We start from the raw sequence: 57671 nt of genomic DNA on the forward strand, positions 1-57671 counted from the left end.
CAGTCATCGAGCGTGCCGTGTCCGCCCCGGGTTGTCCATCGTTCCGCCGTCGCCTGGAAGCCCTCCTGTCCACCCTTCTTCCAGGGCGGAACGCGCGCATCCCAACGGCCTGTGCTAGTGAGCGCGGCGTGAGCTTTCCGCATTCCGTTATCATCCCCTTCGACTCCTCCACCGTGGATGCCGCCGCCCACTTCGCCCGCGCGCTCGCCGGTCGCGCCGAAGTGGTGCTCGCCGGGGACGGCCAGCCGGACGTCGCGTCGAGGCCCGGTCTGCATGTGCTCAGCGTCCAGGGAGGCAAGGGCGCGGCCATCCGCGCGGCCCTGTCCCGCGTGACGAGCGCGGTGACGGTGCTCCAGGACCCGGATGCGGCCTACGCGCCGGACGCCTACGAGTCGCTGATGGGCCCGCTCCAGGCGGACACCGCGGACGCCGTCTTCGGCCGCCGGGGCTCGCCAGGCCTGACGCCGGAGCTGTGGGCCGAGCGCGCCCTGGGTCAGGTCACCCGCTTCGTCACGGACGTGGCGGTGAACGACCCGCTCAGCGGAGTGCGCGCGTTCCGCACGGAGGCCCTGCGCTCCGTCACCCTCACCAGCGACGACGACGCGGTGGACGCGGAGCTGGTCGTGAAGCTGGCCGCGCAGCTCTACCGCCTCACCGAGGTCGCCCTGCCGCCGATGCAGGCCGTGCCCCGCCGCCCGCGCGCCGCGCGCCTGTCACAGCTGCGCACGCTGATGCGCTACGCCACCGTGCGCGACGACGCCGACAACCAACACGAGGGCTACACCACGCTGGAGCGCATGGACGGCGCCACCCACTACAACCAGTGGCTGGGCCGCCGCTTCCGCGCGCACCTGGGCCGCCGCGTGCTGGAGATTGGCGCCGGCATCGGCACGATTACCCGCGAGCTGGAGTCCGGCGCGGAGCTGCTCATCGCGTTGGAGGTCGACGGCTTCTACGTCGACCGCCTGAAGAACCTCTTCCGAGGCCGCCCCCACGTCCGCCCCTATCTGTCCGACGTGGCCCTGGCGGACTGGGAGTCGCTCAAGAAGGAGAACCTGGACACCATCGTCCTCTCCAACGTGCTGGAGCACATCCCCGACGATGGCTCCGCGGTGCGCCGCTTCCGACAAATCCTGGCGCCCAGGGGGCGGGTGCTCATCCTCGTCCCCGCGCTCGAGCAACTGTTCGGCAGCATCGACGAGGCCGTGGGCCACCACCGCCGCTACACCCCCGCCAGCCTGCGCGCCGTGCTGGAGGACAATGGCTTCGTGGTGGAGAAGCTGGAGTGGATGAACCTGGTGGGCATGCCCGGCTGGTTCGTCAACAGCCGGCTCCTGCGCCGCCGCTCCGTGCCGAAGCTCCAGCTCAAGCTCTACGACACGCTGGCCCCGCTGTTCGCCCGCGCCGAGGCGAGCGTGAAGCTGCCAGTGGGCATGAGCCTCTTCGCCGTGGCCCGCGTCACCGGAGGCGAGGCATGAGCCGCCTCTCGACGACGACGCGCTCCCCCCCGAGGAGCGCCGCACCGTGAGCGTGGCGCCAGGACCCGCTTCGGAGTCACAGCCCGCTTCGGAGTCCTCGGCCCCCGCTCCCTCCGGGACACCGCTGGTGGCCGCGCGTGGCGCGCCTCGCGCGGTCTGGGTCGCCCTGGCGGCGCTGTATGTGTTGTTGTTTCCGTACCACCCCAGGCTGCGCTCGCCCAACGAACTATGTCGGCTCTGGCAGAGCATCGCGCTGGTGGACCACGGCACGCTGGACATCAACCAGGTGCTGCGCGCCCGGGGCTACGTGGGTGACCTGTCCGTGAAGGACGGGAAGTACTACCCCAGCAAGGCGCCGCTGCTCTCCTTCGCCGCCGCGCCGGTGTACGCCGTGCTGCGCGCCGCCTCGGGTCCGGAGCCGGTGCCCGAGGTCCCCCTCGTCTTCTTCTCGCGCCTGTGGCTCACCGTGCTGCCCACGCTGGGCCTGCTGTGGCTGGTGCGGCGCTACCTGCGCGCCTACCTGTCGGCGCCCGTCGCGGATGCGCTCACCGTGACGTACGGCCTGGGCTCGCTGGCGTTCAGCTACTCACTGTTGTTCATGAGCCACCAGACGACGGCGGTGCTGCTCTTCGCCGGCTTCTTCGCGCTGTGGCGCTGCGCGCGCGGGGAGTGGCGCGAGCGGGGCTATGTGCTCGCGGGTGCGTGCGCGGGTGCCACCGTGGCGGCGGAGTACACCGGCGCGCTGGGCATGCTCGGGCTGGTGCTGTACGCCACGCTCACCTTCCTCTTCCGCGACGCCCCGGCCCGTGAGCGCTGGAAGGGCCTGGGCCGCGCCGCCGGGCTCGCCACGCTGGGCGCGCTGCCCTTCGTGCTGGCGCTGATGGCGTACCACCAGGCCACCTTCGGCCACCCGCTGACGAGCGGGTACAAGTACCTCAACGACTCCGGCTACCAGCCGTGGCACCTGGGCGGGTTCCTGGGCATCCGCACGCCGGACCCGCGCGCCTTCACCCTGTCGCTCGTCTCGCCGCTGCGCGGGCTGTTCACCCTCGCGCCGTTCCTGCTGCTGGCTGTTCCCGGCCTGACACGGCTGCGCTTCCGGCGCGGCGCGGACGTCTCCGCCGAGCAACGTGCCCTGGCGTGGATGACGGCGGCGCTCGTCGCCGGCTACCTCTACTTCACGTCCTCCTTCTCCTATGACTCCTGGGGTTGGACGACGGGCCCTCGTCACCTCACCGGGCTGGTGCCCTTCCTCCTGCTGCCCGCGGGCCTGTGGCTGGAGCGGCTGCGCACGGGTGGACGCACGTGGGCGCTGGGTATCGCGGCCATGCTGTGCGGGGCGGGCATCCTCACCACGGGGCTGGCCACCTTCGTCAATTACATCCCAGATGATGTGTCGAACGTCCTGGGAGGTCTGACATTGCCCTTGCTGAGCGCGGGCTTCTACCCACCCTCCGTGCTCTCATTCCTGGGCGTCCCCCAGCCAATCGCTGGCATCCTGTTCCTGGGCGCCCTCGGGGGTGTCACATTCTGGGTCCTCGGCGCGCTGGCGACGTCACCGGAACGACGCGCGCCCACCCTGGCGGCGCTCGGCTCCGGACTGGCGACCCTGCTGCTCCTGGCCGCCCTGCACCACGCCTCCACTCGGGACGACGACGCGGACCACAAGGCCACCCACTTCCTGAAATCCGTGTGGCTCGCACCTCCCAACGGGCCAGTGTCATTCTGGCCCCACCAGGGTCACTAGCGCTTCGGGCTTTTCACGCTTCGTCCCGTTTTCAGCGAATCACAGATGTACAGATAGACCCGACGTGGGTGAAAAACGCCCTCGCAACTTTTGCGATGTCCGCAAAGGATTGTCAGCCCAGGCGCGTCAGCATTCACCCCAAGTCAAAGACAAGCGGCCGAGAACACTGGTATGGAGCGGTCCGGAAACCGGGCCCACGGCTTGCTCATGAGCCTCCCGGCATTCGTTCCGCCGCGCGTTGGCAAGGAGCCGTTGGTGCGTCCCCCGTCAGTCGTCCCGATGTCGCGAAACCACCGCCATGCCTCCCGGGGCATGGCGCTGTTGATGGCCCTGGGAATCATCGCCTTCATCAGCGCAGCCGTCGTCGTCTCCCTGCGCAAGGTGGCGGCGGAGAGCGCGCTGCAGGCCCAGGAGCGCCGCAACCGCGAGGCCCACTTCGCCGCCGAGGCGGGACTGGCCGAGGCGCGGGTGGTGGTGCGACTGCTGCTCGGCCTCGGCGGCGGCGTCCTCAAATTCGACCCCGTCATGGAGCGGTTGGGCAATGCCTACAACGGCACGGCATTCGACGGCTTCGTCCAGGGTGAACCTGGCCTGCCCAGCAACGCCGCCTTCCCCTGGTACGAGGTCATTGGCTGGACGCCCTACTCGCTCGCGGCCGCGTCCTCCGGGGGGGCCATCGATTCGGACGTCGCCACCGCCAACCAGGAGATGAACGGCCCGGACGGGCCCATCTTCGACTACCCCACCCAGGAGCGGCTCTTCTACCGGGTCTTCCTGGTCGACGACAACGACGACACCCCTCTCCGCAGAGCCGACTCCAACAACCGCGTCTGGCTGGTGTCCGTGGGTGAGGTCCGGGGACGTGACAACACCCAACCCCAGCGCGTCATCATCCGGGCCCTCATCACCAGTGGCCTGGGCGCCGGCGGCGGTTGCAGCCCCGAGGACGCCAACGGCTCCGCCAACAACGGCGAATGCTAGCCCCTTCCCTTCTTCAGCTCACACCCCAGGACCTCGCCATGCTGCGCTTTTGCAGACCCTTGATCGCCGCGCTGGCTTTCGCCATCCCGCTGGCAGCGCTCGCCCAGGACGGCGGGACCGTCTCCTACAATCCCTGTATCGACACCACCGGTGCCGACAAACAGCCCCCCTTCGCGGTGGATGCCGGCGTCTCCAGCGCCATCATCCTGACGCCTGACGGGAAGCTGCGACTCAACACCAACCGCAGCGTGCTGGACCCGGAGCGAATCATCCTCCCGTTCGACCAGGAACTGGAGGCGCTCATCGTCCACGACCAGGCCGGTGGCGGTGCCTCCAACACCCTGGGCTGGTTCTATTACGACGACCTCGTGACGGGTAAGTACATCGACGTCAAGGACGTCGATAACCCCAACGACGACGTCCTGCTCGACAATGACAACAACGGCGTGCCGGACTTCCACGAGGACCTCTACAACCTCAACCCCGACCGGTACATCGGCCCGGGCCCCCGGTGTGGCGCCAATGCGAAGACCTTCCTGCACACGCGGCCCGACAACACCGTCGTGAGGCTTCGCGAGCCGGACCTGCTCACCGGCCCCTGCAACGCCGCCAGCAGCTACGACGCCACCAGTGGTCCCCGTCGCTGGCCTGACGAATATGGCCCCCTGCCGTCAGGGGCCGTGGTGGGCCGGAGGGTGAGGGACCACGCCACCGGAATGCTGGACAGAGACAGCGACATGCTGGCCGGCACGCCCGCGGCCACCCTGGTCGACAGTCTCTTCAGCGACCGGGGTCTGTTCCCGCACATCCCCAACCTGCTCGAGCCGCGCGCGTCGGAGAACGAAAACCGGGGCATCGGCAAGCTCATCTATCTGGCCACGGACGATGACGACAACCACTGCCCCGATAGCGCTGGAGCGGGCGCGTCACCCACCTCGGAGTGCTTCCAGCCGCGCATGGCCTACAGTGAGGTCAACGGCGTGAGGACACCGGTGGGCACCGTCTGGGACAAGTCCACGGGCAACGGCAACGACGGCCTGCCGGACTACAAGGCCAGCGCCTTCGACAACCAGGGCCTGCTCATCCCCGGGAAGAACCCACAGGCCGCGCCCAACGAGGAGGACCGCCGGCAGAGGATGGGCCGCATCGTGGGCGGGCGGGAGATCGTCTTCTTCCTCGTCACGTACGTGGAGCAGATCTACGGCAACGCCACGGACACCTGCTTCATGACGCGGACGGTGACTCTCCCCGACAACTCCACGCGACTCCAGTGCAACCTCTGGGGCCACGGCGACATCAACGTCTTCTTCACCAAGACGCTGCTCAACCTGGACCTGCACCAGACCGACGGTAACGTCGTCACGACCAAGGAGCTGCAGAACGAATGGCTGGAAGCCGGCGCGTATACGCGGCTGCGCACCGCCACGTATGGAGACGTCCGGTTCAACAGGCCCCAGACCCAGACCGTCTACTCCTACTTCCAGCGCGCCGCCCACACGCTGGTGGGCGCCCCGGTCGACAACCCTCGCGTCTGGATTCTGGGGTGGGAGGACCAGAACTCGGGCGGTAACCGTACCTACGACGACACCGTCATCCTCATCAACAAGCAGAACAACGGCACGTTCAAGTCAGACATCGTGTCCAGCATCTCGCTCGACGTGGCGCAGGACTACACCATCACCTCCGTCGAGATGCGCATCGAGGACACGCCGTACCACAACGTCAATGGCCAGCAGAGCGACTGCAGCCCCAACATCAACCTGCCCAAGCCCGACGGCAGCGGGACCTATCAGCCCCGGCCCCAAATCACCTATCAGGTGTCGCTGGACTGCAAGGTGTGCGTGGACCGTTGTGAGACCACCAACCCCGACTTCCAGCCCAATCCCTCTCCAGCCTGGGTGACGGTGCCCTTCTCGGACGCGCGGGTCCCCTCGGGCTCGCGGGATGAAACCCGGACGGTGAATGACTTCCTGGAGCGTGGCTACACCGGCTCGCAGCTGTGCTGGCGCGCCATCTTCGAAAGCCCCGGTGAGTCCTGCCAACCGACCATCGCCAACGTCAACATCTCCTACAAGGCGCAGAAGGCGGGCCAGTACGGCCGCGCCTCCGTGCTGCCCGTGGCGAACACCATCATCTTCGGCCTGTCGGAGACCCCTGGGCGCACCTGGTACAAGCCCGACCCGTGGTACGAGTCCTCGCCGTCCCCCGCGAACCGGCTCTATCCGTCCTACCGCGTCTATGACGAGCGCCTGGATGTCTCCGAGCGCGGCCACGTCTACCTGCGCCGCCTCTATGAGCCGGACGACCCGTCCACCCCGAACGACGCGGCGGACAACTGGGACCAGTGGAACGCGGGCGACCAGCTCAACGACTTCATCCGGTCGACCAACCCCAAGGAGCGCAAGCTCTTCACCACACAGCCTGGCGGCTCGTCGCGCGTCACGCTGGAGAGCCTGTCCGACGAGGGCACCAACACCAGCCCGCTGTTTCCCACCCCAGCGGGCTCCGTCACAGACGAGACGAAGAACTTCTGCGTCGACGCGCTCGCAGGCCGCTATGACCTGAACCGGGATGGCGCCTGCAACCAGTTTGACCGCAACACCCTGCGCAACTGGGTCTACGGGTGGGAGGACAACAAGCTCAACAACCCGGCGGCGGGGAGCGGGACGCGGCGCACCTGGCCCATGGGCGGCATCAACCTGTCGACGGCGGCCATTGTCGGGCCGGCCAGCGAGCCCACGTGGGTCAAGCGCGCGACGACCAACGAGCAGCAGGCCTTCCGCGGCAATGCCTTCATCGGGAACAACACCCTGAAGAATCGGGACGCGGTCGCCTTCATCGGCAGCACCACGGGCTACCTGCACGCGCTGTCTCTCGGAGAGCTGCGCTCGGGGGATGACACGTGCACCGGCTTCAAGGACTTCCGAGGCTACTTCGCCCACGCAGCGGGCTGCTCGTCGGCGCGAAAGTACGGCACGGGGGAGGAGCTGTATGCGTACCTGCCCGGCAAGCTCCTGCGCTTCTTCGCGGAGAACTACGTGCGTGGACAGGACAAGACGAAGCGCGCCACGGTGGACGCCTCTCCGGCGGTGGCGGCGGTGGACCTGCGTTCGGACGCCGAATACACGGCCGACAAGGGCCACAACCCCTCGGTGGGCGACATGTGGCAACTGAGCACCTCGCCTTCGCTGCGCACGGACGCCAAGACGGTGCTCGTCAGCCCCACCGGCCCCCGGCAGAGTGTCTTCTTCGCACTGGACGTCACCCGGCCCGCGGCGACGGATGCCGGCTATCCTGGCGTCCTCTGGGAGTTGGATGTGCAGCGAGACCGCTTCAGTACGAGTTCTGGCTTGCCCTGCTCCACTCCAGCCAACTGCCTGACGTTGGAGGAGCTCTTCAGGGACTATTCGCCAGACCGCACCTTGCGGCCGGACACCGGCGGCTCGCGCCACAACCCCCTCCTGGTGCGCATGGACTTCGGAACCAAGGGCGGCAAGAAATGGGTGGCGGCCTTCGCGAGCGATTACACGCCCAGGAGCCATGAGGGCCAGGCCGCGCGCGCCACGCTGTACCTGGTCGACGTGAAGACGGGGCTGCCCATCCAGGTGAACCAGACCGGTGGGACCACGCAGAAGAAGAGGCTCGCGGGGGTCGTCGTCATGGGCGACGCGGGCGAGGGCATCGGCAGCCCTCCCGTGGCCATCGACGCCGACAACGACAGCAATTACGACGTCGTCTATGTGGCCACCACGAAGGGCCGCGTCTTCCGTATCAACCTCCGGGACGTGGACGCGTCACGCGAGCTGGGCAAGGCCGTCAGCGCGTGTGTCATCGCGGACGCCCGCAATGACCTCGACCCGGCCACCGGCTCCAAGGTGCGCAACGCCAACATGCAGAGCATCTACTCCAACATCGCCGTGACGCAGGAGCGCACCGGCACGGGCACGTCCGTGCGCATCTTCGTGGGCACGGGCAACAACCCGGAGGACGACAACGAGGTGGCGGACCGGGACCCGCGTCCCCGCTACCACGTGATGGCCTTCAACGACCCGACTCCGCTGAGCGCCAACTGCGCGGGCCGCAGCGTCGCGTGGGTGCAGGAGCTGGGCGAACGGCAGGTGGTGTGGGGCGGCGTCACGGTGGACGACGAAGGCACCGTGCACACCGCCACCGCGGTGGGTACGTCCGCCAACCTGTGCAGCCTCGACGCGAACGAGAGCGGCCGCATGTACGCCTTCAACGCGGCCCAGGGCACGCCCACGGCGGACAATGACAAGACGCTGGAGGGCCATGGCCTCACTCAGCCGGTGGCCTTCGACAAGCGCGTCTTCTTCCAGGGCACCAACGGCATCACCAGCACCGGCGCCGGCAAGCAGTTCAACAACGAGACAGGCAATGGCACCGGCAGCACGTCCCGGACCATCATCTGGGACGTGAGGCCGGGCGGAAACATCCAGGGGCTCATCCCATGAGGACCTTCATGCCCACTTCCCGGCGCGCGCGCCGGGGCGTCACCTTGCTGGAGTCCATGGCCACCATGACGGTGGTGGTGTTCGGCATCCTCGGGGTGGCGCTCGCGGTGCTCGCCTCCTCCAAGCAGAACCGCCGCAACCTCATCCAGGCCCAGGCGGGGCTCATCGCGGAGCAGGAACTGGAGCGCATCACCGCCATGACGTGCGCGACTCCCGCCCCGGGCCGGCCCTGCGCCAACATCGAGGCGCTGGACCGCTCGATACGCTCGGTGTGGTGGAGCTCCAATGGGACGCCTCGGGACACCGTTCCCGGAGCGGGCGACCCCGTTCGCCTCAAGTACGACGTCGCCGTGGACGTGGACCCGCCCATGGAGGGCGACGAGCGAGGCTCACCGCAGCTCAACCGCACCATCGCGACACAAGCGCTGATCAACGTCGTCAACGTGCGCGTCACGGTGAGCTGGAGGGACCCGGACGCGGGCCGCCGCGCCGTGGCCCTGCAGACGCGGATGTCACCATGAACCGACTTCATCCCCCCCGAGGCTTCAGCCTCATCGAGATGATGATCGCCAGCACCATCGCGCTGGTGGTCATCGCCGGCGCGGTCTCCGCGGGCACCTACCTCCAGCAGCGCGGCCTGCTCGAGGAGCGCACCATGGAGACCCAGAACGCGGGGCGCGCGGCACGCGACTTGTTCACCCCCGCCCTCCAGCGCGCGGGCGAGGGGTTCGGCAGCTCGCCCCTGTTCCTGGGCGGCTCGAACGCCGAGGTGCGGTACGCCGTCTGGGCGAACACCAACGCGGGGCCCTCCCCTGGCTTCGCGCAGCCCACCGGTGTCTACGCAAGCCTGAGCTCCGACGTGCTGGAGATCTACGAAGCGGATGCCACGCGCGCGCTGCGGATGCATGGGTGCCCGGGTCCCGGCTTCGACTCCCGCCTCGGCGGCGTCGGCCCCCTCTGCCTCGAACAGCCGGCACCGCCCAACACCGCCGCGGGCATCCCCGCGGGGGCCCCCATCGTCCTGACCAACCCGAGCGTACGCGGCGCCTGCGTGGGCGTGGCCCAGGCCTCGCGCAATAACGAGCCCACCGCCAACGCCAGCAAGAACCTGGGCTGGATACCGGGCGCATCCGGCGCCACCGCGTTCAGCGCCACCAGTCTCTGCACGGGCACCGGCGCAGACGCCTCGAAGATGTGGACCGCCAACAACAACGACGCTGACGCGCTCCTGCTGCCCCTGTCGTCACGCACCTTCCGCGTCAACTGGGTCAGCGGCAAACCCATCCTCGAGATGGACCCGGACGGCGCACTGGGCGCGCAGGGGTTCCAGCAGCTCTCGGAGGAAATCGAGCGGATGCGCGTCCGCCTGGGAGTCGCCACCCTGGACAACCCGAACGCCCCCCTCGTCTACTTCCCCGACCCGGCGGTGCTCCCTCCGAGGCCCGCGGTGGACCAGTGCACCAACGCCCTCTGCTGGGCCCTCATCCCGGGAATCACGGGCGCGGCGGGGGCCAACGACGTCGGCCCGGGCAGCGCGCGCGACGAGCTGATGCGGCGGGTCCGCGTGGTGGAGGTGCTCATCACCGCGCGCTCGAGCAGGCCGGACCGTCAGGCCCTGAAGCTCCTGGGAGCCAACCCGCCACCCGACGACGAGGGCAATCCCCAGGATGGCTACAAGCGGCGGCATTTCATCATTCGCGTCACGCCGCGAAACTTCGGGTACGCGGGGGGCTGAGATGCGGAACACACGACACGGAATGACACTGCTGGAGCTGATGGTGGCGCTCGCCATCCTCGGGATCCTCACCAGCCTGGCGACGACGGGCTTCCAGGCGCTGACACGCAACCAGCGCGCGAGCGCCGCCACGCGCACCATCCTCATCGCCGCCCAGGAGGCGCGGCAGCAGGCCCGGACCTCCCGGCAGGCCGTGCGCCTGGCGCGGACCACCACCTTCGCCAATGGCGTGAGCGTCCCGGCCTTGCGCTGGGAGAAACCGGACTGCGCCGTGGGAGACACCTGGGGCAGCCAGTGTCCCCGCACCGAGTGCATCGCCGCCGCCTGCGGCACGAGCGGCTGCACGTGCGCCCAGGTCGGCGACCCCATTCCCCTGCCGCCCGAGCTGGATGTCTCCAGCCTCCACGGCGTGTGCTGGCTGGGGGAGTCCGGCCGGCCCGTCTCCGGGACGCCCACGGTCATGTGTGACGCCGCTCGCCCGGCGCCCGTGGCGGGCGCGCTGCGCATCTTGCGCACGCGCACCGGGGAGCAGGCCGCGGTGCCGGACCGGGTGCTCAACGTGGACGCGCTCACCGGCAACGTCACCATGACGGACTGCGAGCTGGCGCCCACGGCCACCGGCTGCACTCCCTGAGCACGACATTCCATGCCACAGTTGCCTCCTCCCAAGGAGGCAGTGACGATGATGAAGCGGTTCGCCCTGGTGATGAGCCTCTGCCTGGCCCCGAGCGCCTACGCGGCGGATGACGTCGTGGACGTGTGGAAGGCCAAGTGCAAGTCCTGTCACGGCGATGACGGCAAGGCGCAGACCAAGATGGGTCAGAAGGAATCCATCGTCGACATGAGCCAGGTCGCCTGGCAGGCGGCCGAGTCCGACGCGGACATCCGCCAGGCGATCGCCGACGGCTCCACTCGCAACACGAAGATGAAGGCCTTCAAGGACAAGCTCTCCGCCGCGCAGATTGACGCGCTGGTGGGATACATCCGCACCATGAAGGCGAAGTAGGGCCCGGGAGGCGCGCTGAATATCCCCGGGAGGGGCCGCGTCAGCCGAACAGAGAAACGGAGCCGCCCATGAAGACCCTCTCCACCGCCCTCGTGTTCTGCCTGGCCATGGCTGGCCTGTTCTCCTCCGTTCGCGCGGACGCGTTGACGACTCCGCGCATCGAGCCGGGCGTGTCCCGGCCGGTGCCCCTGTCCCTGCGTCCGGATGACGGCAAGGGTGGCGGGGACGGGGATGACAAGGGCGACGACAAGGGCGGCGACGACGAGGAGGACGAGGAGGACTACCGCTCCCGTTACGCCGGCATCTCCGGAGCCGCGGCGCTGGAGCTGGTGGACCCCGGCGCCCTCAATGCCTTGATTCGCCTGCGCGCGGCGGCCCGGTACGGCCGCTACTGAGTCGGCAGGCGACGGATGCTCAGGCCCAGCGCGTCTGGGCCTCGTCCTGGGACTGGACCACGCGGGGCAAGGTCACCGAGAAGCACGTCCCCGCCTCCAGCGAGGACGCGACATCCACCCACCCTCCGTGGGCGGTGACGATTTGCGAGACGATGTAGAGCCCCAGGCCCAGGCCGTGACGGTGCGGCCGGGGCATGCCCGGCTCGGGCGTCGCGCGGTGGAAGGGCGCGAACAGGCGCGGGCGCAGCGAGTCCGGAATCGGCGGCCCCACGTTGTGCACCTCCACGCGCTGGAAGAGCGGGTCGCTCGCCGCCAGTCGCACACGCACCGACGAGCCGTTCGGACTGTGCTGCAGGGCGTTGCCCACCAGATTGGAGAGCACCTGTCCCAACCGCTCCTCGTCCCAGACCCCGCGTGACTCGCCGTCCACCTCCAGGTCCACCCGCTGCTGCGGATGGGCCGGCTCCAGCTCGGAGATGATGCGACGACACACCGACTCCATGCACACCTCGCGCGGGCGCAACGGAATGCCTCCCGCCATGCGCGCGCGGGTGAAATCCAGCAGTTGTTTCACCAGCCGCGCCATGCGCTCGGCGCTCCCGTCGATGCGCTGCGCCACGCGCCGCACCTCCGGCGTCAGCGTGGCCTGGGCCAGCAGGGCCGCGGCCGACAAGCGCACCGCCGCCAGCGGGTTGCCCAAGTCGTGCCCCAGCACACCGATGAAGCGCTCCTGGAAGCGCGCCTCCTCGTCCCGCTCCAGCTCCTGGCGGCGCCGCGCGGTGACATCCCGGCTGATGCCGAACAGGCCGTAGACGGTGCCATCACCCCGACGCAGCACGCCCTTGGTCGTCTGCCAGATGCGGTCGCTGCCCGGCCCGCCCTCGGAGTCCTCATAGGTGGCCGTGACACCGGACTCCATCACCGCCCGGTCATGCGCCAGCGTGGGCCCCGCGACGTCCGCGCCCAGCAGCTCCAGGTCCGTGCGCCCGAGGAGGTCCTGCGGCGCCCGGTTGAAGGCCCGCGCGGTGGCGGGGTTGATGAGCACGTAGCGCGCATCCACGTCCTTCACGTAGATGGCGTCGGTGGCGCTCTCGATGACGGCGTGCAGGAGGTCATGGTCCCTGCGCAGCGTCTCCTCGGCGGCCATCCGCTCCGTCAAATCCTCCAGGAAGACGACGGCGCCGTCCTCCCACGGGGAGACGCGCGCCAGCAGCCAGACGGGCCCCACCGACGACTGTCGGGCCATCCGCACCACCTCGGGCTCGCGGCGCACTGCTACCCGGACACACGCCGCGAACAGGCCACATTCGCCCACCCACGGCGCCTCCTCGAGCAGTCTCTGGCGCACGAGCGAGCGCTCTTCGCGCCCCAGCCAGCGCTCCGCGTGCGCATTCGCGGAGACACACTCGAAGTCCAGGATGCCGTGCCCAGCGGAGCGGACGCTGCGCAGCACCATCACTGCTTCGGAGGGGGGTGCGCCCGCCCCGCTCATCACCCTGTGTATCCAACGGCCGGATTGCATGGCTGGCGTGTGGCACCCCCCAGCGATGCCTTGAAGGAGAGTAGGTCCTGCCCCGGGCATGCGGCCAACCCACCCCCGGTATGGCTGATTCGTGGAGGACACAGCATTCGGGGCGGCGTCGGCTCCGACACACGACACGCAATGCGCTCTGTCGTTGACCTGTCAGGGGCATGCCCCTAATTACGCCGGGGCCCTCAGGGGTCCACTCATGGACACTCCTTTCACACAGAGGCGGGATGGTGAGGCGGCGCAGCCCGGCGGCGTGCCTCTCGTGGCGGGTGACACCTTCGCCCGGTTGCTGGCGGAGCTGCGTCCGGGACACCGCGCGCGCATACAGGGACTGAAGGGCTCGGCCCGGGGCCACGTGCTGGCTCGCCTGCACCGTGAAACCCGCGCGCCGCTGGTCTGCGTGGCGGCGGACGAGGAGGCAGCCGATGCCCTGGCCGCCGACCTCGCCTTCTTCCTGGGCGGCACGGGCACGCTGCTGCGGCCGAGCGTGCTGCGCCTGCCCGCCGACGAGGTGCTGCCCTACGACGAGCTGTCTCCGGAGGCCGCCGCCGTCACCGAGCGGCTGGGCGCGCTGTTTCACCTGTCTCAAGGCACGCGCTTCCCGGTGCTGGTGTTGTCCCTGCGCGCGCTGCACCGCCGCGTGCTGCGCCCCGACGTCATGGCCGCGCTCACGGACCGGGTGGTGGTGGGCCAGGACCATGACCGGGACGCGCTCGCGCGGAAGCTCTCCCGGATGGGCTACCAGAACAGCCCGCTGGTGGAGGACGTGGGGACGTTCTCCGTGCGCGGCGGCCTGCTGGACGTCTTCAGCCCGCTCTACGACAAGCCGGTGCGCCTGGAGTTCTTCGGCGACACCATCGACTCCATCCGCGCCTTCGACCCGGAGTCGCAGCGCACGGTGGACGCGCTGAAGGAAGTGGACCTGGTGCCCGCGCGGGAGCTGCTGCTCACCGAGGACACCCGTCCACGCGCCGAGGCCGCGGCCCGCGCGGTGGCCGAGCACATCAACCTGCCCACCATCCAGCTTCGCGAGCGGCTGGACGCGCTGCGCGAGGGGATGCCCGGCTTCGGACTCGAGGGCCTGCTGCCCGCGCTGTTCGAGGGCGGCCTGGCCACGGTGTTCGACTTCCTGCGCGCGTGGAACCCGGAGGCGCCCGTCTTCTACCTGGACGACCCGCTGGAGCTGGGGCGTACGGCGGACGCGCTGTGGGACGAGCTGGAGCGCACCTTCGCCGCGGCCGAGGAGCGCAAGGACCTGGTGCGCCCGCCAGCCGAGCACTTCCTCTCGCGCGAGGCCGTCGTGGAGCTGCTGGGCGGCTATCGCGTCGTCGAGGGTGGAGGCCTGTCGCTCACGCAGTCCGAGAAGCCGCCGGTGCTCTTCCAGTTCGGCGGCACTCAAGACCTGCGTGAGGCGATTCTCGCGCACCACGGCGAGGAGGGCGCGCTCTCCCCGCTGGTGGACCGGCTCCAGCGCTGGCGGGACTCGGGCGTCGCGTGCGCGGTGGCGTGCGGCACGCTGGGTCAGGCGGACCGGCTCAAGCGGCTGCTGTTGGACCGCAACGTCATGGTGAAGGTGCACACCGAGCCGATGACGGACGCGTCGACGCTGTACGAGCCGGCGGTGTGGGCGCACCTCTTCACGGGGGAGGTGAGCCAGGGCTTCGTGGACGGCTCGGGCGGGCTGGCCGTGCTGTCGGACGAGGAGATTTTCGGCGTCCGCGCGCGTCGGCGCGTCAAGCGCGGCAAGAAGATGGAGGCCTTCGGCGCGGGCTTCAAGGACCTGAAGGAAGGCGACCTCATCGTCCACACCGACTTCGGCATCGGCCGCTACTCGGGCCTGACGAAGATGCAGGTGAACGGCGTGCCCGGGGACTTCCTCGTCCTGGAGTACGCGGGTCGGGACAAAATCTACCTGCCGGTGGGCCGCATGCGGCTCATCCAGAAGTTCACCGGCGGCAACCCGGACACCATCCAGCTCGACAAGCTGGGGACGGCGAGCTGGGAGAAGACGAAGAAGCGCGTCAAGGAGCAGCTCCTCAAGATGGCCGCGGAGCTGCTGCAAATCGCGGCCTCGCGCCGCGCCCACCCGGGCCACTCCTTCAGCGCGCCGGACCGCTACTTCGCCCAGTTCGAGGCGGACTTCGAGTTCGAGGAGACGCCGGACCAGGCCAAGGCGATTGAGGACGTGCTGGCGGACATGCAGAAGCCGGAGCCCATGGACCGGCTCGTCTGCGGCGACGTGGGCTACGGCAAGACGGAGGTCGCCATGCGCGCGGCCTTCAAGGCGACGCTGGACCGCAAGCAGGTGGCGGTGCTGGTGCCCACCACGGTGCTGGCGCAGCAGCACTTCCTCTCCTTCAAGAAGCGCTTCAAGGACTACCCCGTCGCGGTGGAGGTCATCTCCGGCCTGAAGAAGCCGCCCGAGGTCCGGGACATCCTCAAGCGCGCCAAGGAGGGCAAGGTCGACATCCTCATCGGCACCCACAAGCTCCTGGGCGGCGAGGTGGCCTTCAAGGACCTGGGGCTGATGATTGTCGACGAGGAGCAGCGCTTCGGCGTGAAGCAGAAGGAGTCGCTGAAGAAGTGGCGCTCCCAGATTGACGTGCTGACGCTGACGGCGACGCCCATCCCCCGCACGCTGCACATGAGCATGTCGGGCGTGCGCGACATGAGCATCATCGCCACGCCGCCTCAGGACAGGCGCGCCATCCGCACCTTCGTCATGAAGTACGACGCGATGGTGGTGAAGGAGGCGATTGAGCGGGAGGTGGCGCGCGGCGGGCAGGTGTTCTTCGTGAACAACCGCGTGGAGTCCCTGCCGTCCATGGAGCAGCAGCTTCGCGAGCTGGTGCCTCAGCTCTCCATCGGCGTGGCGCACGGGCAGATGGGCGACGGGCAGCTCGAGAAGGTGATGCTGGAGTTCACCGAGCGCAAGCACCAGGTGCTCCTGTGCACGTCCATCATCGAGAGCGGCATCGACATCTCCAGCGCCAACACGATGATTGTGAACCGGGCGGACCAGTTCGGCCTCGCGCAGCTCTACCAGCTGCGAGGTCGCGTGGGCCGCTCCAAGGAGCGCGCGTACGCGTACCTCCTGGTGCCCACGCGCAGGGCGGTGACCCGGGACGCGCAGCGACGGCTGGAGGTGCTCCAGAACTTCACCGAGCTGGGCGCGGGCTTCTCCATCGCCAGTCACGATTTGGAGATTCGCGGCGCGGGCAACCTGCTGGGCGAGAAGCAGTCCGGCGCCATCGCCGAGATTGGCTTCGACATGTACGCGCAGCTGCTGGAGGAAGCCGTCGCGGAGCTGCAGGGCCAACCGCCCAAGGTGCAAATCGAGCCGGACGTCACGCTGCCCATGCCCGCGCTCATCCCCGACGACTACGTCGCGGACGTGCACCAGCGGCTCGTCTTCTACAAGCGCTTCAGCCAGGCCAGCCACCCCGACGAGGTGACGGACCTGCGCGCGGAGCTGGTGGACCGCTATGGCGAGGCGCCCGACGAGGTGGACCACCTCTCCGAGCTGACGCTGCTGAAAATCGACATGCGCGACTTGCGCCTGCGGGGCCTGGAGGTCGGCACCCAGCGGCTGGTGGTGACGCTGGGCGCGGACGCGCTCCTGGATGGACCGAAGGTCGCCGGGCTGGTGCAGCGCTCGAAGGGCTACTACCGCCTCACGCCCGACATGAAGCTCATCGCCCGCGTGGCGCAGGGACTCCAGGGCCACGACCTCATCGCCGAGGCGCGCAAGGTGCTGCGGGACTTGGACCACTGCTCTCTGCCCCGGAGCTGAGAAGTCCCGAAACGAGAAGAGGCCCGGGACCGCGAAGTCCCGAGCCTCTCGCCGTCGACTCGCCACCCCGCGCGCCCAGGCTCAGGCAGCTTCGCTTTTCGCGACCGCCACGGGGCGCAGGAGAAACTCACGAGCGTCGGCCATGGCGCGCGCGTCCTGGAGCACGTCTGCAGGCTGGTTGCCGTGACCGATGAGGGCACCTCGCCACCTCATCTCCATGTAGTCCGCGCTGAGCTGGAGGCTCATCAGCAAGGGCTGGGCGACGCCGTCGTCCTCGTCGGAGGAGTGGCTGGTGACGAGCGACAGCACCTTGCCGCGCATCCGCTCACGGAAGCGCAGCTCCGGCAGCCGGAACCACCAGGACCAGTGCTCCAGGTAGGACACCGCGCTGGAGGGAAGGCCGTACCAGTACACAGGGGCGACGATGACCAGCTCGTCGGCGGCGAGGGTCCGCTCGGCGAGCGCCAGCATCTCCGGGCTCGCGGGCCGTGACGCGTAGCCGCCGGGCGCGTGGCGCAGGTCCTGGAAGGCCTCGTGCCTGTACTCGTTCAGGCGGAGCCAGTCCGTCACGGTGCCGGGTGGCAGCGACTCCGCGGCCTTGCGGGCGAGCTGCTCCGCGTTGCCATTCTCGCGAGCACTGGAGAGCAAAAAGAGGACGTTGCGCGGCGCCGCGGTGGAGGGGCTCATGTCGTCGGTCCAGAAAGAAAGAGGCCGGAGTGCAAGCACGGGGTGTGCGCCGGCTGCGTCTTCATAACGACGGGAGCCTCGCGGCGCACGAGGTGCGAGTTCCTCACGGCTCGCCGCAGAAGTGCGCCACCGCGCGCGCCAGCACGGCCTCGCAGCGCACCAGGTCCTCGGTGGGGACGTACTCGCCCGTCTGGTGCGCCACGCGGATATCGCCGGGGCCGAACACCACGGCCTCCGCGCCCAGCTCCGTCATCTGAGGGGCCTCCGTGCCAAACGGCACCGTGGTGGACGCGTTGCCGCTGGCTTCCACGAGGAAGCGCACCACCTCCGCGTCCGCGCGCGTGTTCACACCCCGGTCCGTGCGCAGCACGCGGATGTGGGCCTCGTAGGCGGGCTCGTCGCGAACCAGCTCCTGACGGATGGACTCCAGCAGCTCGGCCACGCGCTGTGTCGGCTGTCCCGGAATGGGCCGCCACTCCACCGTGAAGCGGCACGAGCCCGGCAGGATGTTCTTCGCCTTGCCACCCTGGATGACGCCCACGTTCACCGTGGTGAAGGGCGGCTGAAAGCCCTCGTCCAATTCCTCGCGCAGCACCGTCATGGCCAGCTGCTCCAGCCGGTTCAGGAAGCGCCCCGCGCGGAAGATGGCGGACGCGCCCGTGTCCGGATAAGCGCTGTGCCCTTCCTTGCCGAGCACCTCCACCTCCGCCAGGCAGTACCCCTTGTTGGCGCGCACCGGCGTGAGCTTCGTGGGCTCCCCGACGATGGCGTGCCGCGCGCGGCCCAGGCCCGCCGCCACCAGCTTCTTCGCGCCCACCAACCCGACTTCCTCGTCCGCGGTGAGCACCACCATCAGCGGAGCCTGGAGCTTCGTGGCCCGCTCGGCGGCGTGCAGCGCGCAGGCGATGAAGCCCTTCGTGTCGCAGGCGCCGCGCGCGTAGAGCTTGCCTTCCTTCTCCGTCAGCTTCAGCGCGTCCGTCCACGCCGCGTCGTACGGCACGCAGTCGGAGTGCCCCACCAGCGCGAGCGCCGCGCGTCCGGAGCCGCCCTTCACGGCGACCAGGTTCACCTTCTCCACGCCCGCGTCATCGGTGTACCGCTGACGCTCGGCGCTGAAGCCCGCCTTCTCCAGGCGCGCCTGCGCGTAGTCGATGAGCGGGGCGTTGGGTCGCGCGGACGTGGTGTCCATCGCCACCAGCTCCGTCAGGGTGGCCCGCAGCGCGGGCAGCGTGTCGCTCATGAAGACAACCTCCGGTGGCCGCGTCATGCCACCCCCTGGCGTCTGGCGCCAGCCCCCGGAGGGGCTCCTGTCACCCACGCCCCGTCAGGGATACAGCGTGCGCGCGAGCGCCTGGAACGCGCGCCCACTCTCCTCCGCGAGCGGATGCCGGCCGTCCCGCACCACCAGTCGTCCCGCCACCGCCACCTCGCGCACCGCCGCCTTGTCGGCGCCCAGGACGATGGAGGCCAGCAACGACGAAGGCCCCGCGCCCACCAGCGACGGGTGCCCCACGTCCACCGTGAAGAAGTCCGCGAGCGCCCCCGGCTCCAACATCCCCGTGGACAGGCCCAGGCTGCGCGCTCCCTCCACCGTGGCCATGCCCAACAGCCGCGCCGCGAGGCCCGACACCTCGCCGCCACCGGGGTCCAGCACCGCGCGCCGCAGCCTCGCGAGCCGCAGGTGCCCTTCGAGCTGTCGCGCCTCGTCCAGCAGGTCCACCAGCGCCTGGCTGTCCGAGCCCAGGCTGATGCTCGCCCCCGCCTTCACCAGCGCGTCCGCGGGGACGATGCCGTCCCCCAGGTTGCGCTCCGTGGACGGACACGCGCACACCGTCGCGTGGGCGGTGCCCAGCATGGCCACCTCCTCGTCCGTCAGGTGCACGCCATGCACGGCGGTGAAGCCCGGGTTCAACAGCCCCAGGTCCGACAGCAGCTCCACCGGCCTGCGCCCATGCTCGGCGAGACACGCCTCGATTTCCTTCGGCTGCTCCGCCACGTGCATGTGCACGGGGAACCCTCGCACCTTCGCGACGGCGGACAGCCAGTCCTTCGTCACCGCGCGCACGCTGTGCGGCGCCAGCCCCACGCTGACCGCCGCGTCGTCACGAGCCTCGCGGGCCAGCGACTCCGCCGACGCGAGGAAGGTGTCCACGTCCGGGTCGATGAAGCGACGCTGGCGGGGATTCGCCGCCACCTGGAAGCCCGCGCGCGCATAACCCACGCGCAACAGGCAGATGCGCAACCCCGCGTCCCGCGCGGCCCGGATGACGGAGTGGGCCAGCACGTTCCGGTCCGCGTACGGCGTGCCGTCATGTTGATGATGGATGTAGTGGAACTCGCCCACCGTGGTGATGCCCGCCAGCGCCATCTCCACGAAGACCTGGCGCGAGGCCACGTACACGTCCTCGGGTCCCAGGGCCTCGGCGGCGCGGTACATGGCCTCGCGCCAGCTCCAGAAGTCATCCGCCTCGCGACCCGAGACGACGTACTCGGTGCGTCCGCGAATCAGGCGCTGGAAGGCATGGGAGTGGCCGTTGACCAGCCCCGGCAACAGCGCGCGGCCCGGAAGCCGGACGACGCTCGCCTCGGCGGGCACGGACGACGCGTCGACGACGCGGCCCTCGGCACCCACGGCCAGGGCGCGCCCCTCGATGAGCTGGCCTCCCACGTACAGGAAGTCCGGCTGGTAGACAGTGATGTCGCTCACCCCAACAGCGTATGCCAGCGGACCGCGCCCCGCAGCAGCCACGACACGGTCCGCCAGCGATGCTGTCAGCGCGCGAACGCCCTTGTCGAACTCTGCGTCGACGCGAGGGTCTCCGCCTCCGGCGTGAAGGGCTTCTTGCTGCCCTCCTTGCCCGGGCCCCGCTCACCCACGCGGATGGCCGGCGCGGACGCGTTCACCGTGCCCACGTAGAACACGCCGTGGTAGCCCTCCGAGTTCACCGAGTCCCACGTGTGCACGAAGTAGCGCTCGCCGTTGTTCTTGCCCTTCGCCTCGCGCACACCGCAGTCCAGCCTGTCCCGCACGCCCTTCGAATCCACCGAGCAGATCCACGCGGTGCCCGTGTCGTAGGCCATGTCGAGCGCCACCACGTTGTCCAGCTTCTCCTTCAGCAGCAGGCCCATGGGCCGGTGCTGCTGGTTCCACGGAAGGCCCTTCTTCGTGCGCGAGTGGATGTTGCCCGACAACACCACGTAGAAGCGCTGGGGCGCGGACTCCACCTGGTGGATGAGCGTGGCCGCCATCGCGTCCTCGCGCTGCTGCCCGTTCGCCTTCGGGTGGTCGAACACGACGACCTCCACGTCCAGGCCCCGCGAGCGCAACTGGCGCAGCTGCTCCAGCATGTTCGCCATCGCCTCGCTGCCACGGCCGTCCGGGTACGGGCTGCGCCAGAAGGGCGACTCCATCAGCTTCTGCCAGTCCTCTTCCCCACCCTGGCTCTCCAGGAACGCGTCCACGCGGCCCTGGTTCTCCAGCGGCAGCTCCAGGCCCACCGTCACCGGGATGCCCGCCACCGTCGCCTGACAGGAGGTCTGCGCCACGAAGCGCGGCACCTCCCGCGTGCCGTGCAGCTCACCCAACATCAGCACCGCGCCCGGCTTCGCCTGCTTGCCCAGGCCGATGATGGGCAGCCCGCACTCCATGGAGAGCTGCGACGGCGCCTCCTTCGCGTTCGGCGCCTTGGCCACCTGCACCGGCTTGGGCGCGTTCTCCTCCTTCGCCAGGAGCGGCGCTATTTCACGAAACACCCGCCACTCCATCAACAGGTCTCGCTGGGACTGAGCCGACTCGATGAAGAGGTTCTCTCCACGAGGCGCATCGATGACTTCCTCCCAGTCCTCGGCGCTGGTGAGGGGCTCGCTTCCTCCCGATGTCGGCTCGGGGGTGTTTCCTTCATTTCGCAAGATGTTCCGGCTGACACCCCAGTCCAGCTCCCTGCCGGCGGGGGACAGCGTCTTGTTGGAGCTCTTGGTGATGCGGAAGATCTGCAACTTGCTCGACGTGGGCGTCTCGCGCCGGCCCACCACCATGTACCGGTGGAAGAAGCCCGAAATCTTCGACCCGCCGAACTCCTGCCGCCACTCCGTCTGGAGCACCATGCTGCCCTTGTCCTCACGGAAGGGCAGGCCGTTGCGCGCGAAGTACCCCTGAACCTCCGGCCACATCTCCGCGAGCGGCCGGTCGTAGATGGCCTCCCGGTCTGGAATCTCCAAGTCACTCCGGTGGGCCGCACAGCCCACCAGACCCCAGGCCAACACCACCACCGCACACAGTACCGAGCGCATCCACCCTCCAGGTCTCACGTTCCCGAAATGGAACGCGACCTGGAGGGCGGCATATCGCTCCGGCTCAGTGCGACGACGCGAGCTTCCCCGCGTCTTGCGAGAACGGGCTCTTGCTGCCCTCCTTGCCCGGGCCCCGCTCACCCACGCGGATGGCCGGCGCGGACGCGTTCACCGCGCCCACGTAGAACACGCCGTGGTAGCCCTCCGAGTTCACCGAGTCCCACGTGTGCACGAAGTAGCGCTCGCCGTTGTTCTTGCCCTTCGCCTCGCGCACGCCGCAGTCCAGCCTGTCTCGCACGCCCTTCGAGTCCACCGAGCAGATCCACGTGGTGCCCGTGTCGTAGGCCATGTCGAGCGCCACCACGTTGTCCAGCTTCTCCTTCAGCAGCAGGCCCATGGGACGGTGCTGCTTGTTCCACGGCAAGCCCTTCTTCGTGCGCGAGTGGATGTTGCCCGACAGCACCACATGGAAGCGCTGGGGACTCGACTCCACCTGGAACGCCACCGTCGCCGCCATTGCGTCCTCACGCTGCTGCCCGTTCGCCTTCGGGTGGTCGAACACGAAGACGTCCACATCCAGGCCCTGGGCGCGCAGCTGGCGCAGGTGCTCCAGCATGTTCGCCATCGCCGCGCTGCCACGACCATCCGGATACGGGCTGCGCCAGAAGGGCGCCTCCATCAGCTTGAGCCAGTCTTCTTCCCAGCCCTGACTGTCCAGGAACGCGTCCACGCGGCCCTGGTTCTCCAGCGGCAGCTCCAGGCCCACCGTCACCGGCATGCCCGCCACCGTCGCCTGACAGGCGGCCTGCGCCACGAAGCGCGGCACCTCCTGCGTGCCGTGCATCTCGCCCAGCAGCAGCACCGCGCCCGGCTTCGCCTGCTTGCCCAGGCCGATGATGGGCAGCCCGCACTCCACCGCGAACTGCGACGGCGCCTCCTTCGCGTTCGGCGCCTTGGCCACCTGCACGGGCTTGGGCGCGTTCTCCGCCTTGGCCAGCACGGGCGACACCTCGCGGAACACCCGCCACTCCATCAGCATGTCGCGCTGGCCCTGGCCCGACTCCGCGAAGAACCCGTTCTCGCCCCGAGGGAAGGCCAGCCGGTCCTCGGCGTCCTCGACGCTCAGCCCAGGAAGCTCCGCATCGGGCCCCGCCAGACTGCGGCTCACCCCCCAGTCAATCTGGTTGCCCGGGGGCGCCAGCGTCTTGTTCAGGCTCTTGGTGATGCGGAAGATCTGGAGCTTGCTCGACGTGGGTGTCTCGCGCCGCCCCACCACCATGTACCGGTGGAAGAAGCCTGAAATCTTCGACCCGCCGAACTCCTGCCTCCACTCCGTCTCCAACACCATGCTGCCCTTGTCCTCGCGGAAGGGCAGCTCGTTGCGAGTGAAGAACCCGCGCACCTCCGGCCACATCTCCGTGAGCGGCCGGTCATAGATGGCTTCCCGGTCCGGATAATCCAGCTCACCGCGATGGGCCGCGCAGCCCGTCACCATGACCCCACAAGCCAAGACCATGACCCAGCGCACCATGCCGCCTCCTGGCAATCCTTGTCCGGGAGCCTAGAACGGCGGCACATGTCTCGCATATCGGACGGGAGCCCCTCGCCCGCACCCGCGGTCAGGCCTGGACCTCGGAGCCCGCGTGGGCGGAGGCCCGCTCCCAGGGGCGGGTCCGGACGGCCTCGCGAATCCAGAGGATGTGGCGCCGCTCGTCCTCGCGGTGCCGCTCGATGAGCGGGCGCACGTCGGGGCTCCAGTCGAAGCGCAGGGCCAGGTCATACGCCCGGTTGGAGAACTCCTCGTTGCCGAGCATGGCCACCAGCGCGGCCTCGGTGCCCATCATGCTGGACATCGCGGTCAGCCCCTTCATCGCCGCGCCCTTCAGGTCCGGGCGCAGGTCCACCGGGGCGCCGCCGAAGTGGTGGATGAAGCCATTGAGCTCCCGCACATGGCGCAGGTGGTCGGCGCGGAACTCACCGAGCCGCTCGCGGACCAGCGGCTCAGGGATGCGAGCCAGTGCCGCGTCGTACGCGCCCACCGCATCCGCGTCGAGCTGGGCCAAGCTCCGCAGCCGTGCCACCTCGGACTTCTCGGCCATGTCGACTTCCTCCGCGCCAGGGTCGCGTGCAATGTGAGAAGCCTCTTCCCGAAGGCCAACCCGTCCCGGAAGTCCCGGGTCCGTTTGCCCTGATGCCGGGCGAGCGGGCAGCGGCTCAAGGACGAGGATGGGCCGGGTGCAAGGCGGCGGGCACGTCAGCACGGCGCCCCTTGCGGCGGTGCATGAGGACGATGAGCTCCCCGAGCACGGCGCTCACCAGCAGCAGGGCGTTCGTCACCACGAAGACCCAGTTGCGCACCAGCACGCTGTAGACGGTGAAGCCCAGGGACGCCGCCATCTGGCCCAGGAAGAGCCACTGGGACACATCCTGGCTGGAGCCTGACTTCCACTGTTTGTGGATCTGCGTTCCCAGGGTCATCAACAGAACGAAGGAACTGAACCAGCCCACGGCCTCGGTGCCCATGCATCCTCCTGGATACAGATGCGCACGCGCTCGCTCGCCGTCAGCCCGCGCGGACCCTGTATTCGCGTGAAGGCGTCCGTGACGAAGCGGCCCAGGTGGGGCCTGGTTGGTCGGCGGCTCTCAAGCGCCACGGTGCATGTGCCTGGGGCGGATGCTATGGCGACGCCACCATGGACTCCGCCACCGCATCCACCACCGTGAAGCCGGCGGGCCCGCTGAAGGTCGCCCTCGCCTACTGCACGTGCTTCGTGCTGTGGGGCTCCACCTGGTCCGTGGTGAAGGTGGGCCTGGAAGACCTGCCGCCGCTGCGCTTCCTCGGCACCCGCATGCTGGTGGCGGGCCTCTTCCTGCTGCCGTTCGCGCGTGCGCGTGGACGGGTGGACACACGCACCGGAGGGCGCATCGCCGCGCTGGGCCTGCTCCAGCTCGCCGTGCCCTTCGGCCTGCTCTTCTTCGCGCAGCAGTGGATTCCCTCGAGCTGGGCCGCGCTGCTGTTCTCCACCTTCCCCCTGTGGCTGCTGCTCGTCGGCCGTGTGCTGATGCCGGACCAGCCCCTGACGCCGGGCAAGGTGCTCGCGGCGAGCCTGGGCGCGATGGGCGTGGTGGTGCTCCACTCCTCGGGCGTCGAGGGACTGGAGCTGTCCGGCAAGGTGCTGCTCGGCGTGGTGATGACGCTGGTGGCCGTGGCGGTCATCGCCGTGGCCAACGTGCTGGCCAGGCGCCACATGTCACACGTCCCCGCGCAGGTGCTCGTCTTCGGCCAGACGCTCAGCAGCGCGGTGCCCCTGCTCGCGCTCTCCTTCCTGCTGGAGTCGGACTCGCCCGGCAACTGGACGCCGCGCGCGCTGGGCGCCGTCTTCTACCTGGCGGTGTTCGGCACGGCCTTCACGTACCTGTGCCTCTACTGGCTCTTGCCGCGCATCTCCCTCACGGCGCTCGGCGCCATGGCCCTGCTCGACACGCTGGTGGCGGTGGTGCTGGGCGTCGCCTTCCTCGGCGAGCCCTTCACCCTGTCGCTCGTCGTGGGCGGCGCCCTCATCCTCGGGGGCGCCGCGTGGGCCAACGCGCTGCCGCAAGAAGCAGCGCCACGTCCCGCCGACGACAACACCGCGCGCTGAAGCGCGGGCGTCAGCGCGAGGTGTTCAGCGCGCGGTGCTCCTGAATCCACGCGCGGGCCTCATCGAGCGTGTCCACGTAGCGCACGTCGAGCGGGCGCCCACCGCTGAGCATGGAGCCCACCATCAGGCTCTTGGTGGTGGCCTTCTGCTCCAGCGCCGCGCCGATGTAGACGATGCCCAGGAACCAGTCCGCCTTCGCGTGGTCCACCAGGTAGCGGCGCGACTCCGGACTGAGCTGCGAGTCGGTGATGTCCGCCGCCAGGTAGTAGCGCCCGTCGACCGACAGCGTCTTGTAGAGGCCGCAGGACCAACGCGACGTGTCCTCGGTGATGGCCCCTCGGAAGCGCGCCCAGAGGATGTCCGGCGCTTCCAGCCACGCGCGCTGCTCGCCGTGGCTCCACTCCTGCTCCCAATCCCTTGCCATGAGACTCCCGCGATGATGCCGGGCCCAGGATAGGCCCGGCCGCCCGCGGTTCCCAATGGCCCCCGCGCTAGAAGCGCAGCGGTAGCGCGAACGCTGTCCCGTTCTGCGTTCCTGTCCGGAAGCTCCGGGGTGCACCGATAACCATCGTTGGCGGGGTTCCACCCGAGCCCGGCACGAGCGCGAGGTCCTGTCCGAGCTGGGCTCGCTCGGCGCCGTCACCGGCGATGGTGAAGTACGGCGAGAGCGCGCCGCTGAGGTTGGGCGCACCCGCGTAGACGAACACGGCGCCGCCGCCATCCGAGGCCTCGGAGGCGCCCGGCGCGCTCACCACCAGGTCAGGGACGTTGTCGCCCGACAGGTCCACGTTGCCCGCCAGCGCCGTGCCGAAGCCCACCGCGCGCGACTTGTGCACCAGCACCACCGGCGTCAGTCCATCACCGAAGGCGCCCACCACGAGCGGGCTGCCAGCGGACTGCTTCTTCGCCATCTCCGTCGTGAGCTGCGCCTTGTCGAAGAGCAGGACGACGGGCTGGGTGACGCCGTTGAACGGCACCGCGGTGGCGCTGATGGCCAGGAAGTCCCGCTGGTCCCCCGTCGTGCCGCCCGCGTTGCTCATGACCTTGCCCGCGCGCGCGATGGCCAGGCCGAGGCCGAGATTGTTGAGCTGCACCTCGCTGTCGCCCGCGATGCGCCACACCGTCGGCGTGGTGCGACCACCGCAGCGCCCACCTGCCGCGTTGTAGCCGAAGAGGATGGCCACGCCGGAGCGAGCGCCCTCCGCGTAGCGCCACGCGAGGTCGTCGCAGCTGTCCCCGTTGATGTCGCCCAGCGACGTCGGCGCGCTCGTCTGGAGCGCCAGGGAGGGCCACGAGTAGACCGAGTCACAGGTCATCGTGAGCTTCGTCAGCGACGTATCGTCCGGGTCGCGTCCCAGGAACACCTCCATGCCCCTGTCGCGAAGCACGCCCACGTCCTGGTTCCCGTCTCCGTTGAAGTCGAAGCCGCCCACCAGCCCACGGCCCAGCGCCGAGCGCTTGCACTTCGCATCCGTCTCCGGCGTGCAGCCCGCTATCTGCAGCGGCGCCCACACGCGATAGGCGGGCTTGAAGGAGCCGTCCGCCTGCCCCAGCGACACCAGCAAGCCGCCCACGGACTGGTTGGCCGTGGTGAGGCACTCGGGTCGCACCGTCTGGTAGGTCGTGGCCAGCTCCGCGTTGTTGCTGGCCGGCACGACGAAGCCCGTGGCGCCCACCACCAGGTCCGGGAGCTTGTCCCCGTCGAAGTCCGTGAAGGCCACGTCCGCGCCCACGGTGCGGCCCGCCTTGTGCGGGGAAGGCGCGCCCTCCTCGGCCACCACTGCCGGGGCGGCGCGAGCCACGCCGCGCACGTACGCCCGGCCAATGGACATGGCGTCACCGTCGCCGTTGGCGCCCGGACCCGACCAGCCCGGCGCGCCCAGCAGCGCCACCGCGCCCTTGGGCCCCACCGCCACCGCCACCTGCTCGCCCACGCGCTCCACGCTGGGCTTCGCCGGCACGTTGGCGCTGGTGCGCGCCCACTCCACCAGCGAGGCGCCTCCACGACGGAACAGCTCCACGCGGCCGGTGAAGGCCCCCTGCTCGGACGAAGCGCGGCCGGAGAAGGCCGCCAGCGAGTCACCCTCCGGCAGGCGCCACACCGCCAGGCCCGAGCCCAGGGTGTCCGACTTCGCCGCGCCATTGAGCGCCGACAGTGACTTGTTGATGACGGCGCCCTTCGTGAGCGTCGACAGCGGATACACCAGCACCTTGCCGCCAAAGCGCAGCGTGGTGCCGCCCGGCCCGGGCGGCGCGGCATACGGCGCGCCCAGCACCAGCTCCGGACCCGGCGTGCCGTCCACGTCGAGCACCGCGAAGCTGCGTCCCGCGACGACACCGGCCGTGTCTCCGTAGATGCGCGCGAAGGCCTCCTCGCGCTTCACCTGGGGCGGCGTGGTGGTCGGGTCACCGGTGGGCGCGTAGGCGCTCAGGTCGAACAGCAGCGCGCCACCCGAGTCCGGGCCGGAGCGCACACCACCGCTGGTGCTCAGGTCCGGCGAGTCCGCGCGGTCCGCCACCGCCATCAGCAGCGGAGGACGCGTGTCATTCGCGGGGATGGCGGCCAGTCGCCACGTGCCCTCATTGCCGTCCGCGAGGTTGGCGGGCAGCACATACACATCAGGGCTCGCCCGGAAGCGAATCCCCTCGGAGCGCGCGAAGAAGACGGAGATGGCCACCTGCGTGCCGGAGACGGCGCCTTCCGCGGTGTAGCGGGACACGCGGCTGAGCGCGGCGATGTCCAGCCGCCCATCCTTGTTGAAGTCCGCCGTCACCAGCGCGCGGCCCAAGTCGGAGCCGGTGCGCGCCATGGGCACGCCCTCGCGCGACAGGTCCGAGCCACCCAGGCGGATGGTGGGGAGGTCCGGCACCGGCGCGCTCGGCGTGGCCAGGTAGATGTCCACGGTGCCGCGCGCGCGGATGTTGTTGCTGGGCGCCAGGTCTCCCGCGGGCGAGCCCACCACCAGGTCCACCTTGCCATCACCATCCATGTCCGCCACGGACAGACCCGCGCCGAACGCGGCATCCCTCAAGAGGCCGGCGAGCTGCAGGCGCAGCGGCGCGGGCGCCCCACCCTTGAAGGTGTAGAGGTACACCGCGCCCGCGTTGCTCGTCGCCACGTCGGCGCCCGGCGAGGACACCACCAGCTCCGCGCGTCCATCACCGTCCAGGTCACCCGCGGCCAGCGCGTCACCGAACTGCGCGGTGTCCGTGTCGCCCGTGAGCACCCACAGCGGCTGGGCCTCCAGGCCTCCACTGCCGCCCTTGTAGATGAACACCGCGCCGCCCGTGGGACGGCCCATGTCGCTCTCGCGCTGACCCACCGCGAGGTCCAGCGTGCCGTCACCATCGAAGTCCGCCGTCACCAGGGTGGCGGCATCCGTGAGCCGGCCGTGCGCGAGGCCCGGCCGCGTCAGCTCGTCCAGCACCACCACCGTCACCGACGCCTTGTCTCCGGTGAACGGGTCCGCCGCCTCGAGCACCGCCGCGCCCGTGTCACCCGCCACGAAGCCGATGCGCCCGGCCACAATCGTCCCGGGGCCCGACACCTTCGTCCACACCACCCTGTCACTGCCACCGCGCGTGGCCAGCGGCACGGAGGAGCCCGAGGGCGCCGCGAGGAACGCGGGCGCGCCATTGAGCCGGGCCGTCTTGCTCACTTCGTACTGGAGGATGGCCTCGTCGCCCGTCTGTGAGTCGAGCACGGTGATGAGGTCCAGGCCCTCGGTCGGGCCCGCCGTGTAGAGGCCATCGGCGGAGAGCGAGCCGCCGGAGAGGTTCTGCTTCAGGTTGTACCTGGCGGTGCCCAGCAGACCCTTCGCCGCCACCTGGAAGGACGTGCCCGGCCGAAGCTGGGCGCGCGCCGGTGCGATGTCGAAGAGCGCCGTCACCTCCAGCGTGGCGCGGGCGTCCCCCTCACAGCGGGCGTCCTCCACCACCAGCGTGTCGGTGCCCGGGGTGAGCCCCGCGATGAAGCGCTGCGCGCGCAGCTCACCGGAAGAGCCCCCTGCCTCCAACCGGTAGCGGTACACACCGCTGCCGCCGGTGGCCACCAGGGACACCGGGCTGCCCACGCGAACCCGAGGGGGCTCCGCGCGCAGGGTCAGCGGAGCGCGGCCCGTGCACTGGTCCACCTCCGGAGGCGGCTCGTTCTCACGCGCGGGGTCCAGGTCGTCCGAGCAGGCCGTGACGAGGAGCGCGAGGAGGGGGGCCGCGCGAGGGAATCGAATCATGGTGTGCCTCGAGGGGTCAGGCGGGTGCGACGGAGGGCTTCAGGGCTTCGCGCCGGACGCGGCCCAGCGCTGGATGAGGGAGATGAGCTGAGGGTCCAACGGACCATCCGCGGGCATGCGCTGGTCTCTCACCGAGGCGGTGATGAGGGGCGCATTCTCCTTCCACAACTCGTACGTGTTGAGCGCCCGGCCGGGGCCGGTGGAGTGGCACTTCTCGCAGCGCGACACATGGATGGGCTTGATGTCCGTCGCCCAGCTCAGCGCCACGGTGCTCACGGGCTGGTAGTCGAACGGCACCAGGCGCCTGGCCTCGGTGCCATCCAGGAAGCGCGCCACCACGCCGAGCGCCTGACGCCCCGCCTCCAGGCCCGCGAAGGAGTACGGCTTCGGGGTGCCGTCCGCCTCCTGGCCTCCCAGGCTGTACACCGGCCCTTCGCCCGTGGCGGGGAACTCCACGCCGCCCACCTGGAAGACGACGGCCTCGGGCACCACGCCGGTGGGCATCACCGCGCGCACCACCAGCCCGTCCTCCACCACCTGCATGCCCTGGTGCAGCCCCGTCACGCGCGGCGCCGGAGAGCGGCTCACCGCCACCGTCTCACCGCCGAGCTGCACCCACGCGCAGCCGCTCTCGTCCGCGGACAGGAAGCGGAACTCGCGCGTGTCGATGCCCTGCGCGAGGCCCCACTCGTTCGCGTCCGCGTCGTACAAGAGCAGCGCGTCGCTCGACTTCACCCACAGGAAGCGGCCCGACGCGAGCAGCTGCACCGGCCGCTGCGGCAGGGACACCCGACGCCAGCCTTCCTTCGGTCGGCGCAGCAGGCCCTGGTTGGTGAGCAGCCACAGCTCTCCGGAGGTGCCCAGCCCCGGGCCCAGTCCGGCCAGCGACTCCACCACCTCGCCCTCTTCGAGCGGAGCGCCCGCCTCGCGCACGTCGAAGTGCACCAGGCTGGTGGCCACCGCGACATGCAGCTTGCCGTCGCGAAGGAACCACACGCCCGCGGAGCCCTCGGCCGTCGGGGCCGCCGCCAGCGCGGTGATGCCGGTGAGCGCCTCGCCCTTCACCTTCAGCGCGGACAGCGTGCCGTCGCGGAGCTGGAAGAGGCCCGTGGGATGCGCCAGCCACACCGCGCCATCCGAGGACTGCGTCGTCGCGGTGATGCCCAGGCCCAGCGCGTCACGCCACGGAGGGGAGATGAGCCACCCCGACTCGGCGAGGAAGAGGCCGTTTTGCGCCTCCACCAGCGCGCTGTGCGGGCCCATGCGAAACACGGCGTTGACCGTGCCCAGCTCGGCGCTGTTGCCCGGGTGGGGCGCCAGCGCTCCCAGCGAGCCGTCCAACCGGATGCGGACGACGGTGCCGCTGGTGTTGGCGAAGATGCCGCCCCCAGACTGGTCCGCGAAGCCCGGGGCCGACGCCAGCGTCGTCTTCGACCGGACCTCGACGGGCCGGAAGGAGACGGGCCGAGGCCTGTCCAACGGGAGGGATTCGTCGCCGCACGCGGTGAGGAGGACGGCGGCGCAGAGGGGAAGAAGTCGAAGAAGAACGGGGGCGGCGGACCGCCCCTCGTCCATCTCCCGGGGGGCTCGGGGATGGTGGCGCATGCGGCTCAGGCGAGGATGGGACGAAGGGGATCCACTCGGGTGATGCTGTAGTCCAGGCCCGCCGACGCCAGCACCGTGGCGATGACGTGCTCGGGGAAGATGTTCTCTCCCCGGGGGTTGAGCGCGCCGGTGCGCAAGTCGAACGTGCCCGGCGACATGCCGATGTCTCCGCTCTTGCCGAAGACGTAGTTGTGCTTCACGCCCGCGCCCATGAGCATGCAGGAGTTGGAGATGTGGTGGTCGCGGCCGCCCGCGCTGTTGATGAGCGGCGTGCGGGAGAACTCGGAGAACACCATGATGGTGGTGTGGTCCATGAAGTTCCCGCCCGTCGGGTGGGGACTTGCGCGCAGGTCATCCACCAGGCTGGCCAGCGCGTCGAAGCCCCGGCGCTGGTTGTTGGCGTGCGTGAGCTGCGTGCCGAAGTGCGTGTCCAGGCCGCCCGTCAGGTTGATGGTGAGGCACTGGGCGATGCCCTTCTTGAGCGCGGTGGCCACCATGGCGGCGCGGCCCGCCTCGGTGTCGTAGCGGCCGCTCTGGTCCAGGCCATAGCGGCTGCGCACGCCGGCCATCTCTTCGTTGTTCAACTCGAACTTGAACGAGGCTTCCAGCTGCTGGGCCATCACCTGCTGCATCTGGTCCCGGCTGTTCTGGTACGTCGTGCCCACGCCGCGAGCGCCGTAGGCGGCCTCCTCGCAGGTGATGGGCTGGCCCCGGAAGTCGACCAGCTGCTTCTCGATTTCGCTGTCCAGCAGCTGCGAGCTGGGCTTGAGCGTGAGCAGCAGGTCGTCCTTGCGGCTGACGCGCAGCGCGTTGGCGTAGCCGGGGTAGCGGTCGTTGTACGACTCCACGTTGAACGCGATGTTGGAGATGGGCACGCGGGGCTTCATCTGCCCCACGATTTCCGTCGCCGTGGAGGAGCCACGCGCCGCGCTGCCGATGGGCATCTTCCCGGTGAGGAAGTAGCGGTAGCCCACCTCGTGGCCCAGCGTGTTCATGTTGATGCCGCGCACCACCGTCATCAGGTCGAAGTGGTTCGACAGCCGGCCCACCGCGGGTCCGAAGTCGATGTTCGACTGGCCCACGCCCGTCTTCTCCGGGCGCAGGGGAATGGCGGAGAAGCGCGCGTCGTTGATGAGGTTGTAGCCCGGCAGGATGCGCGTCTCCGCCGCGCGGTCCGCGGTGAACTCATCCGGGTCCTTCGGGTCGAAGGCGAGCAGCTGGTCCCACCCGCCGTTGAAGTACACGAAGACGAAGCAGCGGTCGGCGGGGGCCAGCGAGGCCGCCTGCGCGAAGGAACGGAAGGGCAGTCCACCCAGCAGCGTGGAGCCCATGAAGCCGGCCGCGGCCTTGAGGAAGGTGCGGCGCTCGGGACGGTGGTTCTCGTCGAGGCGATTCTTCTTCATCGAAGTCACTCCGAGCTTCAGTAGGTGATGAACCGCGCGTCGGTCAGCATGGCGATGCACGTCACCGCCAACGCATCCGCGCGCCGCCTGGCCGTCTCCGCCCGGGCCGAGGCCTGGGTGAAGAACCCGACCCACTTCGTCAGCTCCTCTCCCTCCAGGGGCGCACCCCAGAAGCGGAGGGAGTTGTAGACGAGGAACTCTCGCACCTGGGCATCCGTCAGCTTGCGCAGGTCATCCCAGGCGGCCGGCAGCGTGCGCGACAGCGTCCGCTTGGAGGCATCCGCCTGCTTCACCTCGTCCGCGGCCTGGGCGATGCACACGAAGCGCGCGCCATCCTCCAGGAACTTGGCGAAGACGAGGTTGGGCTCGGTGTTCTCGCTGGCGACCAGGGCGAAGTCGGCGCGGCCCAGCGACGAGGCGCGCGCGTCGATGCCGTCGCCGCCGTTCACCCAGCGGCGGCCGACGGCCTCCAGGATGGCGGCGTCGAGCTGGGAGACGGTGAGCCGGCGCGGGGCACGGCCCACGCTACCGCCCTGCTCTTCCGGGTCCGGCAGCGGGTCGAAGTCCCCGGGCTGGTGGGGGTTGGCGACAGGCTCGAGCTGCCCGTCCAGGGTGGGACCGGGCTTCTCTTCGGTGGACTTGTTGCAGCCGGCGCTCAGCGCGAGCAACGCGGCAATCAGGAGCACGCGGCGCATCAGTCAATCCTCCGGTAGGCGTCGGTGGTCACCACGCGCTCGATGAGCGCCTTGAAGCGGTGGCCACTCTTCGCGAAGTCACTGGCCAGCGGCGCCAGGTACATCCGCTGCTCCTCGCCCGTCATCGGACGGCCCAGGAACTCGTTCCACACGCGCTTCACCGTGCAGCGCTCCAGCTCGCCGGACTGGTACATGCGCTCGACGAGCAGGCGCGGGCCCGCCTCGATGTTCTGCTCCTCGTCGGCCGTGCGGTACAGATACGTCTTGAGCATGCCGAGGCTGCTGGCGCCGTCTCCGTCGTACGCCTGCATCACGTACTGGGAGCACTCGCCGCCGCAGTTGGTGTCGCCGTTGATGGCGCAGTCGCGGCACTTCGGGTCGAGTCGCGGGAACTGGTCCGCGGGCAGGAACTGCGCGGAGCGCTCGGCGTAGCGGCCCCAGTGGGCGCCGGTGGGCTCGATGGTGGCGTGGCAGTAGTTGCAGCCACAGCGCTTGGCCAGGTTGTTCTCGCGGTTGCACGCGTCCTCGGGCGCGGGCAGGGAGGCCTCCGAGCCCGGCACGAACGTCTTGCAGAGGAAGGCCTCGTAGAACTCGGAGACGCGGGCGCGGTGCGTCGGGAACCGGTAGAGGAACCCGGGCGTCGTCAGCACGCCGGAGTGCGACTCGTCGCGGGTGTATTCCTTCCAGTTCGCGGCATCGGTGTAGGCGATGGCGGGAATCGACTCCAGCGCCGCCGGCGCGGTGGCGCTGAACACGCCCACACCCTGACGCTTCCGGTAGTACTCGGACAAGGTGCCGTTCACGAACGAGCGGCGCGTGGTGAGGATGTTGTAGTAGGGCTCGTCGCGGCGGACGACCGACTCGGCGATGCGCAGCGGCTCCTCGTTGAAGGCGGTCACGCGCATGTCATGCACGTTGCGCACATAGAGCGGGTCCGTCGTCGCGCCGATGGCCGGCACGCCGCAGCGGCGCATGCCCTCGCCGCAGCCGCAGCTGCGGTCATTGGCGAAGCGGGCCGTCTCACAGGACTCACGCGTCCAGGGGTTCTGGTCGCGCTCCTGGGCCTCGACGGCGCACACCTTCACCGTCGTCGGCGCGCCCTCGGGGGCCCAGTAGCCGGCGGGCTTCGTCACGAAGCCCTCGCGCTGGATGCAGCCGCGCACCGGGGCGTAGGCGCCCTTGATGTTGTTGTTGAGGTTGAGGTCCAGCGTGCAGCGCTTGAGCGTCAGGAGGCTCGGCTTGGACGCCGGGTCCGGATGGTCGAAGGACACCACGAGGCCGCTCGCCTCCGTCGTCTCCACCGTCAGCGCGGAGGTGGTGTTCTTGGCCGGGTCGGGCCGGCACAGGTACGACTTCACGGTCGCCGCGGCGCCGCGGTTGTCGCAGAAGTAGCGGTACTTCCCCCAGGTGCTGGACGCGGGCAAGGCGGCCAGCTCGGCGCAGGTCGTCACCGCGTTGGCCGTCGCGACCGCCAGCTCCGGGCAGCTGTAGAAGTTGGTGTCGTAGTCGTGGCTGACCGGCATGGGCACGCCCATGTCGTCCGTGCATTTGGTGCGAGCCACCGCCGTGAGCGGCGCGGCGTGCGAGTCCTGCATCGTCGTCAAGCAAGAGCTCTGCTCGATGTCTGAGTTGCAGGACTGGCCGTTGACGCCTCTGAGCGCCGTGGACGGATTGTTCGCGAAGCCGAATGCGGAGGTGGTGCCGTTGCCGCCCAGTCGCGAGTTGCCGTTGTCGAAGATGCTGGCGCTGATGTTCGAGCGGAGGAGCGCGCGATGGAAGTTGCGCACGCGCGTGTAGAACAACTCGTCATTCATCATGGCGCGGACGTCCTCTTCGGACACCGAGCCCTTCGCCTGGACTGCCTTGTATTCCTCCCAAGTGGGCGGCCGACCGAGCAGGTCGAGCGTCAGCTGCCGCAGATGTCTTTCGGGACGGACCTTCGCGACGGGCGCGCAAACAGCGGCCTCATCGGCGGAGGCTGGCAGAGCCAGGAACAAGGCGGCGCCAGCCAGGATGGCGAGGCAACGCTCGCGGAGCACGGGGAACCTCCGTGGAGGGGGGGGTCGGGGGCGACCGTAACTGAGTATGCAAGAATTACCGGGAGAAGATCCAGCCGGCCTAACAGAATCCTTCATCCGACATGTCGGCACAGCAATGTATCGCTACTGTGTCGGTTGCATCGGCGGACGTGTCGCGGGAGATAGGGCGCATGTCGAACGCCACCTCTGCACCGCTTCAGCCCCGAGTGAGCGACCGGGCTTTTTATGTCTTCACCGGTGTCGTCTCCGCGGCGGCGCTGGCCTTCATCGCGTGGATTTTGATGGGCCGACGCAACGGAGTGGAGGGCGTGGATCTGCGCTTCCTTCCGGCCGTCAACGCGAGCCTGAACGCGACGGCGGCGGCGCTGCTCATCGCGGGCTGGGTGGCCATCAAGCGCGGCGCGCGGCGCGTGCATCAGTATTTGATGGTGGCGGCCTTCGCGGCGTCGGCGCTGTTCCTGGTCTGCTACCTCTCCTATCACTACGTGCACGGCAACACGCGCTACGTGGGTGACTGGCGAGGGCTGTACCTGTGCATCCTGGCCAGCCACGTGTTGCTGTCCATGGCTGTCGTTCCCCTGGCGTTGGTGGCCTTCTACTTCGCGTGGCGCCAGCAGTTCCCCCGGCACCGCAAGGTGACGCGGTGGCTGGCGCCCATCTGGGTGTACGTGTCGGTGACGGGCGTGGTGGTGTACTTCATGCTGCGCGGCGGCCTGCCGTCCCTGTAGCGCCGCTCAGGGCAGCGCGCGACGGAGCCAGCGCTCGAAGGCGTCGAAGGTGTCCTGGGCGCCCTTCACCACGCGGTCGTCAAAGGCAGGGTCGGCCGCGTCCACGGATGCGCGCGTGAGCACTTCGCCAAAGCCGCGCCACCGGGGCCCCACGTCGTCGCCGTAGGCGCGGAAGAAGACGAAGTCGCCCGCGGCGGTGCCCTCGAAGTGGCGGCGCAGGTGCCGGAGGATGAGCTGGCCTCCGAGCGTCGCGCCCTCCAGCACGTAGCAGCCACCGAGCGCCTCGGGCAGTCCCGTCAGCGGCGGTGGCTCCGGACAGCTGGGCAGCCGCGCGAGCGATGGCGTGTCATGGCCAAGCGCGCGCAGGTCCGCCTCCAGCCACGCAACCTTCACCCGCTCCTGCATGAGCAAGCCAGGCAGCGCCGCGCCCAGCACGGTGATGAGTCGCTCCTCCACCGGGGAATGGAAGCCATGGAGCGCCTCCAGGTGGCGGCGATAGCCCTCGAGCGTCAGCCCAGGCTCCAGCAAGCGCACGGCGGACTCGGCGCGCTCGTGGTGGGGGCGGGTTTCCGTCTTGAGTCGCTGCGGCAGGGACACGGTGAGACCAACATGGCCTCACCCGGGCGCGGAGGGAATGGCTAAATCCCAACGCGTACCAGAGGGAGCCCCTGTCAGGAACGTGGGGAGGCGGCCGACCGGGGCGCCATGCGAATCCTGACGTTGGACGAAGTACCGAGCCACAGTTGGCCTTATCAATCCGCCGCACCGAGAGGCGGCACGCAGACCGTGTGGTTTCCCCTGCTGCGCGGCACGGTGGACTCGCTTCCGGACGAAGTCTCCGCGCTGTTGGTGCTCTCCGACCTCCAGGGTGTGGCCCCTCATGCGCTCCAGGACGGCGCGGTGGCGCTGCTCGGAGAGGTGCTCGCCGATGAGCTGGCCATCCTCGGAGAGCTGGGCGAGCTGCCGCTGCCGGGAACCATCGGCGTGGTGCTCGCGGGGGACTTGTTCTCGGAGGCGAACGCGAACGTGCGCGGTGCCTCCGGTGACGTGCGCGCCGTCTGGCAGGCCTTCGCGGAGCACTTCCGCTGGGTGGTGGGTGTGGCCGGCAACCACGACACGTTCGGCGGCGCGCGCGAGCAAGCGCGCTTCCAGCAGCGCCCCGGCATCCACCTGCTCGACGGCGAGGTGGTGGACCTGGAGGACCTTCGCGTAGGCGGCGTGGGCGGCATCATCGGCAACCCGGACAAGTCAGGCCGGCGCGACGAGACGGAGCACCTGCGACAGCTCGGCGCGACGCTGCGCGAATCACCGGAGCTGCTGGTGTTGCATCAAGGGCCGGACGTCGAGGGCACGCGGCTTCGCGGCAGTCCCGTCATCCGGGAGTGTGTGAGCACGCGCGCGGGCCTGTTGGTGGTCTGCGGCCATGCCCACTGGGTCACTCCGCTCGCCACCCTCCCCGGCGACGTCCAGGTGCTCAACGTGGACAGCCGCGCCGTGCTGCTCGAACGCGCTCGCGCTTCCGCTTGAGCGCGTCCGTCGCGACGCGGTCCCCAGTCATGCTCACCGGGAACCGGCGTCACCTCGGTCAGCGACTCAGCGACAGAAGCCGTCAGCCCGGCAGACCGCGGGAGGCGCGCAGTTGATGCCCGAGCCGATGCAGCTCGGCTGACATGCGCCGATGCCCGTGCCGTCGCTGTAGCAGAGATACCCCGAGCGGCAGTCGCCCTGGCCGGTGCCCACCGCGCGCGAGCAGCTGTCCAGACAGACCTTCAGGCCCGCCGTATTCACGACGTAGCACTTGGAGCCCGTGGGGCACGCCGTCGTGTTGCACACCAGGGTGCAGTAGCCACCGGGGAAGTTCGTGTTGCACGTGCCTCCCGCGCAGTCGGAGTCATCCGTGCAGGGCGAGCCCACGTCCAGCGTCGGGTCATCGTCGATGGGCGCCAGCGGGAGCAGGTCGAAGCTGACGTTGGGCGTGGAGGCACCGGTCTCCACGTCGAGGGGCTCGAAGGAGTCGATGTTGCGCCAGAAGCCCGTGCGCTCTCCGTCCTCGAACAGCTCGCCGTCCTCGTCGTCGTCGATGGTCGCCAGCACGTAGTAGGTCCTGGGCTCCAGCTTGAGGGAGTAGTCATAGCCGCGCGCCGCGCGCGCCACGGTGATGGCCTCATCGGCCGCCTCCCACTCGCCCGTCACCGCGTCCTGCCAGACGAAGGCGACAATCGCATCCAGGTCGTCCGCTGACCCCACGCCAATCTTCAGCGCCACCGTCGCGGAGCCGGCCGCGCCGGAGCCCGCGAGGTTGAGCGTCACCACGTAGTCCCCGTCCGCCAGGCCCGCCGAGTTCACCGCCACGTCCAGCGTCGTCGAGCCGTACGCGGGCACCGTCTTGGTGCTGCCCCCGGGGAAGGACACCGCCGAGTCCTGGGGCCCCGACTTGGTGGCCGTCACCACCAGGTCTCCACCCTGCCGGCCGCCCACGTTGCTCAGCGTGAGCTGCTGCGTCGCGCTCTGCCGGAAGAAGAGCGTGGTGGTCGCCACGCTCAGCTTCGGCGGCTCCAGCGCCGGGTCCGTGCTCTGGATGCGCCGCAGCGCCGCCTGCGCGTTGATGAGTCCCGCGCCACAGCCGCCCGCGCACTGCGAGGCGGGAATGGGCGTCGCGGTGGACTTCAGCGCGGCCTCCGCCTGGGTCGACGTGAGGTCCGCGGTCAGCTTGGCCGCGGTCGCCGCCAGCAGCGCCACCACGCCGGCCACATGCGGCGCCGCCATGCTGGTGCCCTGGGAGAACTGATACGCGGGCTGCCGGTTGTCATCCAGCACGGTGGACAGCACGCCGTCCGCGTACCCATCGCCGTTGATGTCCTCCCGCATCTCTCCGCCGGAGGCCACCACGTCCACGCGCGCGCCGTAGTTGGAGAAGCTGCTGCGCCGGCCCGACAGGCCCGTGGACCCCACGCAGATGACGTTCTCCTGGTTGCACGGCGTGCTGCCGGAGGCGTCCACGTTCTCGTTGCCCGCGGCGACGACGATGATGGCGCCGCGACCGACGGCGGCGTTGATGGCGTCCTGGTAGAGCGCCTGCGGCGGCGCGCTGCCACCCAGGCTCATGTTCAACACCTTGGCGGCCTTGGCCGGGCGCTGGGTGATGCCGGGCACGTCCCCGCCCGTAGCCCAGGTGATGGCCGCCGCGATGTCGAAGCTGTTGCCACCCTTGGTGCCCAGCACGCGCACCGGGAGAATCTGCGCGTTCCAGGCCACACCCGCGACGCCGGTGCCGTTGTTCGTCACCGCCGCCACGGTGCCCGCCACGTGCGAGCCATGCCACGACGAGCCCCCCTGCGGCTCATCGCCGCCTTCGTCCAGCGGGTTCGCGTCGCGGCCGTTGCCGTCACCCGCGTTGGTCGGGTCGGCAATCATGTCGTAGCCCTGCACCACGTGGGAGTTGAGGTCCGGGTGCGAGACGATGCCGGTGTCGATGACCGCCACCACCACGCCATCCGCGCCCGACTCGATGTCCCACGCGGCCGGCAGGTTGATGGTGGGGTAATGCCACTGGAGGCCGTAGCCCTTGTCGTCGGGGACGGCCGTCTTGTACATGCGCAGGTTGCGGTCCGTGTAGCGCACGCCCGGCACCGCCGCGAGCCTCGACACCAGCTCGCGCGTCTCGTCCGCCGACACCGCGTGGCCGTCCTCCGCCTCGAAGCCCACCAGGTGCAGGTACTCGCTCGCGTAACCCTTGTGCACCGTGCGGTAGCCAGGGAGCGCCGTGGCGGACAGCACGCGCTCGGGGGACACGCCCCCTTCCTCGAAGCGGACGACGACGTCACCGGGAATCGTCGCGTCTTCCTGGGGGATGCGCGCGAGCGGCGGCGGCCCCAGCGGCGTGGGGATGATGGGCAGGCCCGGGTCCGTCTGCTCCAGCGCGGCGCGGCGCACCTGCTGCGTCTTCGCGCCACGGAGCTGGTCCTTCAGCCGCGCCAGCACGCTCTTGCTGAAGGGAAGGCGGGTGGCTCGGGAGACACCGCCCTCGGAAGACTGCTCGTTGCTGCGGAACGGCGTGAGCGTCCCCGCGACAGTGCCGGAGTCATCAGGCCCGCCACCCCCAGACTCGTCACACGACGTGGCCGAGAGCAGCAACAGTCCAACGAGCAATAGACGACGCATTCGAGAGAACCCCCTCCTGGAAAACAGTGGGGGGACCCTAGCACCGCGAGTCCAGGTGGACGTGGATTCTCAGCTCGCTTGCGCGACCCCGCCGCCGCCCTCCGTGTCCTCGCCAACGTTCTCCTCGGACTCGTCCTCCAGCGCGTCCACGCCGCCCGGCACACCGTCCACGTAGGTGACGACATTGCCCGGCATCGCGGGCACGCGCGGCCCCGGCGTCACCACACCCGTGAGGTTGAGCGGGTCCACGCCGGAGAGCTGCACGCGCACGCCGGAAGGAGGCTGCCGCCGCACCGCGCGCGCCATGTCCACCGCCTCCGGTAGGGCGAACTGCTCTCCGACGAAGCCCGCCACGAAGCGCCCACCCCGCACCTCGCCGCGCGCCTCCATGCGGCGGTAGACGAACAGCAGCTCGCGCCACGTGGGCGCCAGCGCCTCGCGCATCACCAAGTCTCGCCAGACGATGCCGTAGCGCTGGAGGAACAGGCGCGCCAGCGAGTCCATCACCTCTTCCGACGTCTTCGGCTCCGCGGGCGCCAGCAGGCTCCAGCGCCCCGGGCCACCGCGCTGCAACAGCTTCTGCCGCTTGCGGTGCGCGGGGCTCTGGAGCACGCGCAGGTTCTGCACCGCGTCCGCCGTCACCAGGCCGCGCGCCACCAGCTCCCACAGCGCGTCCTCGATTTCCGCCGGCAGCCGTCGCGCGCGGGACACGAGGTCCTGGAAGAAGCACGCGCCCCGCCGCTCCAGCACTGCCACCACGTCCTTGGCGGCCACGCTGAGGTCCGGAGGCGTCCACACGTCCCCATCCGCGAGCACCGCGTGAGGCCGCGCCGCCGCGAGCATCCACTCCAGGTCCTCGCGCAACGTGAAGGTCAGCGGCGCGTTGCGCGTGGGCGAGGCACGCGAGCGAGTGGGCGCGGGCACCTCCGGCTCCGGCGGTAGCACGGGCGCGCCGCGACGAGGTCCCGCCACGGGCTTCGGCTGGTCCTTCATCGTCAGCCGGCCCCAGGCCACCTCACCCGCGTAGCAGGCGCGCTCCAGCATGTCCGGCGTGTAGCCCCGCATGCGCGCGGGCAGGAGGAAGCGCTCCCACGCGGAGGCCGGTGCCTCGTAGCCCTGGAGCAGCCGCACCGCCTTCATGAGTCCCGTGGAGCCGCGCAGCGCGTCCACGTCCTCCATGTGGTGCCACCGGAAGAGGAAGCGCATGAAGTCGCGCCCGCTCAGCGGCTCGATTTCCCGGCGCAGCCGCCCCACCGTCATCCGATGGATGCGTTGGAGCAGACGACGGTCGCACCACTCCAGCGGCAGCGCTTCTCCCGGCGCGAGCGGCGTCTCCAGCGGACGGAAGCGGCCCCGCAGCACGGTGCCCTGCATCTCCAGCTGATGCATCGCCGCGTTGACCTCGTCCTCGCTCAGCACGCACAGGCGCGCCAGCTCCGCCACCGTGATGGGGCCCACGTTCTCCATCCGCCCCCGCACCACCTGGAGCACCGCGGCCTCGCGCTCCACCGGCCGGTCATGCGCCAGCACCGGCAACGGCGGCTGCGTCACTCCGTCCGGGAACAGCACCCGCACCGCGCTGCCCCGCTCGGCCGCGACGAGGAAGCGCCCGGCGGGCAGGTCCAGCCACGCCACCCGGCCCTGCTCGAACAGCGGCGTCGCCAGTCCCTTCGGCACCTCGGTGTCTCGCACCAGCACCCACTGGAGGAGCATGTCGTGCAGCTCATCCTCGTCGCGCATCGGCGGCGCGGCGTCCTCCACCACCGTGGCGATGGCCGTCGCGTCCAGCGCGCCGAAGGCCGCCGCGTCCTCGGCGGGCAGCGCGCGGCGCAGGGCCACGTTGCGCACGCGGCGCTCCTCCGCTGGCGCGTCATCCAGGAAGGTGTACGGCTGGCTGTGAATCATCGCGTGCGCGAAGACGCTCGGCTCCGGCACGTCGCGCGCCTCCAGGCGGATGCGGCCGTCCTTCATGCGACGGAGCACCTCGCGCAGGCCCTCCACGTCCATGGCTTCGTGCAGACAGTCGTCCATCGTCTGCTTCACCAGCGGATGGTCCGGCAGCTCGACGTCACCACCGCCGTGGTTGTCCTGACAGCCCACCTGCGCCGGGAAGACGGCGGCCAGCAGGTCCTCGCTGCGCGCGCGCTGGAGGTTGGGCGCCACGCGCTTGCCCCCCATCATCCGGTGGAGCGCCAGCGCCCGTGTGGCCACCCAGCGGAAGCGCGTGCCGAACAGCGGCGACTGGAGCACCGCCTGCACCAGCACCTCTTCCACGTGGTCCGGGTGCAGGAAGTCGAAGATGTCCGCCAGCGGGAAGGAGTGCTGCTCGCCCAGCGACAGGAGGATGCCGTCCTCCGTCGCCGCTGCCTGCAGCTCGAAGTCGAACGAGCGGCAGAAGCGCTTGCGCAGCGCCATTCCCCAGGCGCGGTTGATGCGGCTGCCGAAGGGCGCGTGGATGATGAGCTGCATGCCGCCCGCTTCGTCGAAGAAGCGCTCGGCCACCACCAGGTGATTACTGGGCACAGCGTCCAGCATCTTCTTGCCCAGCCGCAGGTAGCCCAGCAGCGCATCCACCGCGGGCGGCGGCATGCGCAGCTCCTTCTCCAGGAAGCTGGCCGAGTCCTCACGGGTGAGCAGCTCGTCGCGCAGCCGGCCCACCTGGAGCGACAGCTCGTCCGTGCGCCCCGGTGCCTCACCGCGCCAGAAGGGCACGTTGGGCGCCGCTCCGCGCGCGTCCTCCACCATCACCGTGCTGCCCATCACCCGCTGAATCCGCCACGCGGTGCTGCCCAGGAGGAAGACGTCTCCGGGCGATGACTCCACCGCGAAGTCCTCGTCCAGGGTGCCCACCACCTTGCCCTCCGGCTCGGCGGTGACGCTGAAGGTGAAGGTGTCGGGGATGGCTCCGCCGTTGGTGAGCGCGGTGATGCGCACGCCGCGCCGGCCCTTGAGGCGCTGATTCACCCGGTCTCTGTGCAGGTGGATGCCCGCGCGACCACGTCCGGCGGCGATGCCCTCCGACAGCACCTCCAGCACGCCCTGGTACTCCTCCCACGTCAGGTCGCGGTACGGGTATGCACGCTGGAAGAGGCTGAAGAGGGCGCGCTCGTCCCACTCCTCGCACGCGCACGCGGCCACCACTTGCTGCGCGAGCACGTCCAGCGGCTTCTGCGGGATGATGACCGCGTCCAGGTCGCCCTCGCGCACGGCGTTGAGGAGCGCGGCGCACTCCATCAGCTCGTCGCGCGTCATCGCGAAGATGATGCCCTTGGAGATGGCGGCCTTGTGGTGGCCCGCGCGGCCGACGCGCTGGAGCAACACGGAGATGGCCTTCGTGGTGCCCAGCTGGACGACGAGGTCCACGTTGCCCACGTCGATACCGAGCTCCAGCGACGCGGTGGCCACCATGACGCGCAGCCGACCGTCCTTGAGCTTCTCCTCCGCGGCCAGTCGGATTTCGCGCGACATGCTGCCGTGGTGGGCCGCCACCAGGCCTTCACCCAGCCGCTCGCCCAAATCGTGGGCCACGCGCTCCGCCATCTTCCGCGTGTTGACGAAGATGAGCGTAGTGCGGTGCTCGCCCGCCAGCGCCACGAGGCGGTCGTAGACCTGGCCCCACATCTCGTGGCTCGCCAGCGAGGACAGCTCCGCGTCGGGGATCTCCAGCTTCAAGTCCCACGGGCGCAGGTGGCCCACCTCCACCTTGCGGCAATCGCGATGGGACGCGCCGGTGAGGAAGCCCGCGATGGCGTCCAGCGGCTTCTGCGTCGCGGACAGGCCGATGAGCTGCGGACGCGTCTCGGTGAGCGCCTTCAGCCGCTCCATGGACAGCGTGAAGTGACTGCCCCGCTTGTCTCGTGCGAGCGCGTGAATCTCGTCGACGATGACGGTGCGCACGCCGCGCAGCGTGGCGCGAGCGCGCTCGGCGGTGAGGTAGAGGTAGAGCGACTCCGGCGTGGTGATGAGGATGTGCGGCGGGCGGCGAACCATCCGCGCGCGCTCGGAGGCGGGGGTGTCACCGCTGCGCACCTGCACGCGCAGCTCGCCCGGCGTGTAGCCCTCCGCGCGGGCTCGTGAGAGCAGCTCCTCCAGCGGCTGGAGCAGGTTCTTCTGCACGTCGTTGCCCAGCGCCTTCAGGGGCGAGACGTAGAGCACCTGCGTTCGGTCTTCCAGCTTCTGTTCCAGCGCCAGCCGGAACAGCGAGTCGAGCGCGGCGAGGAACGCGGTGAGCGTCTTGCCACTGCCCGTGGGCGCGGCGATGAGCACGTCCTGCCCGGCCTGGATGAGCGGCCAGCCCTCCACCTGGGGACGCGTGGGCTCGCCGAGTCGCTCGGCGAACCAGCGGCGGACCACGGGGTGGAAGTTCGCCAGTGCCGGGTGCGCCTCGCACTCGGCGGCGAAGTCGAGACTGATCTGCGGGGGCATGCGCACCTCTCCAGCAGGAGACTGAACACAGGTACAGGCGGGCGTCAACGCACACGCGTGGTGGGGAACAGCGACTCCCACACACTCCGCTCGGGTACTCCCAGACCAGGCGACCGCACTGTCACTAGGCTTGGGACATGCGCACGCCCATCCTCCCGTGGCTTGTCGTCGCGGCCTTCAGTCTCGGAGCCGCCCCTCCAGGGAAGGCCGGGTCGGAACCCCTCGCCACGCGCATCCAACGCGCGTCCGAGTACGCCCGGTCCGGGAACGAGATGGAGGCACAGAAGGAACTCGCACTGGCGCTCAAGGAGGCCCCCAAGAATGCGAGCGCCCTCTTCGTCCAGACGTGCCTGTTCCTGGAACAAGGCGCGCTGCCCAAGGCGGAGCAGTCCCTGAAGCGGCTTCGCGCGGTCGCCGCGCGGGAGCCCGAGGTCGCCATCCTCGCGTCCCTCGTGGAGCAACGCCGCCGTCAGCCGAAGCTCGATTGGCGCGACGCCTTCCTTGACGCCTGGGTCCAGGCAGGGCGCCCCCACTTCGCGGAGAGCCGGCTGTTGCGCAGGCCCCCCTCGTCGTCCCGTGACGGCAAGCCCGAGCTCGAAGCCGCCTGGGAACACACCGAGTCCTCGGAGGTCCGCCTCATCCTCGCGCTCTCCGGAGGCATGTTCAAAGGCCCTGACCTGGAGTGGCTCGCCACGCACCTCGATGACGTGAAGGACCCCGTCCTCCTGCGCGCCGCGTTCGAGCACTTCATGACCGCCGCCCCGAGGCACCCCGAGGCACTCGCGAAGGCTCGCACCACGCTCAAGCCCCGCCTCCAACAGCTCGCCGCCGAAGCGCCCCAGGAGATGCAGCTCCGGTTGCTCCTGCTACTGGAGAACACAGACTTGAGAGCGCCCCTCACGAGGGAAGAGCTCACCGAGCTGGAGCGCATCGCCAGCCTCCCGGACTTCCGGGCCGCCGCCACCCTCCCGATGTACACCGAGGCCGTGCGGCTCCTGACGCTGGCGAAGGTCCCCCTCCCTCAGTCCAGTGGCTTCTCCTCCATCATGGGCCTGCTGGCGCTCACCGGCCCCCATCGCCTCACCCAGCGCGCGCTCTTCTCGGACACGCTCCCGCCTCCGGACCGCCAGCGACTGGGTCGCGCGCTGGTGGCCATCGGCAAGCGCCTCTCCGAAGAGAGCATGCTCGTGGAGTATCGCGTGGGACTGCGCATGGTGATGCAGGGCGCGGACCTGCTTGAAGACGCGAAGCTCCAGACGGAGCTCGCCACGGTTCAGGGCGAGGCCCTCAAGCTCTCGCTCGTGATGCCACCTCAACGCATGGAGCTGTGGCCCCTGCCCTCACTCCAGCGCGCGTGGACCACCGCGTCACTGGAGAACGAGCGGGAGCACCTGCGGGCCTTCCTCACGCCTTGAGCGAAGCGCGCTTCACGCCCACGGCGCGGGAGCGGCCTCACCCATCGGCGCGGCGGCAATCCTGTTCCAGACGATGCGGTACGTCGCCGCCGTGCCGTCGAAGGCGATGGGCTCCACCTCCACGTGGCCAGCGCCCGCGACGCGCAGCGACTCCGCGAGGAACCCCGCGGAGAAGTACGGGTTGTCCGCCGCCACGTCCTTCATCCACAGCGTGGCGGCGCCCTCGGCGGACTCCTCCACCCGCACCTCGTTGAAGTTGTTGCCGGCCCTCACGTTGTAGGGCACCCGCTCCAGGGTCCGCATGGGCCCCAGGCGCGTGACGAGCGACAGGCTGGCTCGCCCCACCGGTGTCTGCCGGAACCCCTGGAGATAACGCGCCCCCAGCGCCAGCCAGGCCTCCTTCGCCGGCAGCGCCGGGAAGATGTCCTGCACAGCCACCCGCAAGAACGAACGCCACTGCTCCAGGGAGTAGGCGGGCCGCAACCGCTCCGACAAATCCAGGCCCACGCTCTTCAGGCGCTGGCGCCCCTCCTTCGTCAGGTAGGGACCCAGGGCCCTCACGAAGAGGGCCTCCACGGACTGCGCGAAGATGAGCTTCTCGGGCGACATGACGGAAAGGTGGCAATGGCCCCCCGCAACGGCGACCCATTCCGCATTTCAAACGTCAGCTGGTCATCATCACCGGGGCAGCCGCACCGTGAAGGTCGTCCCACCCGACGCACTGGACTCCACCGTCACCTCGCCGCCATGGGCGAGCAGAATCTGTCGGGTGATGTACAGACCGAGCCCCAACCCCGAGTACCCCGCCGCCTCGTGCTGCACGGCCCGCGAGCCTCGACGCCATGCGGTGAAGATGTGCGGCAGCTCCTCCGGAGGAATCGGGGGCCCGCCGTTGTGGACGCGCAGCACCACTTCCCGCTCGCTCGCCTCGCCCCACATCCGCACAGGACTGTCCACAGGGCTGTACTTCAGCGCATTCGCCAGCAGGTTGCTGAACGCCTGCTCCAGCCGGTCCAAATCCCACGCGCCGCACCCGTCACCCACCACCTCCAGCACCAGCATCCGACCGGGGTGGCTGGCGCGCATCTCCTCCAGCGTGCGACGCGCCACGTCGAAGACGTCGCAGTCCGAGGCCACCACCGGGACTCCGCCGCCCAGGCGCGAGCGCGCGAAGTCCAGCAGCTGGCGAATCATCCGGTCCATGCGGTCCGCGCTGGTGAGGATGCGCTCGGTGAGCGAGGACTGGCGCTCGTCCAGGTTGCCCTTGCGCTTGAGCTGCTGCGCGGACATGGACATGGCGTTGAGCGGATTGCGCAGGTCATGCCCGAGCATCCCGATGAACTGCTCGCGGAACTCCTCTTCGCTGCGCTCCTCGGTGACATCCCTCGAGGTCGCCATCAGCGCGGCCACCTTGCCGTCACCGTCCAGCGTGGGGGACAGCGTGAAGTCGAAGTGCCGAGGCCCCTGGTCCGTCGACAGGGTGACGCCGCCGCGCTGGACCTGTCCGGTGCGCAGCGCCACCTCCATCAGCCGGATGAAAGGCGCGAGCGACGAGTCCTTCGCCTCCCGCACGCTCAGCGACTCGCCCGAGACGAGGACCTCGTGGCTGCCTCGCGCCGCATATGCCGCCTGGTTGGCGAACAGCAGACGTCCCGTCGCATCAAACAGCGCGATGGGGTCCGCGGCGGACGCCATGGCCATGTCGAGCAACCGTCGCTGGCGCTCCACCTCTTGCGACAGCGCATGCACCTCGCGCTCGGCGCGGCGCAGGCGCAGCAGGGCGTGCACCTGGGCGACCAGCTCCTCGGGGTCCACCGGGGCCACCAGGTAGCCGTCCGCGCCGTGCTCCAGGCCGTGCGCCCGGTCGCCCGGTCCCACCGCCTGTGCGGAGAGATGCAGGACGAGCATGCCCCGGGTGCGGGGGGCCCGCTTCAGGCGCCGACAGACTTCCAGCCCGCTGATGTCCGGCAGCCGGACGTCCAGGATGGCCAGGTCGGTGTGCTCGTTCGCGAGGGCCAGGGCTTCGCCACCGGAGCTGGCGTCCACCACCTGGAAGCCCGCGAGCCCCAACACCCGGCTCGTGACATAGCGACTGGCGACATCATCATTGACGTTGAGGATGATCGGAGATGGAGGACTCATGTAGGACGGGGCAGAGGTGCTCCTTCGTACCCGCCGGAATCCGGCCGCGCCACATTCATCGCCATCCCCGGGTGCTTCCCTACAGGCCGGGCGGACAGCCCATGGAATCCCCGTCCGCCAGGAAGAAGCGCGGGACGCTAACGGCCGGGGGCGATTCGCGATAGGGATGGCTTCATGCGCCCTCCCTGTCGCCCGCTGCCCGCGGATGGCCGCTTTCTCCAGGCCATCGCTCCCACGCCTCTCGTCCCCGTCCGGCTGGACCCGGAGGGGCCCACCATCTGGTGCAAGCTGGAGTTCCTCAACCCCAGTGGCTCCACGAAGGACCGCATCGCGCGCTACATGTTGGAGAAGGCCTGGCGCCTGGGCGAGCTGCAGCCCGGCGGCGAGGTGGTGGAGGCGTCCAGCGGCTCGACGAGCATCGCGCTCGCGCTGGCCAGCGCGCAGATGGGCGTGCGCTTCACCGCGGTGATGCCCGAGGGGGTCACCGACGAGCGCGTCCTCACCATCCGCGCCTACGGCGGCGACGTGGTGCTGGTGCCGAGGGCGGAGGGCGTGCGTGGCGCCATCGCCAAGGCGGAGGAGATTGCCCGGGAGCGCAAGGCCTTCGCGCCCCGCCAGTTCGAGAACCCGGACAACGCCGAGGCGCACCGCGTGTGGACGGGGCAGGAGATCCTCTCCCAGATTCCGGGCGGGCTGGTGCACGGCGTGGTGAGCGGCGTGGGCACGGGCGGCACGGTGGTGGGCCTGTACCAGGCGTTCGCGGAAGCGGGCTGTCCGGTGACGGCCTTCATCGCGCGTCCCATCGCGGGGCTCGGCTGCGACATCGAATGTTGCAGCTTCAGTCCGCGCGTGCCCGGCGTCGTCGACGGCATGTCCAAGCTGTACCGCGACTCGGACATGCCGGGGCGCGTGGAGCTGGACGTGTCGGACGAGGAGGCCATGTGCACCGCGCGCGCCCTCATCCGCCGAGGCTTCCCCGTGGGTCCGTCCTCCGGCCTCAACTACGTGGCGGCCGTGGAGGCCTCGCGGCGACTGGGTCCCGGCGCGCAGGTGGTGACGGTGTTCCCGGACCGGATGGAGCGCTACTTCTCCACCGAGCTGATTCTGGGCCGGCCCGCGCCCGTGCGCGTCGCCTGACGCACACTCACGAAGAGCCGGCGGGACGACACTCCGCCGGCCCTCGCGGACGAGCAGGCACTCCCTCATCCGGTGCCTGGTTCACGCTGAGCGTGCATCCACGTGCGCACCGTCCGGGGTCATGCTAGAAGCCCGCTTCGTGCTCACACGCATCTGGCTGTGCCTCAGCCTGTTGCTGTTCGCCCCGACGGAAGGTGGCCTGTGGATGGCCATCGCCGACGCGACGGAGACCGTGTGCGCGCAGCGTTGCCCGGATGACGATGCGAGCGGTCAGTGCGCGCCGGACTGCACGGACTGCACCTGCTGCGGCCATGTGCGCTCCATCGCCGCACCCGTCTCCCCTCCTTCGCTGCTCCTGGAAGCACCTCGGCCGCGTCTCGTCCTTCAGGATGAAGATGCGCCTGCCTCCGCGGACCTGGACGACATCCTCCACGTCCCCAAAGCCCTCCTCGCCTGAGGCTGCGTCCGTTTCTTCGCGCGAGCGACTCCAGGTGAGGTGCGTCCACGGTCATACCGGGACACCTCGCGTCTGACGCTCGCTTCCCTTTCGCGAGGTCTTCTTCCGTGTTCAATCCTTCCGCGACGGTGGCCCTTGGGCTCACCGCCGCCCTGGTCTGGCCCTGCGCCAGCACCGCTTCACCTTCCGAGCTGTCCTTCCAACAAGCGCTCGCTTTGGCCCGCGAGCGCGCTCCCGCGTTGCTGGACGCAGCGGGCCGCGTCGCCGAGGCCCAGGGGGCCGTCGCCGGCGCGTCACCCTGGCTGCGTGGCAACCCCACCCTCAACGCCGAAGTGGGCCCGCGCAGGCTCGATGATGGCACCCGAGGCCTGCAGCTCTCACTCGGGCTCGCGCAGCCCTTCGAGCTGGGCGGCAAGCAGGGCGCCCGCAGGGAGTCCGCGCGCGCGGGCCTCGCGCGGGAAGGCGCCGAACAGCAGGACGCCGAGCGGCGGGTGCTCGGCGAAGTGGCCGCGTCATTCCTTCGCGCGCTGTATGCCCGGGAGTTCTCCCGGCTGATGCACGACACGGAGGAGGCCGCGCGCAACATGGCCAGCTCCGCGAGCAAGCGCTTCGAGGCGGGCGACGTGCCCGTGGTGGACGTCAACGTGGCGCGCGTGGCGCAGGCCCGGGCCCATGCGGCCGTCGTCGTGGCCGAAGGCGAGGAGGAGGCGTTGCTCAGCGAGCTGCGCGCCTGGCTCGGCCTGCCCCTCCAGGAGCCCCTCGCGGTGCGTGGCGCGCTCCGGGAGCTCTCCTCCCTGCCGGTGGCGAAGCCCACCAGCGACTCAGAGCGCGCGGATGTCCGCGCCCTGGAATCGGCGGTCGCCCAGGCCGAGGCGGAGCTGCGGTTGGGACGCACGGAGGCACTGCCCGACCTGAGCGTGGGCGTACGCTACGAGAAGGAGGTGGATGAGACGGCGTGGCTCGGCACCCTCAGCGTGCCGCTGCCCGTGTTCTCCCGGGGCCAGGAAGCGAAGGTGACGGGAGAGGCTCGCGTGCGACGGCTGCGCACCCTGTTGGAGGCCGCTCGCCGCACGCGCGACGCCCAGGTGGAAGCCGCACGCATCCGCGACACCCGGCGTCAGCAGGCGCTGGAGGTGCTGGAGCGCGAGGCCCTGCCGCTGTTGGACGAGAACGAGTCGCTGGCGCGCAGGTCCTACGAAGCCGGGGAGATGGACCTCGCGGGGTTGCTCCTCGTCCGCCGTGAAACGCTCGAGACGCGCGTGGCGCTGCTCGACAGTCACCTCCAGGCCGCGCTCGCTCGCGTGCAGCTCGCCGTCGAGACAGGAGTCCTGCCATGAAGCCCTCTCATCTCCTCCTGTCCGCCCTCGTCCTGCTGTCCGCCTGCAAGTCCGAGAAGCCGGCGCACGAAGACGAGCACGCGCACGAAGAAGGCGCCGAACCCAAGGGACATGACGAGGGACACGACGAGTCCCACGTCCACATCGCGCCGGAGATGCTGCGTGACTTGCGCGTCACCACCGCGCCCGCGTCGGCGAGGCCCGGTGGCGAGAGCGTCACCGCGCTGGGCGAGCTGATGTTCAGCGAGGACGCCTACGCGGAGGTGGCGTCTCCCATCTCCGCCCGGGTGGGCACCGTCTTCGTCACCACCGGCCAGGAGGTGAAGGAGGGCGAGAAGCTGGCGGAGCTGCGCAGCCCCGAGTTGGGCAAGGCCCGCGCCGCGCTCCAGTCCTCGAAGGCCCGCGCCACCGCCGCCAGGCAGACGGCCGAGCGCAAGCGCGCGCTCGCCGCGGAGCGCATCGTCGCGCAGAAGGACGTGCAGGCCGCGGAGGTGGAGGCCGCGGGCGCCGAGGCGGAGGTCGCCGCCGCCCGCGCGGAGCTGGCTGCCCTGGGCGCGAGCGAAGAGGACTTGCGTCAGGGCGCGGGCACCCCGGGCTTCATCCTGCGCTCGCCCATCCAGGGCACCGTCATCGAGCGTGACGCGAGGATGGGGCAGATGGCGGACGCCGAGCATCCCCTCTTCCGCATCGGCGACTTGGGCTCGCTGTGGCTCATCGTCCACGCCTTCGAGCGCGACGCGGTGCGCATCCAGAAGGACGCCGAGGCGCGCGTCACCTTCGCCGCCTTCCCGGGCAAGGAGCTGACCGCGCGGGTGGGGCACGTGGGGCAGCGCGTGGATGCCGCCTCGCGCACCATCCCCGTGCGGCTGGTGCTGGAGAACCGCGAGGGCCTGCTCAAGCCGGGCATGTCCGCCACCGCGTCCATTCCGCTCGGCAGCCCGGATGGGACCATCACCACCGTGCCCGCCGCATCGCTCCAGCGACTGGAGAACGGCTGGGTGGCCTTCCTGCCCACCGGAGAGCGCGGCTCCTTCGAGCGGCGCGAGGTGGGGCGAGGCCGCACGCTGGGAGACCACGTGGAGGTGCTCTCCGGCTTGAAGGTCGGCGAGCAGGTGGTGGTGGACGGCGCCTTCCTCCTCAAGGCGGAAGTCGAGAAGTCCGCCGGCGGAGGTGCCGAACATGGCCACTGAGCCCGCGTCTTCCCCGGTGGCGCGCGTGCTGCGCGCCTCCTTCGCGCGCCCCGGCCTCACCGTGGTGCTGGCCCTGGCGCTGTCCGCGTTCGGCGCGGTGGCGCTCCATGGGCTTCGCCGCGACGTCTTCCCGGACCTGTCCGCGCCCATCTTCAACGTCATCGTCCAGAACGCCGCCATGGGCGCGGAGGAGCTGGAGACGGCGGTGGCCATTCCCATGGAGGTGGCGCTGGCGGGCCTGCCCGACGTGCGCCGCATCCGCTCCACGTCGCAGCTGGGCGTCACGCAAGTCACCGTGGAGTTCGAGCCGGACGCGGACTACTTCCGCAGCCGTCAGTACGTCGCCGAGCGCGTGGCCCAGGCCCAGGGCGAGCTGCCACCCGGCACGGACGCGCCCCTCGTCTCCAGCCTCACCGGCCGGCTCAATGAAGTCTTCGAGTTCACCCTCGAGGCGGAGCCCGGCGCGGCGGACCTCATGGCGCTGCGAGATCTGGCCGAGTTCGAGGTGAAGAACCGGCTGCTCGCCGTGCCCGGTGTCGCGGGCGTGGAGCGACTGGGCGGCTACCTGCGGCAGTTCCAGGTGCTGCTGGACCCCGACCAGATGGTGGCGCGCGGCATCAGCCTCAACGAGGTGGAGCACGCGCTGGAGGGCGCCAACCTCAACGCGTCCGGCGGCTTCGTGGTGCAGGGCCCCATGGAGTGGACGGTGCGAGCGATTGGACGCGCGGAGACGGTGGAGGACCTGAACAGCACGGTGGTGGCGCTGCGCGCGGGCACGCCCGTGTTGCTGGCGGACGTGGCCGACGTGCGCGAGGGCCCCGCGCTGCGCCGGGGAATCGCGCACCGCCTCAAGGGCGAGGTGGTGAGCTGCCGCGTCATCAAGCAGTTCGGCGCGGACACGCAGCGGGTGGCGGCGGGCGTGCGCGAGGCGCTCAAGGAGCTGGAGCAGTCCATGCCCAAGGGCGTGCAGCTGCGCGTCGTCTATGACCAGTCGGAGCTGGTGGACGAGGCGCTGGGCGGAGTCAGCCGGGCCATCCTGCTGGGCGCGCTGCTGGTGGTGCTGGTGCTGTTCGCGCTCTTGGGAGACTGGCGCGCCGCGCTCATCGTCACCCTCACCCTGCCCCTGTCGCTGGCCCTGGCGGGAATCCTCCTGAAGGCCGCTGGCATCGGCATCAACACCATGACGTTGGGCGGGCTCGCCATCGCCGTGGGCCTGTTGGTGGACGCGGCCATCATCGTCACCGAGAACATCATCCACGACCTGCGAGAAGGCGCGGGCCGCAGGTCCGTGCGCGACGAGGCGCTGGCCGCGTCGCTGGAGGTGGGGCGCCCCATCGCCTTCGCCACCCTCATCGTCGTGTCCGTGTTCATCCCGCTGTTCGCCATGACGGGCATCGAGGGGCGCATGTACCAGCCGCTCGCCGCCGCGGTGGTGGCGTGTCTGGCCGCGTCGCTGGCGCTGGCGCTCACGCTGGTGCCCGTGGCCTCCGCGCTGCTGCTCAAGGCCCCGCGTCCGGGACAGCCCGAGGACGTGTGGCTCATCCGCAAGCTCAAGTCGGCCTACGCGCCGATGCTGGACACCTGCATGCGCAGGGCGGGCCTCGTGCGACTGGTGGCGCTCGCCATCACCGTGCCGGCGCTGGGCCTTGCCTTCGCGGTGGGCAGTGACTTCATGCCCCGCCTCGACGAAGGCGCCTTCCTCCTCCAGACGGTGCTGCCCCCCGAGGCGTCACTCGAGGAGGTGGACCGTCTCAACCACCTGGTGGAGGACGTGCTGCTCGGCTTCCCGGAAGTGGAAGACGTCGTGCGGCGCACCGGCCGCGCGGAGCGCACGGAGGACCCGATGCCTCACACGGTGTCGGACGTGCTCGTCGTGCTCAAGAAAGACAGGGGCAGGAGCCTGGAGAAGCTGGAGGCGGACCTGCGCGTCGCCGTGGCGCGAGTGCCCGGCGTCACCACGCTCTTCACCACGCCGCTGGGCATGCGCATCGACGAGGGCCTGGGCGGCAGTCCCGCGGACCTGTCCGTGCGCATCTTCGGGCCGGAGCTGGAGACGCTCGCCACGTTGGGAGAGCGGGCGCGCGCCATCCTCGCCAAGGTGGACGGCGTGGAGGACCTGCGGGTGGAGAAGCTCAGCGGCCTGCCGCAGCTTCGCATCACCGTGAATCGCGCCGCGGTGGCGAGGGTGGGACTCACGCCCGGCGACGTCATCCGCGCGGTGCGCGTGGGATTGGTGGGCGAGGAGTCCTCGCAGGTGTGGAAGGGCCAGCGACGGCACGACCTGGTGCTGCGGCTGGCGGACCACAAGCGGGGAGACCTCCAGGCGCTGCGCAACCTCCTGGTGGACGGACATGACGGCACGCGAATCCCCCTGAGTCAGCTCGCGACCATCGAGGAGACCTTCGGCGCGGGCAGCGTGCGTCGCGAGGCCGGCAGTCGTCGACTCGCGGTGGAGGCCAGCGTGTCAGGCCGGGACTTGGGCAGCACCGCGGCCGAGGTGCGCGAGCGACTGGCCGCCGAGCTGAAGCTGCCCACCGGTTACTTCCTCGACGTGGGCGGGCGCGTGGAGAGTCAGCAACGCGCCGCGCAGTCGCTGGCCATGGCCATCGCCATCGCCATCCTCGCGGTCTTCATCCTGCTGTACCTGGCGCTGGACTCGGTGGCGGAGGCGCTCGTCATTCTCGCCACACTGCCAGATGCCTTTGTCGGCGGAATCCTCGCGCTGCTCATCGCCGGCGAGACGTGGAACGTCTCCAGCCTCGTGGGGCTCATCGGCCTGTTCGGCATCGCCGTGCAGAACGGTCTGGTGCTGGTCTCACAGACCAAGGACCTGCTCGCGCGCGGCCTGCCCTTCGACGCGGCCATCCGTCAGGCGAGCTTGGGTCGCGTCCGACCCAAGCTGATGACCGCGGCCACGGCCATCCTCGGCCTGCTGCCGCTGCTCGTGCTGCCTCTGAATGGGACGGAAATCGAGCGGCCTCTCGCCGTGGTCATGGTGGGCGGACTGGTGACCTCCACCTTGTTCACCCTGCTGGTGCTTCCCACTTTCTATGCATTCGTTCATGGGGTGAGAGAGCGATTCCGTCAGCGTGCGATCACACACAGGTCCACTGTTATCTGAGTGTTACCTGAGAGACGGGGAAGGTGTTCCAGGCTTTGGATCGGCAACATTCAGCCTGGAGCACCGACAATCCCGTGATTTTCCCCTATTCCACACGTCGGGGCCTCTCATGAGCGTGCGCCTTCCTCCGTCCACCGCGACCCGTACCACCACCACCACCAAGGCGGCGGCCGCGACGCCTGCCGTCACCGCGCCTCCCGCGGGCCTTCGCAAGGGTGACTCGGGCCCCAAGGTGAAGCAGCTCCAGGACGCGCTGGTGAAGCTGGGTTACCTGACCAAGGCGCAGGTGAACACGGGTCCGGGAACCTTCGGCGCGCAGACCGAAGCGGCGGTGAAGAAGTTCCAGGGCGACAAGAAGCTGCCCACGACTGGCTATTACGGCGAGCAGACGCAGGCGGCGCTGAAGAAGGCGCTGGCGGGCACGCCCACGACGCCGACGACGCCCACGAAGCCGGGCGCCAAGCCGCCGGTCATCAGCGCGCCCTCGCCCAACTCCGACAGCCGCAACGGCGCGGACATCGACACCATCGTCATGCACCACACCGCGTCCAACGACGGCAAGGCCGACCTGTCGTGGATGCGCAACCCGAACAGCGGCGTGTCCGCGCACTACATGGTGGACCGCGACGGGAAGATTTATCAGCTCGTCGGTGACGACAAGCGCGCGTGGCATGCGGGCAAGAGCGAGCTGCACGGCGTCCCCACGGACGTGAACGCGCGCTCCATCGGCATCGAAATCGTCAACGACGGCAGCGGCAAGACGGCCTTCACGGAGGCGCAGTACAAGGCGCTCACCGAGCTGACCAGCCACCTGAAGGAGAAGTACGACGTGCCGATGAAGAACATCGTCGGCCACGCGGACGTGGCGGTGCCCAAGGGCCGCAAGAACGACCCGGCCCCGAACTTCGACTGGGCGCGGCTGCGCAAGGGCATCTCCTGAGCGTCAGACGTTGAAGCAACGGTGGTGAAGCGCGGGTCGAGGGTCCTTTCGGGACGCTCCCCGCGCTTCGTGTTTCAGGCGGGTGCGCGTCCGCCAATCTCCCGGAAGCGCTCGTAGGCACGCAGGAGCGTCGCCAGGTGCGCGGGGTCGTCGAGGTTCAGCGGTGCGTCGGTGAGCTGGAGCAGCCAGCCTCCGCTCTGCGTTCGCCGTGCACGGGGGAGCCACTCGGAGTCCAGCGTGGCGTCAGGGAAGCCGAGGAGCCGCGCGGTGGCGGCGGACCAGTAGTTGATCCACCCGAGGTGGTGCGGGACTTCGGGCGAGCGGAGGTCCTTCGAGAGCTGGAGGATGGGCAGGCCGCGTGGAGGGATGTGTGGCCCGAGAACGGGGCGGGCCATTTGCTCCAGGATCTCAACCAGGGAGCGCCACGGAGTGGCGTGCCCCCATCGTCCGTGCGCGGCTTCGGCCACATGCTCCAGCAAGGAGGCCGAATGCGCGCGGACGACCTCGTCCAATGGCAGCTTCGAGTGGATGTTGAGTCCCGACGTCCCGTTGACGGAGGACCTCGGCGACGACGCCAGCCCATGCAACGTGACGGGATGCAGTTCGTCACCGTTGCACACGAGCGGGAAACCGCCGTCAGGCGTTCCCGCCAGGAGCCACGCATCACGGTTCTCCACGTGGAGCGGTACTCCTTCTTGGGAGACCTCCCACTCCAAACGCAGCCCGGGCAGGACCTGCTCCATCGCACGAGCAATGGCCAGGGGGCGGACATCTCCCGCTACCAATGCGGACGCATGGACAGCGACGGAGAGCTTTTCGTCAGTTGCGAGCATCTCAGCATCCCGTGACAACAATCTTGAGGTCCTCGTCCAGTTCGAGGAGCGCGGA

The 57671-nt window shown here is 69.9% G+C and carries 41 protein-coding genes (1 of these 41 running past the window's edge); 20 read left to right on the top strand and 21 right to left on the bottom strand.

What is annotated here, in order from left to right:
* Nucleotides 1-128 precede the first annotated feature (128 nt).
* From ACN469_RS42585 to ACN469_RS42625, 9 genes are all read left to right on the top strand, one after another.
* Nucleotides 129-1478 (top strand): methyltransferase domain-containing protein, encoded by a 1350-nt coding sequence (locus tag ACN469_RS42585; RefSeq protein WP_498777988.1) that lies wholly within the window; start codon nt 129-131, stop codon nt 1476-1478.
* 46 nt (nt 1479-1524) lie between these two features.
* Nucleotides 1525-3225: a hypothetical protein gene (locus ACN469_RS42590; protein ID WP_498777990.1), complete on the top strand. Its 1701-nt coding sequence runs from the start codon at nt 1525-1527 to the stop codon at nt 3223-3225.
* A gap of 255 nt (nt 3226-3480) precedes the next feature.
* Nucleotides 3481-4206 carry a hypothetical protein gene (locus tag ACN469_RS42595; RefSeq protein ID WP_498777992.1) on the top strand — a complete coding sequence of 242 codons (726 nt, stop codon included), beginning with the start codon at nt 3481-3483 and terminating at the stop codon, nt 4204-4206.
* Between the two features lie 38 nt (nt 4207-4244).
* Nucleotides 4245-8678 carry a pilus assembly protein gene (locus tag ACN469_RS42600; RefSeq protein WP_498777994.1) on the top strand — a complete coding sequence of 1478 codons (4434 nt, stop codon included), beginning with the start codon at nt 4245-4247 and terminating at the stop codon, nt 8676-8678.
* A gap of 8 nt (nt 8679-8686) precedes the next feature.
* On the top strand, nt 8687-9199 hold the full coding sequence (locus tag ACN469_RS42605; protein WP_498777996.1) for a type IV pilus modification PilV family protein: 513 nt from the start codon (nt 8687-8689) through the stop codon (nt 9197-9199).
* Nucleotides 9196-10413 (top strand): prepilin-type N-terminal cleavage/methylation domain-containing protein, encoded by a 1218-nt coding sequence (locus ACN469_RS42610; protein ID WP_498777998.1) that lies wholly within the window; start codon nt 9196-9198, stop codon nt 10411-10413. Before ACN469_RS42605 ends, ACN469_RS42610 begins: the two co-directional genes overlap by 4 nt.
* Before the next feature lies 1 nt (nt 10414).
* A complete protein-coding gene (locus ACN469_RS42615) occupies nt 10415-11047 on the top strand; it encodes a prepilin-type N-terminal cleavage/methylation domain-containing protein (RefSeq protein WP_498778000.1) in 633 nt (210 codons plus the stop codon).
* A gap of 48 nt (nt 11048-11095) precedes the next feature.
* Complete coding sequence (locus ACN469_RS42620; protein WP_498778001.1) at nt 11096-11419, top strand: c-type cytochrome; 324 nt, start codon at nt 11096-11098, stop codon at nt 11417-11419.
* 68 nt (nt 11420-11487) lie between these two features.
* Nucleotides 11488-11814, top strand: a complete 327-nt coding sequence (locus ACN469_RS42625; protein WP_498778003.1) for a hypothetical protein — start codon at nt 11488-11490, stop codon at nt 11812-11814.
* A 19-nt stretch (nt 11815-11833) separates the two neighbouring features.
* Here the strand turns inward: ACN469_RS42625 and ACN469_RS42630 are convergent, their stop codons facing one another.
* A complete protein-coding gene (locus ACN469_RS42630) occupies nt 11834-13306 on the bottom strand; it encodes a PAS domain-containing sensor histidine kinase (RefSeq protein ID WP_498778004.1) in 1473 nt (490 codons plus the stop codon).
* A gap of 238 nt (nt 13307-13544) precedes the next feature.
* Between ACN469_RS42630 and mfd the strand changes: the two genes are divergently transcribed.
* Nucleotides 13545-17138: a transcription-repair coupling factor gene (gene mfd / locus ACN469_RS42635; protein ID WP_498778006.1), complete on the top strand. Its 3594-nt coding sequence runs from the start codon at nt 13545-13547 to the stop codon at nt 17136-17138.
* Between the two features lie 81 nt (nt 17139-17219).
* Here the strand turns inward: mfd and ACN469_RS42640 are convergent, their stop codons facing one another.
* From ACN469_RS42640 to ACN469_RS42670, 7 genes are all read right to left on the bottom strand, one after another.
* Nucleotides 17220-17825, bottom strand: a complete 606-nt coding sequence (locus ACN469_RS42640) for a flavodoxin family protein (RefSeq protein WP_498778008.1) — start codon at nt 17823-17825, stop codon at nt 17220-17222.
* 103 nt (nt 17826-17928) lie between these two features.
* On the bottom strand, nt 17929-19065 hold the full coding sequence (gene argE, locus ACN469_RS42645) for an acetylornithine deacetylase (protein WP_498778009.1): 1137 nt from the start codon (nt 19063-19065) through the stop codon (nt 17929-17931).
* An 84-nt stretch (nt 19066-19149) separates the two neighbouring features.
* Nucleotides 19150-20532: a formimidoylglutamate deiminase gene (hutF, locus tag ACN469_RS42650; protein WP_498778011.1), complete on the bottom strand. Its 1383-nt coding sequence runs from the start codon at nt 20530-20532 to the stop codon at nt 19150-19152.
* 65 nt (nt 20533-20597) lie between these two features.
* Nucleotides 20598-22115, bottom strand: a complete 1518-nt coding sequence (locus ACN469_RS42655; RefSeq protein ID WP_498778013.1) for a hypothetical protein — start codon at nt 22113-22115, stop codon at nt 20598-20600.
* A 64-nt stretch (nt 22116-22179) separates the two neighbouring features.
* Entirely contained in the window at nt 22180-23646 is a 1467-nt protein-coding gene (locus ACN469_RS42660) for a hypothetical protein (protein ID WP_498778015.1), read from the bottom strand.
* 88 nt (nt 23647-23734) lie between these two features.
* A complete protein-coding gene (locus tag ACN469_RS42665) occupies nt 23735-24214 on the bottom strand; it encodes a ferritin-like domain-containing protein (RefSeq protein WP_498778017.1) in 480 nt (159 codons plus the stop codon).
* A 115-nt stretch (nt 24215-24329) separates the two neighbouring features.
* Entirely contained in the window at nt 24330-24638 is a 309-nt protein-coding gene (locus ACN469_RS42670; protein ID WP_498778019.1) for a hypothetical protein, read from the bottom strand.
* A 170-nt stretch (nt 24639-24808) separates the two neighbouring features.
* On the opposite strand from ACN469_RS42670, the gene ACN469_RS42675 reads away from it, so the two are divergent.
* Nucleotides 24809-25756, top strand: coding sequence for a DMT family transporter (locus tag ACN469_RS42675; RefSeq protein ID WP_498778021.1), 948 nt, complete (start codon nt 24809-24811; stop codon nt 25754-25756).
* Between the two features lie 10 nt (nt 25757-25766).
* Here the strand turns inward: ACN469_RS42675 and ACN469_RS42680 are convergent, their stop codons facing one another.
* The 6 genes from ACN469_RS42680 to ACN469_RS42705 all read right to left on the bottom strand — a co-directional run bounded on the left by ACN469_RS42680 (nt 25767) and on the right by ACN469_RS42705 (nt 35730).
* Nucleotides 25767-26180: a hypothetical protein gene (locus tag ACN469_RS42680; protein WP_498778023.1), complete on the bottom strand. Its 414-nt coding sequence runs from the start codon at nt 26178-26180 to the stop codon at nt 25767-25769.
* 67 nt (nt 26181-26247) lie between these two features.
* The gene (locus tag ACN469_RS42685; RefSeq protein ID WP_498778025.1) at nt 26248-29988 is read right to left on the bottom strand and encodes a VCBS repeat-containing protein; all 3741 of its coding nucleotides are present in this window, start codon (nt 29986-29988) and stop codon (nt 26248-26250) included.
* Nucleotides 29989-30027: 39 nt separating this feature from the next.
* Nucleotides 30028-31593: a hypothetical protein gene (locus tag ACN469_RS42690; protein WP_498778027.1), complete on the bottom strand. Its 1566-nt coding sequence runs from the start codon at nt 31591-31593 to the stop codon at nt 30028-30030.
* 5 nt (nt 31594-31598) lie between these two features.
* The gene (locus tag ACN469_RS42695; protein WP_498778029.1) at nt 31599-32996 is read right to left on the bottom strand and encodes a DUF1501 domain-containing protein; all 1398 of its coding nucleotides are present in this window, start codon (nt 32994-32996) and stop codon (nt 31599-31601) included.
* A 17-nt stretch (nt 32997-33013) separates the two neighbouring features.
* A complete protein-coding gene (locus ACN469_RS42700) occupies nt 33014-33691 on the bottom strand; it encodes a hypothetical protein (protein ID WP_498778031.1) in 678 nt (225 codons plus the stop codon).
* Nucleotides 33691-35730 carry a DUF1585 domain-containing protein gene (locus tag ACN469_RS42705; protein WP_498778033.1) on the bottom strand — a complete coding sequence of 680 codons (2040 nt, stop codon included), beginning with the start codon at nt 35728-35730 and terminating at the stop codon, nt 33691-33693. The genes ACN469_RS42700 and ACN469_RS42705 overlap by 1 nt, the downstream gene beginning before the upstream one ends.
* Before the next feature lie 170 nt (nt 35731-35900).
* Between ACN469_RS42705 and ACN469_RS42710 the strand changes: the two genes are divergently transcribed.
* Complete coding sequence (locus ACN469_RS42710) at nt 35901-36458, top strand: DUF420 domain-containing protein (RefSeq protein ID WP_498778035.1); 558 nt, start codon at nt 35901-35903, stop codon at nt 36456-36458.
* Between the two features lie 6 nt (nt 36459-36464).
* Here ACN469_RS42710 and ACN469_RS42715 read toward each other — a convergent pair whose 3' ends face one another.
* Nucleotides 36465-37055, bottom strand: coding sequence for a biliverdin-producing heme oxygenase (locus tag ACN469_RS42715; RefSeq protein ID WP_498778036.1), 591 nt, complete (start codon nt 37053-37055; stop codon nt 36465-36467).
* 189 nt (nt 37056-37244) lie between these two features.
* Between ACN469_RS42715 and ACN469_RS42720 the strand changes: the two genes are divergently transcribed.
* Nucleotides 37245-37985: a metallophosphoesterase family protein gene (locus ACN469_RS42720; protein WP_498778038.1), complete on the top strand. Its 741-nt coding sequence runs from the start codon at nt 37245-37247 to the stop codon at nt 37983-37985.
* Between the two features lie 66 nt (nt 37986-38051).
* On the opposite strand, the gene ACN469_RS42725 is transcribed toward ACN469_RS42720, so the two are convergent.
* Both ACN469_RS42725 and ACN469_RS42730 read right to left on the bottom strand, forming a co-directional pair.
* A complete protein-coding gene (locus tag ACN469_RS42725; RefSeq protein ID WP_498778040.1) occupies nt 38052-40619 on the bottom strand; it encodes a S8 family peptidase in 2568 nt (855 codons plus the stop codon).
* Between the two features lie 69 nt (nt 40620-40688).
* A complete protein-coding gene (locus ACN469_RS42730; RefSeq protein ID WP_498778042.1) occupies nt 40689-45044 on the bottom strand; it encodes a DEAD/DEAH box helicase in 4356 nt (1451 codons plus the stop codon).
* A 137-nt stretch (nt 45045-45181) separates the two neighbouring features.
* Here ACN469_RS42730 and ACN469_RS42735 point away from each other — a divergent pair, with 137 nt between their 5' ends.
* Nucleotides 45182-46459: a tetratricopeptide repeat protein gene (locus ACN469_RS42735; protein WP_498778044.1), complete on the top strand. Its 1278-nt coding sequence runs from the start codon at nt 45182-45184 to the stop codon at nt 46457-46459.
* A 12-nt stretch (nt 46460-46471) separates the two neighbouring features.
* Here the strand turns inward: ACN469_RS42735 and ACN469_RS42740 are convergent, their stop codons facing one another.
* Both ACN469_RS42740 and ACN469_RS42745 read right to left on the bottom strand, forming a co-directional pair.
* Complete coding sequence (locus ACN469_RS42740) at nt 46472-47068, bottom strand: DUF2378 family protein (protein ID WP_498778046.1); 597 nt, start codon at nt 47066-47068, stop codon at nt 46472-46474.
* A gap of 69 nt (nt 47069-47137) precedes the next feature.
* A complete protein-coding gene (locus tag ACN469_RS42745; RefSeq protein WP_498778048.1) occupies nt 47138-48601 on the bottom strand; it encodes a sensor histidine kinase in 1464 nt (487 codons plus the stop codon).
* A gap of 174 nt (nt 48602-48775) precedes the next feature.
* On the opposite strand from ACN469_RS42745, the gene ACN469_RS42750 reads away from it, so the two are divergent.
* The 6 genes from ACN469_RS42750 (at nt 48776) to ACN469_RS42775 (ending at nt 56783) form a co-directional block, all read left to right on the top strand.
* Entirely contained in the window at nt 48776-49738 is a 963-nt protein-coding gene (locus ACN469_RS42750; RefSeq protein ID WP_498778050.1) for a PLP-dependent cysteine synthase family protein, read from the top strand.
* 139 nt (nt 49739-49877) lie between these two features.
* On the top strand, nt 49878-50195 hold the full coding sequence (locus ACN469_RS42755) for a hypothetical protein (RefSeq protein WP_498778052.1): 318 nt from the start codon (nt 49878-49880) through the stop codon (nt 50193-50195).
* A 107-nt stretch (nt 50196-50302) separates the two neighbouring features.
* Entirely contained in the window at nt 50303-51532 is a 1230-nt protein-coding gene (locus ACN469_RS42760) for a TolC family protein (protein ID WP_498778054.1), read from the top strand.
* The gene (locus ACN469_RS42765; protein WP_498778056.1) at nt 51529-52722 is read left to right on the top strand and encodes an efflux RND transporter periplasmic adaptor subunit; all 1194 of its coding nucleotides are present in this window, start codon (nt 51529-51531) and stop codon (nt 52720-52722) included. The genes ACN469_RS42760 and ACN469_RS42765 overlap by 4 nt, the downstream gene beginning before the upstream one ends.
* Nucleotides 52712-55843 carry an efflux RND transporter permease subunit gene (locus ACN469_RS42770; protein WP_498778058.1) on the top strand — a complete coding sequence of 1044 codons (3132 nt, stop codon included), beginning with the start codon at nt 52712-52714 and terminating at the stop codon, nt 55841-55843. Before ACN469_RS42765 ends, ACN469_RS42770 begins: the two co-directional genes overlap by 11 nt.
* Nucleotides 55844-55952: 109 nt before the next feature.
* A complete protein-coding gene (locus tag ACN469_RS42775) occupies nt 55953-56783 on the top strand; it encodes a peptidoglycan recognition protein family protein (RefSeq protein WP_498778060.1) in 831 nt (276 codons plus the stop codon).
* Between the two features lie 74 nt (nt 56784-56857).
* Here ACN469_RS42775 and ACN469_RS42780 read toward each other — a convergent pair whose 3' ends face one another.
* Both ACN469_RS42780 and ACN469_RS42785 read right to left on the bottom strand, forming a co-directional pair.
* On the bottom strand, nt 56858-57616 hold the full coding sequence (locus ACN469_RS42780; RefSeq protein ID WP_498778062.1) for a DUF5953 family protein: 759 nt from the start codon (nt 57614-57616) through the stop codon (nt 56858-56860).
* Nucleotide 57617: 1 nt separating this feature from the next.
* Nucleotides 57618-57671, bottom strand: partial view of a DUF6310 domain-containing protein gene (locus tag ACN469_RS42785; RefSeq protein ID WP_498778064.1) — the final stretch only. Its footprint extends 630 nt past the window's final position; only the last 54 of its 684 coding nucleotides appear in the window; its start codon lies off the right edge, out of view — the gene reads right to left on this strand; the stop codon is at nt 57618-57620.

This window comes from Corallococcus terminator (assembly GCF_049194865.1).
Taxonomy (GTDB): domain Bacteria; phylum Myxococcota; class Myxococcia; order Myxococcales; family Myxococcaceae; genus Myxococcus; species Myxococcus terminator_A.

Excerpts from the sequence above, each read along its gene's own strand:
- ACN469_RS42725 (WP_498778040.1), bottom strand. The coding sequence starts at position 40,619 with ATGCGTCGTCTATTGCTCGTTGGACTGTTGCTGCTCTCGGCCACGTCG.
- ACN469_RS42775 (WP_498778060.1), top strand. The coding sequence starts at position 55,953 with ATGAGCGTGCGCCTTCCTCCGTCCACCGCGACCCGTACCACCACCACC.
- ACN469_RS42605 (WP_498777996.1), top strand. The coding sequence starts at position 8,687 with ATGCCCACTTCCCGGCGCGCGCGCCGGGGCGTCACCTTGCTGGAGTCC.
- ACN469_RS42600 (WP_498777994.1), top strand. The coding sequence starts at position 4,245 with ATGCTGCGCTTTTGCAGACCCTTGATCGCCGCGCTGGCTTTCGCCATC.
- ACN469_RS42780 (WP_498778062.1), bottom strand. The coding sequence starts at position 57,616 with ATGCTCGCAACTGACGAAAAGCTCTCCGTCGCTGTCCATGCGTCCGCA.
- ACN469_RS42615 (WP_498778000.1), top strand. The coding sequence starts at position 10,415 with ATGCGGAACACACGACACGGAATGACACTGCTGGAGCTGATGGTGGCG.
- ACN469_RS42670 (WP_498778019.1), bottom strand. The coding sequence starts at position 24,638 with ATGGGCACCGAGGCCGTGGGCTGGTTCAGTTCCTTCGTTCTGTTGATG.
- ACN469_RS42710 (WP_498778035.1), top strand. The coding sequence starts at position 35,901 with ATGTCGAACGCCACCTCTGCACCGCTTCAGCCCCGAGTGAGCGACCGG.
- ACN469_RS42735 (WP_498778044.1), top strand. The coding sequence starts at position 45,182 with ATGCGCACGCCCATCCTCCCGTGGCTTGTCGTCGCGGCCTTCAGTCTC.
- ACN469_RS42625 (WP_498778003.1), top strand. The coding sequence starts at position 11,488 with ATGAAGACCCTCTCCACCGCCCTCGTGTTCTGCCTGGCCATGGCTGGC.
- ACN469_RS42680 (WP_498778023.1), bottom strand. The coding sequence starts at position 26,180 with ATGGCAAGGGATTGGGAGCAGGAGTGGAGCCACGGCGAGCAGCGCGCG.
- mfd (WP_498778006.1), top strand. The coding sequence starts at position 13,545 with ATGGACACTCCTTTCACACAGAGGCGGGATGGTGAGGCGGCGCAGCCC.
- ACN469_RS42675 (WP_498778021.1), top strand. The coding sequence starts at position 24,809 with ATGGACTCCGCCACCGCATCCACCACCGTGAAGCCGGCGGGCCCGCTG.
- ACN469_RS42750 (WP_498778050.1), top strand. The coding sequence starts at position 48,776 with ATGCGCCCTCCCTGTCGCCCGCTGCCCGCGGATGGCCGCTTTCTCCAG.
- ACN469_RS42640 (WP_498778008.1), bottom strand. The coding sequence starts at position 17,825 with ATGAGCCCCTCCACCGCGGCGCCGCGCAACGTCCTCTTTTTGCTCTCC.
- ACN469_RS42690 (WP_498778027.1), bottom strand. The coding sequence starts at position 31,593 with ATGCGCCACCATCCCCGAGCCCCCCGGGAGATGGACGAGGGGCGGTCC.
- ACN469_RS42610 (WP_498777998.1), top strand. The coding sequence starts at position 9,196 with ATGAACCGACTTCATCCCCCCCGAGGCTTCAGCCTCATCGAGATGATG.
- ACN469_RS42765 (WP_498778056.1), top strand. The coding sequence starts at position 51,529 with ATGAAGCCCTCTCATCTCCTCCTGTCCGCCCTCGTCCTGCTGTCCGCC.
- argE (WP_498778009.1), bottom strand. The coding sequence starts at position 19,065 with ATGAGCGACACGCTGCCCGCGCTGCGGGCCACCCTGACGGAGCTGGTG.
- ACN469_RS42730 (WP_498778042.1), bottom strand. The coding sequence starts at position 45,044 with ATGCCCCCGCAGATCAGTCTCGACTTCGCCGCCGAGTGCGAGGCGCAC.
- ACN469_RS42630 (WP_498778004.1), bottom strand. The coding sequence starts at position 13,306 with ATGAGCGGGGCGGGCGCACCCCCCTCCGAAGCAGTGATGGTGCTGCGC.
- ACN469_RS42740 (WP_498778046.1), bottom strand. The coding sequence starts at position 47,068 with ATGTCGCCCGAGAAGCTCATCTTCGCGCAGTCCGTGGAGGCCCTCTTC.
- ACN469_RS42620 (WP_498778001.1), top strand. The coding sequence starts at position 11,096 with ATGATGAAGCGGTTCGCCCTGGTGATGAGCCTCTGCCTGGCCCCGAGC.
- ACN469_RS42665 (WP_498778017.1), bottom strand. The coding sequence starts at position 24,214 with ATGGCCGAGAAGTCCGAGGTGGCACGGCTGCGGAGCTTGGCCCAGCTC.
- ACN469_RS42660 (WP_498778015.1), bottom strand. The coding sequence starts at position 23,646 with ATGGTGCGCTGGGTCATGGTCTTGGCTTGTGGGGTCATGGTGACGGGC.
- ACN469_RS42770 (WP_498778058.1), top strand. The coding sequence starts at position 52,712 with ATGGCCACTGAGCCCGCGTCTTCCCCGGTGGCGCGCGTGCTGCGCGCC.
- ACN469_RS42655 (WP_498778013.1), bottom strand. The coding sequence starts at position 22,115 with ATGCGCTCGGTACTGTGTGCGGTGGTGGTGTTGGCCTGGGGTCTGGTG.
- ACN469_RS42685 (WP_498778025.1), bottom strand. The coding sequence starts at position 29,988 with ATGATTCGATTCCCTCGCGCGGCCCCCCTCCTCGCGCTCCTCGTCACG.
- ACN469_RS42745 (WP_498778048.1), bottom strand. The coding sequence starts at position 48,601 with ATGAGTCCTCCATCTCCGATCATCCTCAACGTCAATGATGATGTCGCC.
- ACN469_RS42700 (WP_498778031.1), bottom strand. The coding sequence starts at position 33,691 with ATGCGCCGCGTGCTCCTGATTGCCGCGTTGCTCGCGCTGAGCGCCGGC.
- ACN469_RS42695 (WP_498778029.1), bottom strand. The coding sequence starts at position 32,996 with ATGAAGAAGAATCGCCTCGACGAGAACCACCGTCCCGAGCGCCGCACC.